Source organism: Terriglobia bacterium (genome assembly GCA_032252755.1).
Taxonomy (GTDB): Bacteria; Acidobacteriota; Terriglobia; order Terriglobales; family Acidobacteriaceae; genus JAVUPY01.
This window is the reverse complement of sequence record JAVUPY010000041.1, coordinates 1-57,671: the sequence shown is the minus strand read 5'-3', so window position 1 is coordinate 57,671 and position 57,671 is coordinate 1. Positions and strand designations below refer to the sequence as shown.

Sequence of the window (57,671 nt, the reverse complement as noted above, 5' to 3'; positions counted from 1 at the left end):
CCCTTCTAGTAGCGCGACCGCTGTCGCGGCTGTTGTAAGGATGAGCACGTCACCTGCCAAGGTTGCACCTCGTTGTGAATGCTGCAGTCCCTTTGTATTTCTCCATGGAACCGAGAATCCTTCCGTCTGGCCCAAACTCCTCGGATTCTTCGGATGTGTACTCTGATGCCATTCCTGCGGTGCAGGGTTCCCAAACAGCTAAAGATTTACATTCCAGACACAATTCCGGGGCTACATTGGACTGCGCGAAATTCGCTCCCTATAATGAAATTTTGAGCAGCCCTACCCTTCTGCGCATGATTCGGTGAGAGTGGGGCAGTTTAGGAGCCTAGCTGTCCCTTGGCCGACACCGACAGAGCAACACAACCCGCGCCTCTTGAGTTGAAGAAGACCCTGAACCTGCCGAAAACCGGCTTTCCTATGAAGGCGAACCTGCCGACGAACGAGCCTAAGTTGCTCGAACGCTGGAAGGAAATCGATCTCTACGGAAAGATTCGCAAGGCAAGCTCGGGACGGCCTTCGTACGTTCTGCACGATGGGCCGCCCTATGCGAACGGGCCCATTCACCTCGGCACGGCGATGAACAAGTCGCTGAAGGACTTTGTCGTCAAGACGCGCACTATGGCGGGCTACGACTCGCCCTACGTCCCCGGCTGGGATTGTCACGGCCTCCCCATCGAAATCAAGGTCGACGAGAAACTTGGGCGCAAGAAGCTCGAGATGGATCCTCTCCAGGTTCGCGACGAGTGCCGCAAGTACGCCGAAAAGTTCCTCGACCTGCAGCGGACGCAGTTCATGCGCATCGGCGTCTTCGGCGACTTCTTCCATCCTTACTCCACCATGAGCCCGCAGTATGAAGCCGCGGTCATGAAGAACTTCTTCGCCTTCCTCGAGAAGGGCATGGTCTACAAGGGCCTGAAGCCGGTCTACTGGTGCATCCACGACAAGACCGCGCTCGCCGAGGCCGAAGTCGAGTACGAGAACCACGTCAGCCCCAGCATCTGGGTTCGCTACGCCCTGACCAGTGAACCCGAAAAAATCGATCCAGCACTGAAGGGCAAGAAGGTCGCAACCATCATCTGGACGACGACTCCGTGGACGTTGCCTGCGTCCATGGCAGTGACGTTCAGCCCGACGGAAGATTACGTCGCGCTCGAGTCCAGCGACTGGGTCTATATCGTTGCCGACAAGCTTGCGGACGACACCTCGCGCCTGTGCAGCCTCGGGCCGGTGAAGAAGATCGCTACCTTCCCGGGCACAAAGCTCGAACACACGACCTACTCGCACCCGTTCCTGGATCGCAAGATTCTTGGCGTGCTCGGCGATTACGTCACCATGGACCAGGGCACCGGCGCGGTCCACACGGCCCCCTCTCACGGTGCGGATGACTTCTATACCGGCGTGAAGTACGGGCTCGACCAGACCTGCAACGTCGACGAAGCGGGACGCCTGCGCAATGGCCTACCCGAATACGATGGCCTCAAGGTCTTTGACGCCAACGAGAAGATCGTAGAGTTGCTTCGCACGCGCGGCGTGCTGATGGGGTATGACAAGCTCGAGCACTCGTATCCGCATTGCTGGCGCTGCCACAACCCGGTAATCTTCCGCGCCACCGAGCAATGGTTCATCTCCATGGAAGCGAAGCTCGGCGACGGCACCCTGCGTTCTAAGGCGCTCGACGAGATCGCGAAGGTGCGTTGGGATCCCGCCTGGGGTGAAGGCCGCATCTCGAACATGATCGCCACGCGCCCCGACTGGTGCATCTCGCGCCAGCGCGTCTGGGGTGTGCCCATCGCCGTCTTCTTCTGCGAAAGCTGCAACGAACTGCTGATCTCGAAGGAAGCCAACCGCGCGGTCGTCGCGATGTTCGGCAAAGAAGGCTCGGACGCGTGGTATAAGCGCAAGCCTTCGGACATCCTCCCCGCCGGCGTCAAATGCGCGAAGTGCGGCAGCACGAACTTCCGCAAGGAGATGGACATCATCGACGTGTGGTTCGAGAGCGGATCGTCGCAAGCGGCGGTTCTCGGCCGCGACGGACTGCCCTGGCCCGCCGACCTTTACCTCGAAGGCGGCGACCAGCATCGCGGATGGTTCCACTCTTCCCTGCTCTGCGCTCTCGGCTTGCATGAGGCTGCCCCCTTCCGTGGCGTGACCACCTGCGGCTGGACACTCGATGACCAGGGCCGCGCGCAATCGAAGTCGCTCGGCAACGTTGTAGATCCCGTCGATATCGCCAAGCGCCTCGGCGGCGAAATCGTGCGACTCTGGGTCGCATCCGTCGACTTCCGCGAAGACGTCGTTGGCACAGAAGCGCTCATGGAGCGCATCGGCGAGAACTACAAGAAGATTCGCAACACCTTCCGTTACGTGCTCAGTAACCTCGACGGCTTCGATCCCGCGCATGACGCGGTCGCATTCGACGACATGCAGCCGCTCGACCAGTACATGCTGCTGCGCACGGAAGAATTCGCGAAGCAGGTTCGCCAGTGGTACGAGGAGATGGTCTTCCATCGCGTCTATCACCGGCTGAACGATTTCTGCGTCGTCGACCTGAGCGCAATCTACTTCTCGATCCTGAAGGACCGTCTCTACACCGCCGCGCCGAAATCGCTCGCGCGCCGCTCCGCCCAGACCGCCATCTGGCGAATCGGCGAAGCTCTCGTGCGGCTGGTCGCGCCCATCATGACCTTCACCGCCGACGAGATCTGGCAGTATCTGCCACACGTTGCCGGTCGAAGCGAGAGCGTTCACCTGGAACTGTTCCCCAACCCCGGTGAAATTACCGGTCCGGTGCGCGACTCGGCTCACGTTGCGACCGTCGCTGCCGATTGGGACAAGCTCTTCGAGATCCGCGAAGAAGTTCTGAAGGCACTCGAGACCGTGCGCCAGGACAAGACGATCAACGACTCGCTTGAAGCCAAGGTCACCATCACGACTCCGAAGGAAACGTTCGAGTTGCTGAACAAACACCGCAAGCACCTGAACGCGTTCTTCGTCGTCTCGGCGACCGACGTTCTCCAAGGTGCCGCCCTCTCCGTCAAGGCCGAGCGCGCTCCCGGACAGAAGTGCGAGCGTTGCTGGAACTACTCGACGCACGTTGGCGAGGACAAGGTTTATCCCACAGTTTGCGAGCGCTGCAGCGCCACGCTTGCCGAAATAGAGCGAGGCTGAGTATTGCCTAAGACGCACGGTTTACGCTGGATACACCTCGCCATCGCCGTCGGCGCGATTCTGCTCGATCGCATCACGAAGATCATCATCGAGCGCACGCTGCCCACCAGTGACGCCATCACCGTGATCCCTGGATTTTTCCAGATCACGCACGTACACAATCGCGGCGCCGCCTTCGGCCTCTTCGCCGATTCCACCTCGGAGTGGCGGACCGCCCTGCTCGTCGGCTTCTCCGGTCTTGCGCTCGCCGTCGTCGGCTACCTTCTCTGGCGCAGCGATCACGCGCTGCCCACCACGGCCATCGGTTTGTCGCTGATTCTGGGTGGCGCCATCGGCAATCTCTGGGATCGCATCGCCAGGGGACAGGTCACCGATTTCCTCCACTTCTACATCGGCTCGCACGTCTGGCCAGACTTCAATGTCGCCGACAGTTGCATCGTCGTAGGTGCCGTCTTGCTCATGCTGGAGATTGTCTTCGCCAAGGACGCGGTCCGAGAGCACTCCGTCACCGGCGGTCAATGATCGCGGGAGGCTGCAGCCATGTTGCGCAACCGGTCCATCCCGAACACCACCGTTATTCCTGAACTTCCCTACGACGACGTGAACCAGGCCGCTGACTGGCTGTGCGTGGCGTTCGGCTTTACTGTTCGCCTGCGGATCGGCAACCACCGCTGTCAGATCAATATCGGCGAGGGCGCCATGGTCGCCATCGAGCGCCAGCCCGGTCGCACCGATGTAGGTCATGTGATGGTTCGCGTCGAGAATATCGACCGGCATTGCGAGCGCGCCCGTGCACACGGAGCGGTCATCTCACGTGAGCCTGCCGATTACCCCTACGGCGAGCGCCAATACAATGCCACAGACATTGGCGGGCACCGCTGGACCTTCACGCAATCCATCGCCGATAGCGATCCTCGCGATTGGGGCGGAACCCCGGTTCAGCTCACCTAAACCCATGGCAGGTTACCTAAGTCCCAGACCTTCTCAGGGCTAACCGTTATTGACACCGGACGCATGTTGCCTATACTGCAAATACCGCCAAGTAGCTGAAAAATGAGCGCATGACTGACCTCAGCCGAGTCCGTGAACAAGTCGAGCGAATCGTACGCGAGGTGGTTGGAGAGCACTCCGCCGCCATCAGCGAAGCAGTACGCGATCGTCTTGCGGAGCTGAAGCGCGAGCCCCAAGAGGCTCACGGTACCGCGCCCACTGATCTCTTAAACGCCGCTGTGGCATCGGTCCAGGACGCGACCACGCAGACCGACATCCTGAAGGCCCTGCTGGACGGAGCGATCAATTTCTCGCAGCGCGCGGGCCTGCTCGTCGTCCGAGGCACAACCGCTACCGGTTGGCAGTCGCGCGGATTCGACGACAACGAGGCTTTCCGGCACTTCAGCACCGACTGCACCCGGGGCCTCTGCGAACGCGTGCTGCACAACCGAACACCTTCGGCTGCCGCAGCCGACGAATTTGATTCATCGTTCGTAAGCCGCTTCGGACATCCGGCGGACGGCAATGTCGTTCTGCTGCCGCTGGTCATCAAGGAAAAGGTTGCGGCGATGGTTTACGCCGACGGCGGTGAAAAAGGTGCCGCTGGACTGAATGCCTCCGCGCTCGAACTACTGGTTCGCTGCACGGGATTGTGGTTGGAGGTGCTCTCATTCCGCAAAGTCGCACCCGCGGACCATCACGCCGCGCAGGAAATGCCGCCCGCTCCTACACCCGCGCCAGTCACGCCAAAACCTGTCGCGGCGACGGCCGCGGTTGCCGTCGCGGTTGCCGCACCCCCTGGGGCTATGCCAATGCCGCCGCCAGTACCTGCAGCAACTCCGGCATCCAATGGAGAAGACGAAGTCCGCAATAAGGCGCGACGCTTCGCGAAACTGCTGGTCGAAGAAATCAAGCTGTACAACCAGGCCAAGGTGAATGAAGGCCGCGCAACAAGGGATCTTTATGACAGGCTCAAGGACGACATCGACAAGAGCCGCGCTACCTACGAAAAGCGGTACGGACAGAGCGTCCCCGATGTCGACTACTTTACGCAAGAACTGGTGCGTATCCTCGGTGATAACGATCGTTCCATTTTCGGGGCGAATTTCCGCTGGTAAACTAGTCGCAGTGCAATGTCTCAATTGAAGGTTATCGCTGTTCTCCTCGCCGCAATTTTTCTGAGCGGCACTGTGTGTGCCAAGCAATCCTCTTCGGCCTCTTCAAAGTCAAAGAAAACTACTTCCGAGCACAAGAAGACAACTTCCGCGTCGAATAAAGCCGCCCAAAAGAAAGCTTCTGCGAAGACGCCACAGTCGACCGCAACAAAGAAGACGACGAAAAAGACCGTTTCGAAATCGCACGCCCGCAAATCAGTGAAATCGCGCCGCCGGTTTCATCACGTTCGGGTCAGCCCCGCGAAGCTGCGGCGGATGAAGCGTGCTTTCGTGAAGTCGGAAGACTTGAAGCCGATGGCGCTGCAACTCATCGACCTCCGTTCCAAGCCGGCCTACGCAGGTGTCGAAGCCTATGCGCGCAAGCATCCGGGAACCGATGAAGCCGCCATGGCGTGGCTGGCCGTCGGCTACGCCCACCTGCTGGACAAGGAGTATCCGCAGGCGCAGGATGCTTTGAAAAAAGCGCAACGGCACGCCGGCGAACTCGCCGACTACGTTCGCTTCATGCTGGCGCAAAGCTACGCCGGGCAGAACGACTGGCCGCAGGTCGTCGCCACGTTGCGCAATTTTCAGAAGGATTCTCCCGAGTCGATATTCCGCCACGATGTCGTTGATATCTATGGCAACGCCCTGGTCGCGACCGGGCACGCCGACGAGGCCGTGCCCTATCTCGAAGCGAATCGCCAGCCCACTCGCGCCGACGTCGAACTCGCGCTGGGTCGTGCTTACGTAAAAGCGGGCCAGGCGGCGAGGGGCGGAGAGATTCTTCGCCATCTCTATATAACAATGCCCGCAAGTCCCGAAGCCGATGCCGCGGCTACTGACCTGCAAACTTTACAGGCCTCCGGAGCGTTGCCGCCGCCTGCCTTCAACGAGCGTAAACAGCGTGCCACGCTGCTCATGCAGGCGAATCGCTTCTCGGATGCCGTTAACGAATATCGCGCGCTGCTGAACGATGCTCCTCCGGACGAGAAACCGGCGCTGCAAGTTGCGCTCGGCGTGGCGTTGCGTCGCGCAGGCAAAGATAGCGAAGCCGCCGGCCTCCTCCAGAACGCGCAGGTCACGGGCGAAGCCAACGCCATTCGCCTTTATAACCTCGGTGAACTCGCCCGCGACAAGGGCGACGACGCCGCTTTCCTCGACAACCTTAACCGCATGCGTCAGGAAGTCCCCACCAGCGCATGGTTCGCCACCGCGCTGCTTTCCGCCGGGAACAAGTATCTGCTGGCGAAGGACTACGATCACGCTATCGACGCCTATCGGGAACTGTACACTCGCTTCCCCAAGGATCCCCGCGCGTCCTACACGCACTGGAAGGCCGCGTGGCTCGACTACCGGCAAGGCCGCCTCGACCAGGCTAAGGAAGAATTCCAGGAACAAATCGCCAGGTGGCCCAATGACGATCAGGTGGCAGCGGCGCTCTACTGGCGCGGCCGTGTCGCCGAAGCGGAAAATGACAGGTCAACCGCAATCGCCTTTTACGCGAAAGTCTCCGACCGTTTCCGCAACTACTACTACGGCTTCCTCGGGCGCGAGAGACTGAAGCAACTCGGCCCGCTCCAGACCGTTTCGACAAACACGCTGCTCAATGCCATTCCCCGCCCCAAGCCTCTGCCGGAAGAAGCGCAGGAAACCGATCCGCCGCCGGGCGATCTGCACGTGGAGAAAAGCAAGCTCCTCGAAAACGCCGGCCTCACCGACTACGCCGTAAAGGAATTGCAGGAGGCCGACGGCGGACAGGGCGCGAACTGGGCGACGCTGCAGATCGGACGCATCTATCGTGACGCCGGCAAGTACTACCGCTCCCTTCAGGTCCTCAAGCGCGCAGTCCCGGCCTACTACTCCCTTGATTTCGGTGCGCTTCCGCGCGAGTACTGGAAGCACCTCTTCCCGCGTCCCTACTGGAGCGACCTGCAAAACTACGCGGGCCAGAACGACTTGAATCCCGATCTCGTCGCGTCGCTCATCCGCCAGGAATCCGAGTTCAATCCCAACGCGATTTCTTACGCGAACGCCTGGGGCCTTATGCAGTTGCTGCCCAAGGTCGGCCGTGGCGAAGCCAAAGAGCTGAAGATGCGCTTCTCGCAGGAACTTCTGCTCTCTCCCACCGTGAACCTGCGCCTCGGCACGCGCTATTTGAAAGAAATGATCGACCACTACAACGGACAGGTGGAGTATGCTCTCGCCGCATACAACGCAGGCACCAATCGCGTCGACGACTGGCTCGCCAGCGGCAACTTCAAAGACGTCCCAGAGTTCGTCGAATCGATCCCGTTCACGCAAACCCGCGAATACGTGCAGGCCATCATGCGCAACGCGCAGGTCTACCGCCAACTCTACGCAGGACAGAAGGCGGAACGCGGCGAGTAGTTACTGCGACGTCATTTCGTTGCTGTGACACGATTCGCGAACTTATCGTATTCGGTTTTCCGAATGATGTGCCGAGTGACCAGTTCGTCGGGATTTTTGTAAGGACGTCCAGCGATCACCCGATCGGCTTCAGCCGCGGTCACGCCCGGCAGGCTCGTCAGTTGCTCTTTCGTCGCGGTATTCAAATTGAGCGGCTTGTCGCGATTCCAGCCCTCGCGGATTCCTTGGGCGACGGCCTTGGCATCGCGCTTGGCCTCGGCCGTCGCATCCGCGGTCCTCTCCTTCAGGTCCTGCGTTCTCTGCTGTTGCGAGCAGCCGGGCGCGGTCATTGTTGTCGCTGCCAAAATCAGTGAAATCAGCCAGCATCTCAGCACTTTCATTGCGTTATCGCGCCCTCACCTAATATCGAGAGCCTTGTCGTCTGGCTTAGGTTGTTCCCCTTTGCCGTTTTTTCCTTCCCCATTTGGCCCTTGATTCCGGTGGAAAAACCCCTAGCCACAAAATGGCCCCCACCCTATACAATAGACTGCGGGGAAGGCCCCGGGGCTCCGAAGCCAGTAACTGGTCGGAAATTCCTGAATCTACCATCACATGGAAGCAATCGAATCAAGAGTAGGCGAGCCGACGAACGACGAAGCTGTCCTTGTTAATGCCGCCCGCAAGGGCGACATGGCGGCCTTCGAGGAACTGGTTCGCCGGTACGACCGCAACGTTTTTCGCATCGCGCAGCACATCACGCAGAATCGCGAGGATGCCGAAGACGTTGTTCAGGACGCGTTCCTGAAGGCGTACCAGAATCTCGGACAGTTCCAGGGCCAGTCGAAGTTTTATACCTGGCTGGTTCGTATCGCGGTCAACGAAGCGCTGATGCGCTTGCGGCGTCGCCGCCCGGAGAGAATGGTCTCTCTGGATGAGGACGTAAAAACGGAAGAGGATTCCATGCCGCGCGAGATCGCGGATTGGTCTCCGAATCCGGAGCAACAGTATACGCAGGGCGAGTTGAAGGACATTCTCGGCCGCACGATACACGGCCTGCCGGCCAGTTTCCGGACGGTCTTTGTACTGCGCGATGTGGAAGGTCTCTCAACCGAAGAAACGGCAGATGCACTCGGGCTCAGTATCCCCGCGGTGAAGTCCCGGTTATTGCGTGCGCGGTTGCAGTTGCGGGAACGGTTGAATAAGTACTTCAAGAAAAGACGCGATGGAGATGGGACACAGTGACCTGCTCTGAATTTCTGAAAGAGCTGACCGACTACCTGGATGGTGTGATCGACGATCGCACCAAGAAAGAATTGGACGAGCACCTGCTTTGGTGCCACAACTGCTACGTTGTCTGCAACACAACCAAGCGCACCATCGAAATTTACCGCGGCTCCGAGCTTTACGAACTCCCCGATGACCTTCGAACCCGCCTTCGTTCCGCCATCATGTCCAAGTGCAAGGAGCAGCAGAAACCGCAGTCCTGAAGCGCCCTTGAGTCAAGAGAACCGTCATCACCTGAGCAAAGTCGCGACCAGTCTTTCCGCGCTGCAGTTGGCACCGTCGAGTCGAAGGACCTGGATTCAAATCAGATAGTCTCCTACCTCAGATCTGCGCGCCGCTACCCTGTGAAAATCATCCCCCTTTTTTCATTCGTCCTCCCCACATTCCTCATTCTTCATTTCCTCTAACCTCCACCGTCCCTTCAACTTGCCCTTCCTTTGCATATTATTGGCAGATCCTTGCGTCTTTCCACTCTGCAACGCTTTCTACCGTCAGCTCACTACCCTTTAGTGGAAATGTGCCACCTTTTTCAGAGTTGATGAATCCAATGAAGTGAGGATTACGGTGTCTGGTCTCCCCCGGTCCCAGGAGAGTGGATATGTTGAACACGTTGTTCGAAATGATCTTTGGCTGTACGCACAGGAATTACAGTTTTCCCATCACCGCAAAAAGAGCGAACCGGAACGTTGCGGCCGCTGGCCCGACCGGTACCTACGTGGTTTGCCTCGATTGCGGCAAGGAATTCGCGTACGACTGGGAGGCCATGAAAGTGATCGGCACAATCTCCAAGCAGGCCTCGCACGCGCCTATTGAGGCCGTGGAGGGCTTGGTTAAGCGCGCCGCTTGAGAGAGATCCCCATTTCCCAGCACCGACATGTAAAAGGCCGGAATCCAACGATTCCGGCCTTTCATATTTTTCAGCTGACTTCTAACCGTCGTCATCCGGAGCGAGGCCGCGACTTGTTTTTCCCGCGCCGCAGCTAGCGCGGTCGCAACACCCATCACAGCTCGACGCGGAGTTCCCCACTTCCAGGCAAAACTGGCGGCCGAAGCCGCCAGTCCACAGAACCTTGCAACTCTTAATTCTGATTCGAATCGTCCCTCTTCTTTAGCGTCGGACGACCATCATCCGTCTGATCGCCACTCTTGGTCTTGTCCTTGTTGTCCTGGCCTGCGCGACGGAGCGTTGGACGGCTCTCCTGGTCCGGCGTCATTTTCCGCCGATTCTCCAGTTTCGCCAGCCTCGCCTTTACCTGGTCGAACTCCGACGTGTTCACGATGTACTCGGGGCGCGGCGGCAAGATTTGATTGATTTCCTTTTGCGTCTTCTCGATGCGATCCGGTGTCTGCGGATGGCTTGAGAACGCTTTCGCCAGCGTTCCCGGTTTCTTCTTCTCTTTCGCCTGGATCTTCTCGAAGAACTGTACGTACGCCTGTGGATCGTAACCCGCCTTGTACATGTACTGCACGCCCAGATAGTCGGCTTCGGCCTCGAATCCGCGCGAGAACTGCAGGAACGTCAGGGGCAATCCTAAACCGGCCGCCGCGCGCGCAGCGTATCCGATGCCACCACCGACGAAGATCAGAGGAATCGTCGCGAAGTTCGCAAACTGCGAACGCGTCAACTGGCGCATCGCGTGCCGCGCCGCTACGTGCGCGATCTCGTGCGCCATCACGCCCGCCAGTTCCGCCTCTTCATCCGCGGCGAGAATCAACCCCGTGTTCACGTAGAAAAATCCGCCGGGCAGGGCAAACGCGTTGATGCTGTCGTCTTCCACGACTTTGATCGTGAACGGTACGCGCGCATCCGAGTTCCGCACCAGGTTCTGCCCGATGCGGTTAATGTATTCATTGATGACCGGGTCCTGGTTCAGCTTCACGCTCGCTTCAATCTGCTGCGCGTACTGCTTGCCCATGCGGATCTCGCTGTCCAGCGAGTACCAGTCACCAAGGCTTTTGCCTTTGCCGATGTTGCGGTTGCCGATTGCGTTAACGTCGTTCTCGCTGCCCGGCTTAACGCCCTTCAATTTCTTGTTCGGGTCCGTATCGGCAGAGCCGTTTGCATCCTTCCTTGGCTCTGCCCCCGGAGGCTGAGGTGCATCCTGGTTATCCTGCGACTCTGCCGCCGGTTGTTGCGTCTGCGAACTCTGCGTCGCTGGTTCCTGGGTCTCCGAAGGCTGTGCAACGGGCTGCTCCGTGCTCGGCGATTGCGAAGGTTGCTGCGTATTCGGGGTCTGGGCCGCCGGTTGCTGCGAACTCTGCTGCTGGGAGTCCTGGGATGTTGCCGGTGCCTGCGTGGACTGCGCCACAGCCAACGTTGCGCATAACAGCGCAAGTGTCGCGATTACAACTCGGTATTTCATGACCTACTCCCTTGCCAACAGCGTCGGGCCGGCGGGGCACGCCGTTAGAGGCAATTTTCGAGGGTTGCTGCTCACCATTATACCCGCGTTTCCGGCACTCCTTAGACGTTGGATTCCGGTCGCTACCGTTTGGAAGCACGAGAATTCGTCAACATTTCGTCTGAAAAATCACCCGAAGCGTTCCCAAACTACTCCGTTAACCCTACTAACCCCACGAAGGTGCGTAAAGTTGCGGATTTCCCGTGACTCATCTCGGTCTACCCTTGCCGCAGTCAGCAGGTGTGGGTCTTTTCTGGCCCGCCAGGACGCTGAAAAAGGGGGATCAGTTCCGAAGTCCCGGCCCGGCCGCAACTTAATTGTTTAAGTGAATCCGCGACCGATCTACCGTCACCGGACGCTCCAGAACCATGTCAATTGCCGTACCATTTTCGACCTTCAGGTCCGGACCTCGGCTCAACAGAACCGCCGCCAAGCCCGCCGCGGCCCCAATGCCGCCGCCCATCGCCGCGCCTTTCATTGACTGCCCTGCCGCGGCCCCAATCATCGTTCCATAGCCGGCTGTAGTTCCAATCGTCTTCGCGTCCTTGCCCTTCGAACCCTGCCCTTCAACCGTTCCTTCTTTGTCCTTCACCTTCCCATCGACGTCCGGAGCACCTTCCACCGCTCCGGGCAGGAGAACCGTGTACCCGCTCGGATAGATCATCGACGTAAAGTGAACCAGCAACTCCGCCCGGCCTTTCACGTGGCCTGCGCGTTTCACCTGCGAAATGACGCCCTGAACGTAAGTGCCCGGTGGAATCACCATCTCCCCGTCGATCACCACCGGAAAATTAGTCGCTGCATATACGGCATCATTCTCTCGCGCGTTTTTTGTCCAAATCGTCTGCTTGAGTATGAGCGGAATCTTCGTCCCCGCGGGGATCGTCACAAGGTTTCTCGGCTCGGCGTTCTTCACGGCGCCATTCTGGTCAATGAGTTTCTGGTCAGAGTTCTGGGCGAAGGCCAGTCCGGAGAACAGAAGAACCGCAATCAGGGCGTTGCGCATGGGCTCTCCATCAAGTGAGACGTGACGGCTGGCAAAGGCCAATAGCCTCGTCCAACGTTTCCAGTGTTCTGAGCGCTTGTGAGCTTAGAAGCTGTGTACCAGTTCAAAGTTGCCCCTGAGGTACGAGCGGTTAGGTACGAGGTATGGACAGATAGCGCCGTTTTCCTCGCACCTCGTACCTCGCACCTAATACCTATTTCACCGGCTCTCCCACCTTCGTCGCCAGTCCTTCCGGCGACCACGTATCCACGATTACCTTCGCCATCTTACCCATCATGATTTCCGCCTTGTTCTCCGGCGTCCACGACTTGTCGGCGTTATCCCACGTAAAGATCGAGATGATGATTGGTCCCTTCTTGGAATAAACAATCGCGACATCGTTCCGCACATCGTCCAATTGCCCAATCTTGTCGCCGATATCCGACAGTTCCTCGCTCGTATCCATCGCCTCGATATATCGCGGAATCATGTTGCGATACTGCTGCTGGCGCATGATCGTGATCATCTGCGTGCAAAGCTGCTTGTCGCCCAGATCGCACCGGTAAATGCTCTCCAGCACCTCGGCCATTTCCTTCGCCGTCGTCTTCCCTAACCCGAACTTCTTCTGATCCGGCGGCATAGGCCCCTCTGCCGGCTTGTAGACCTTCTTATAAAAGTACGTGTTCTTCATGCCCATCTTTGCGAGCATGTCGTTCGTCGGCTTCAGGCCCACGGCATCGATCAGCATGTTCGTCGCGGTGTTGTCGCTGAGCGTGATCATCAGCGTGATCGTGTCCTTCAGTGTGAGCTTCAACCCCGGGTCCAGCATGCTCAGCACGCCCGAACCCGGCACCTGGTTGTCCTTCGTCAACTCGAGTTGATCGTTCAGGTGCAGCTTCCCTGCCTTCACCTGCTCATACGCCTGCAGCATCAGCGGCAGTTTGATCACCGACGCCGTTTGAACCGGAACGTCCGCATTGATCGCCACCGTGTCGCCGGTCGCCAGGTTCTTCGCATACACTGCGACCTTGCCCTGATGCTTTGCCGCCAGCGCCCCCAACTTCTTCCCCAACTCCGTGCAATTCGCAGAAACCGCGATGAGCAATATCACGCATATCAAATAACGCTGCTTCATGTATTCCCCTTCTTGAGGATTTAAGAAAATGCCGTCATTCTGAGCGAAGCCGCGACTTGCCTTTCCCGCGCCGCAGTTGGCGCGGTCGCGGCTGAGTCGAAGGACCTGCATTTCCTTCCTCCAACGGCGGCTGTTGCGGATGGCGGTTTGCTTCTTCGCGAACTGTAAATCGCGAACAGCGTCTTTTAGTACATCAAGTACTTCTTCCTCACTTCTTCAAACTTCTGCAACTCATCCTGCCACATCGCCTCGATCCGCCGCGGGTCCTCGCCGCGCTGAATCGCGGCGAAGGTTGCGTCGTCTACAAGCAACTGCGGCATGCGGTCGATCTTGTACTCCTGTGGATACATCTTCAGCAGCGCCTCAGCCAGTTCGATTCCCAACTCGGGTGCATCCAGCACGTTCCGCTCCGTGACGATAATGTTCACGCCCTGGCAGACCTTTCCTGCATACCAACTCGAAGTCGGCGTAAACGTCGTCGGCACGAAACGCAGCCCTGCGAGATTTCGCGCATTGAGATACTGCGCAAAGTCCCGCGCATTAATCCATGGCGCGCCGACCACTTCAAACGGCGTGTCCGTCCCGCGACCGACCGAGACGTTCGTCGGTTCTACCAGCGCCACGCCCGGATACAGCGTCGCCTCAGTCAGGCTGCGTAAATTCGGCGAGGGATTCGTCCACGTCAGTCCCGTCGAATCGAACCAGTCGCCACGCACCCAGCCGGTCATCGGGATGACCGTGAGCTTCGCGCCGATGTGCCGCTCCGCGTTGTACATCTTCGCCAGTTCGCCGACGGTCATCCCGTGGCGCACAGGCACCGAGCTGTAGTTCACGAAACTCTCGTGACCCGGCATCGACACCGGCCCCTGCACATACGAACCATTGATCGGATCCGGCCGGTCCAGCACGTACATCTCGATCCCCGCCTTCGCCGCACCCTCCAGGAAATATCCCAGCGTCGTCTCGTACGTGTAGAACCGCACGCCCGCATCCTGAATGTCGTACACAACCGCGTCCAGCGATTTCAGGACGTCGAGACTCGGCCGCCGCGCCGCATCCGTCGCGCCGTACACGCTGTACACCGGAATCCCGGTCGCCGCGTCCTTGCTGTTGTGAATATCCGTCGTATCCAGCGTGCCCGTCACGCCATGCTCCGGACTGAAGATCGCGACCAGTTGCAATCCCGGCGTGTGCGCCAGTATGTCGATCGTCCGCGTCCCATTGTTATCGAGTCCCGTCTGGTTCGTCACCAGCCCGATCCGCCGCGGCTTCTCTGCCGTTCCATTGCGGATCAGCTCGGAGAAGTGCGTCGCTTTCAGATTCTCCAAGCCTGTCTTCACATCGCCGTTCCGTGCAGCCAGTCGGCGCCATCCCGGCTCCGCCTCGTTATAACCAGTGATGGACAGCGCGCGCTTGTTATCGGGTTTCAATTCGAGCTCCGCCGCCACCGCCGTCGCCACCCGTGTTCTCAGCGAAACCACCGCCCCGCCCGGCTTCAAGTGCGGATGCACCCCATTCGTCAGCAGCACAATGTACGTATTCGTCGTCGGATCAATCCACAGTGAAGTCCCGGTGAATCCCGTGTGCCCATAGCTCCCCAGCGGCAGCAGGTCGCCACGATTCGTCGAGAACGGCGAATCCACATCCCACCCCAAGCCGCGCAGCATCGTCGCCGTCGGCGGCTGTTGCGGCGTCGTCATCTTTAATACCGTCATGGGCGACAGCGGAAATTTCCCGTCGAGCAGCGCTTCGCAAAACTTCGCAACGTCATCGCCGTCCGAAAACAATCCTGCGTGCCCTGCCACACCGCCCATTCGACGCGCCGTCGGATCGTGCACAACGCCGTGCAGCATCACACCGTTCTCGTCGTACTCGGTCGGCGCGATTCGCGGCAACCAACTCGCCGGCGGCAGGAACCGTGTACTCCTCATTCCCAGCGGCTGGAAAATGTGTGCATCGGCATACTTCTCGAGCGGCATCTTGCTCAACCGCTCCACCAGTTCACCGAGCACGATGAAATTGATATCCGAATACCGGAATACCGCGCCCGGCGGAGACATCAATTTCTCCTCATTCGCCATCTGGTACGCGGTTTCCTTGCCGGTCCAGGGCTCAGTCAAATCAAGGTCCGGCGGAAGCCCCGAGTAGTGCGTCATCAATTCGCGGATCGTGATCTGGTCTTTGCCGTACTTGCCGAACTCGGGGATGTACTTCGCTACGGGGTCGTTCAGACGGAACATCCCCTGTTCATACATGTGCATTACCGAACCGGTCGTCGCCAGCACTTTCGTCAGCGACGCCATATCGAAGATCGTGTCAATCTTCATCGGCGCGCGCGTCGGCTCCAGCGATCGCTCGCCATACGCCTTCCGGTAAACGATGTGACCGTTGTGGCCAATCACCAGCACCGCGCCAGGAATGTCGCCATTCTGGATGGCCTGCTGGATGGCCGCATCGACGGCGGGAAACAACTTCGCGTTTTTCTTCGCGGGTTTTGTCGCCGCACTGCTCGCGACGGACATAATTAAGATGAACAGGATGAGGAGAACGAGGACGGGGCGCCGGTTTCGAATTGTATGTGTTCGCATTGTGATTCTGGGTTCCTCGAAATCTACCACGCGACGCATCAGATTTGCGAACGTTTATCATAGAAGCTGGCGCCGGCCTCATCGCAAAGCGACCGGCTGAGGTACTAGGTCGAGGTACGAGGTTAAAACCACCTCCACTCGCACTTCGTGCCTCGCACCTCGTACCCGTACCTTGAGCTTTTCTGGCCACAATCCGCTCCCCGTCGCTGCATTCAGCGGCCAGGATCAGCGCTTCGCCCGCGCCTTCTCCATCCTTGAAGAAGCCGTCTCATCCCGTGCTTTCCCAGGAGCGGCCGTCAGCGTCACCCATCGCGGAGAGATTGTCGCCCTCAAAGCCGTCGGGCATTTCACATACGACACCAACTCGCCCAAAGTCGAGCCAAGCACCATTTACGACATCGCCTCTGTCACGAAAGTGGTTGCCACGACTACCGCTGCGGTGATCCTCTACGATCAAGGCTCGCTCGACCTCAACGCCAAGGTCGCCGACTTCTTCCCCGAGTTCGGCACCGAGCCCGGTAAAAAGCGCGTCACCGTCCGCATGTTGCTCGCGCACTCTTCCGGCCTGCCCGCATATGAAAAACTCTTCGAGCGCGCGAAATCACGCGCCGAAATCCTTCGCCTCGCCCTCGAAATGCCGCTCGCTCACCCGCCGCTCGACCGCGCCGAATACAGCGACATCGGCTTCATCATCCTCGGCGAGATCCTCTCCAAGCTCGCGCGCCAACCCCTTGACCGTTTCTGCGACGAGCAGATTTTCAAGCCCTTGCGCATGTCATTTACCGGCTATCACCCGCGCGAAGACTGGCGCACCCACATCGTCCCCACCGTCAACAACGACTTCCGCGGCCGCATCATTCAAGGCGAGGTTCACGACGAAAACGCTTGGGTGATGGGCGGCATTTCCGGACACGCCGGCGTATTTTCCAACGTCACCGACCTCGCGCAATTCGCACTCTGCATGTTGCGACTCGGCTCTCCCATCGTTAAGCCCTCGACCCTCAACCTGTTTACACGTCGAGAAGAGATGCCAGCAGGCTCTTCGCGCACTCTTGGTTGGGACACGCCATCATCTCCCTCTCAGTCGGGTCAATACTTTTCGCAACGCTCCTTCGGACATCTCGGTTACACCGGCACATCGCTCTGGTGCGATCCCGTCCGGCAACTTTCCGTTACACTCCTGACCAATCGTGTCTGGCCCGATCGCAGCAGCCAGGCCATAAAATATGTTCGTCCAAGATTTCACGACGCCGTTGTTGAGGCGCTTGAGGTATAGGTGACCCCTAAGAACACACGACTCCTGCATATGCCGCCGCTCACCGAACTTCGCGAGCTAGGCACCGAAATCCCAAACCCCCACTCCGTCGACCTCGACAAGAAGTCCGCCCTCGAAATCGCGCAGATCATCAACGCCGAAGACCAGAAGGTTGCGAAAGCCGTCGCCAAACAATTACCCGCAATCGCGAAGGCGATGGATATAGTCGCCCACGCATTCGAGAACGGCGGCCGACTCATTTACGTCGGCACCGGCACCAGCGGACGCCTCGGCGCGCTCGACTCGTCCGAGTGCGTGCCCACCTTCAACGTCCCGCCGCGGCTCGTTCAGTACCTCATCGCCGGCGGTGACTACGCTCTCGGGCACGCAACTGAAGTCAGCGAGGACTCCACAGAGATGGGCGAACACGACATGGCCAGCAAGAAGCCGACGAAAAAAGATGTCGTCATCGGCCTCGCCGTCAGCGGCCGAACCCCCTACACCCTCGGCGCGCTCGCATACGCCCGCCGCAAGCGTGCGACGACCATCGCCATCACCGCCAACCCCGGCACTCCGATCACTAAGCTCGCATCGCACAGCATCGTTGTCGGCGTCGGCCCTGAAGTCCTCGCCGGCTCCTCGCGCATGAAGGCCGGAACCATGCAGAAGATGGTGCTCAATATGATCACCACCGGCGCTTTCACGCGCATGGGCTACGTCTACAGCAACCTGATGGTCAACCTGCACTTGAAGAACCGCAAGCTGACCGAGCGCGGCATCGGCATCCTCCAGCAACTCACCGGGCTGGACCGCGAATCCGCCGTCGATGCCCTTCAAGCCGCCGGCGGCAGCGTCCCCGTTGCTTTAGTCATGCTCGAAGCGGGAGTGCCCCGAATAGACGCGGAAAAGAGATTGAAGAAGGCAAAGGGCAACGTCAGGAAGGCGATCGGAAAGTTGAAGCCTGTGTCGAAGTAGCAGAGACGATTCCGGAAGTGCTAAGACCTTTCACTCAACTACTACCGATCCATTTGCCCGTAGAATGAAACGAAACGAGACACGATTCAATGGATAAGTTCGTAGTTCGCGGCGGCAATCCCCTTCTCGGCACGGTAAAGATCAGCGGCGCAAAGAACGCCGCGCTGCCCGCCATGGCTGCCGCTTTGCTCACCGAAGAACCCGTCATCCTCGAAAATATTCCCCAAGTGCGCGACATCGAGACCGAGCGCCGCCTGCTCTCCGCCATGGGCGCCGAAGTCGAACTCGGGTACGGACGCGCCCAGCACCGCACCACCATCTGCACCCGCAATCTCAGCCACAATCCCGAAGCCAGTTATGAGCTCGTGAAGACGATGCGCGCCTCCACGCTCGTCCTCGGACCGCTCGTCGCGCGCATGGGTTTCGCCCGCGTCTCCATGCCCGGCGGCTGCGCTATCGGCGCCCGCCCCATCGATCTTCACATCAAGGGCCTTGAACGCCTCGGCGCAAAAATCACGCAAGAGCACGGCTATGTCGAAGCCCGTGCCGAGCGCCTCAAGGGAAACCGCATCGTCTTCGACAAGATCACCGTCACGGGCACCGAAGACCTGCTCATGGCCGCCACCCTCGCCGAAGGCGAGACCGTCATGGAGAACTGCGCTCGAGAGCCCGAAGTCACCGACCTCGCGAACCTTCTGATCAAAATGGGCGCCCGCATCGAAGGCCACGGCACCTCGACCATTCGCATCCATGGCGTCGAAAGACTTTCCGGCGCGCGTCACCGCATCATCCCCGACCGCATCGAAGCCGCAACCTTCATCATTGCCGCCGCACTCACCGGCGGAGACCTTATCGTCAGCGCCTGCGACCCCTCGCACCAGACCGCGCTTCTGCAAAAACTCGAAGAAACCGGCGTCCGGGTCCGCCCCAACGGCGACAGCATCCGCATCATCGGCGATGGCCCGCTCAAGCCCGCCGATATGGACACCGAAGAGTATCCCGGCTTCCCCACCGACGTTCAGGCGCAATACATGGCGCTCTGCACCCAGGCCGAAGGCACATCCATCATTACCGAAAACATTTTCGAAAACCGCTTCATGCACGTCCTCGAACTCGTGCGCATGGGCGCCAACATCAAGGTCGAAGGCCGCCGCGCCATCGTCCGCGGCAAAACACCTCTCAGCGGCGCCGCCGTCCTCGCCAGCGATCTCCGCGCCTCCGCCTCGCTCGTCCTCGCCGCTCTCGTCGCCGACGGCGAAACCATCATCGACCGCGTCTACCACATCGACCGCGGCTACGAGCGCATCGAAGAAAAGCTCCGAGGCGTCGGTGCCCAAATGAAGCGCATCGGCGAAATGCTCCCCAAACGCCAAGCCAGTAGCGTAATTGCCTGAATCTTGATAGTTCACTCCAGCTGTAATTCCGAATTTAATAGCCTATAAGTGCTAGGCAATCCGGAATTTAATAGCACTTTTGTGGATATTATTATGCACAATCTTCTTTTTCAGGCACTTAGGCGCTACCACCTCTTGGACTCTCAATTGCCACTTCCCTAGCAACACGGTTCCAGCCGTTCCAGGCCACGGGTTCAGGTAAGGGCTCCTAGGCTCCAAGTCCAAATGAGACATTCACAACCCCGATAGTTGGGGATGTGAGGCTATTTCGGTCGCGTTTTCACCGTTTTCCAAAAACGAATTCTCAGGAGGTTGTATCCATGAGACTTAGTAAGGGCTACGCAGTCGTACTCGCGCTGCTTGCGTTATGTCTGGTTGCGGTACCGCTGGCAGCTCAGCAGTTAACCGGCGATCTAGTGGTTAAAGCAGTCGACCCTTCGAAGGCTGTGATTCCAGATGCGAAAGTGACGGTCTCCTCGCCATCTCTAATCCGACCCATCGAGGGCACAACCGATTCCGCGGGCTTGTTCTTTGCCCGTAATCTGCCGTCTGGAACGTACAGAGTCATCGTGGAAAAGAGCGGCTTCAAGCATGCCCTGCAGGAGAATGTGAGGGTAGAAGTCGGCAAGTCTTACTCGATTGACATGCCCATGGAGGTAGGCGCGATTTCGGAGACGATTGAAGTCAGCGCGAACGCCGTGCAGATTGATACCGTGAAAAGCGAATCTGCACAGGTGTATCAGGGCGAGTCTCTTACCCTCCTCCCGGGGGCGCGCAGCGCCGACGATTTCGTTAGATTGGCTCCGAGCGTTAACCAGGAGACGTTCGCCGGCGGAATTTCCGTTGATGGCGCCTCGGGTTCAGAGAATCAGTTCTACGTCGACGGTGTCACGACGTCGAACATCTTCAATGGCCTGAATAACCAGACGGTGAGAACCGAAGTCGTCCAGGAAATGCAGGTCAAGACCGGCGGGTATGAAGCCGAGTTTGGCGGTGCGATGGGCGGCGTGGTTTCAGTTGTTACGAAGAGCGGTTCCAACGATTTCCACGGGATGGGCTACTACTATTACACGGGCAGCGGATTGAGTGGGTGTTTCCTAAACTTCTCAGGTGATTCGACGGGTGGTGGATATAATTGCCACCGCGTCTATGTAGACCCAGTGGACTCCACAAAGGTCGCCGACAGGACATTTGGGAGCGACCATTTCACTTCCAATGAAATTGGCTTCAATGTGGGTGGTCCGATTTGGAAGGATAAGGCGTGGTTTTTTGTAAATGCAAACCCTACGTTCAACAACATCTCGCGTAAGACTATGTTGGACGATGGCGTGCAGCAGGAATTCCAACAGAAAAGGACGCGTCGCGCTGGACTGGCAAAGATCGATCTTCAGCCGTTCCAAAAGCTGCGCCTGTTCCTTAACTATTCACAGGATACCTTCCGCTACGTAGGTGGTCTGCCGAGCTACATAACTTATGTAGACCCGACGAGTGGTAAGGAATTTGGTCTAAGTTCTTCCAGCTACAACTGGCGGAATGAAGGCTACAAATATCCGATATACAGCTTTGGCGGCGGAGCCACGTGGACAGTTACTCCGAAGATCCTGGTCGATAGCCGCTATGGCTTCAACGCCAACAATCTGATCCAGTTCCTCCAGCCGAGCGTACCGACACTGAACGCCCGCTACGATCCCAGTTCGGTGATTGGTTGGCAGCCCGGCCAGGAAGGATATGTTCCCAGCGGGTGGTTCAACCAGGATCCCAATGATGTCTACGCAACGACCGAGAATTTCCAGAAGAAGCTCAGCTGGACCACGGTCGGCAGCACGACTTTCAATCTTGGTGGAGTGCATAACTTCAAGGCTGGATATATCTGGGAACGTTGGGCACTGGATGTTGCCAGTGCACACGTCTACGACTATATGAGATTCGCGTGGGGCCGCCCCTACAACAGCCTCGCCGGACAGCGCACCAGCTCTTGTGTAGGTCCAGATGGAAACACTTATGACCCGTGCGGTTATGTTGAAGTCCGCTCGCCGTTTGGCGAACTCGCAAAACTGCATACCGATCACAATGCGTTCTTCTTCCAGGATTCGTGGACGATTTTGAATCGGCTCACGGTTAATCCCGGCATCCGTTTCGAATCGGAAGAGATTCCTTCGTTTAGCTCGATACCGCAGTACCAACATGCTGCCGTGAAGTGGGGATATGGTGACAAGATTGCTCCTCGTCTCGGAGCATCGTTCGACCTGTTAGGGAACGGCAAAGCGAAGATCTACGGTAGCTGGGGTATGTTCTACGACCAAATGAAGCTGACCATGGCGGAAGGCTCGTTTGGCGGCTTCAAGTGGCACAGCCAGTATTACCTGCTGAATACGGATGCGGCTAACAATTGGTTCAGAATGGGTCAAGCGCATGCCGCAGACGGCTTCTCTCCGAATTGCACCGGTTCGCTCACGGGTGGGAGCACCACCTGCGATCCCTACCCAGTGCCAACGGCGACAGGCCTCGGAACCCCGTTACAGTTTGTCGAAGACCGCGATTGGCGCTTACCCTCGTTCGACACCCTCGATCCTGCTATCAAGCCGATGCGAATGCAGAACGCGACGCTTGGAACGGAATGGCAATTGCCGCAGAACTGGATTTTCAGCTTCCAGTTCGTGCACAAACAGCTTGACCGTACAATTGAAGACGTCGGCGTCCTGACCTCGGTAGGTGAGCTGTACTACATCACTAACCCTGGGTTCGGATACTCGGTTTCGAAACTTCAGGCTATCGACCTTCCGCCGACTCCGAAGGCGAAGCGCAACTACAACGCGGGTGAGTTCCGTATCCGGAGACCGTTCGCCGAACGCTGGATGACCGACTTCAGCTACACCTATAGTCGGCTGTATGGCAATTACGGCGGATTGGCCAGTTCAGACGAAGATACCTCTACCTCCATCGGTGGAGGCCGTACCGATCCAAACGTCGAGCGGTATTTCGACGAGTGGTACCTGAGCTACCAGGCTAATAACGGGAAACTAGCGTACGGTCCGTTGAATACCGACCGTCCGCACCAGTTCAAGTTCAACGGCACGTACCAATTGCCGAAGAACCTGCCACAGATTAGCGCCTTCTTTACCTTGCAGAGTGGCGCCCCAATCACGACCATCGCGACCGTCGAGAACTCCGAGATGATCATGAATGGCCGTGGCGATTTGGGCCGTCTGCCTTGGTTCTCGCAAACGGACCTTTCGCTTCGACAGGTCTTCAAGCCGTTCAAGAGTGAATCGAAGAGTATTGAATTCAACGTGAACGTGCTGAATCTGTTCAATCAGAAGACTGTGTTGCATCGCTACCGCAACATTACCCAGGGCTCACTTCAGTACGGTTATCCCTTTCCGACGGAGAATGGATACGGAGCTAACTGGGCGGCAGGAATCGATCTAGACATCCTCGACGCGACCGGAGAAATCGTTCCGGTTCCAACCGTGAATGAGTTCCTCGGACACGGCTGGAATGGATCTGGAGACTGGATGACATCGCTGACAGCGTATAACGCCGCTAATGGTGGCACTATCATCGATCCACGCTTCAACAAGAATGACCTCTGGCAGCTGCCAACCTCAGTGCGCCTCGGTCTTCGCTTTGTCTTCTGAGGCATAATGTGCCTGGGCCGGCGGAAACGCCGGCCCGGTTTTTTGTTGATATCCGGAGTTCTCGTGACCTTGATATCGGGGGTCTAAGATGAAATTCTGGTACCTTGTCGTACTCACTCTCGCAGTTGGCGCGGGTTCACTCCTTGCGCAGTCGACAACAGCGTTCGGCAATCCCACTAACAGCCTGCAACTTCAGATCAGACTTACCAATGCTGGGGACCTGGTAAACCTGGCCAAGGTTGAACTGTTCAAGGGAGATATGCCGATGCCGACTGCCTATGCCAATTCACGGGGCGAGGTAGACTGGATCAACCTGCCAAATGGTAGCTACAGTGTTCGCGTAATGCTTCCCGGGTATCTTCCAGGCGAGGCGTCGATCGAACTAATGGGTGGTGGAGCACGACAGATATTTGTAATGCTCGAACCTGATCCCAATGCTGTACGTGATACCACCGTTATTCCCGATGATCCACTCGTTTCCGTGCGATATCTTGCTGCCCCCGAGAAGGCACGGAAGGAGCTCGAACGCGCGCGACAAGCTCGCCGGCGGGGGGATTGCAAGTCCGCTATCAAGTACGGGAAGAAAGCCATCGAGATTGCCCCTACCTTTGCTGTGGCCCATGTTGAGACAGGAATGTGCGAATTGACACAGGGCAAACTCAAGGATGCAGAAGAATCCTTCAATGCCGCCATCAAGGCCGACCCTGAATTTCTGTACGGATACATCGGCTTGTCAAACGTTGAAGTGAAGAAACAGCAATGGAACGAAGCTGCCAAGATATTGGGCTTGGCTAATAAAGCACAGCCCAATCGAGCAGAACCATTTTATGAATTAGCGCGAATACAACTGCAGACCGGCCATCTTGACAAAGCCGAACTCGCGGCAAAAACGGCACTCACGAAGGATTACACCCGCATTCCGGATCTTCCATTTCTTCTTGCACGAGTCTATGTGATGGAGGGGAAGAACGAGGAAGCCGTGAAGTGCCTTCGACAGATCGTAGATCTAAATCCAGGCTCTGCCATAGGGGACCGTGCTCAAAAGTCAATTGAGATGCTTCGCAATTCCGAGGTGAAAACAAATAAGCCCTAGTTATGGCAGAGAGGATTTGCGCGCTGGCTGTGCGCTTCCAGTTCTAAGCTCCTGAGGACTCCTAACCGAGTCCCTGATTACTTAGCCCCAGCCGAAAGGCTGGGGCGTTTTTCTTCTGCAGGTAACTGACCGGCTCATTCGTCGGCTGATCGCTAATTGCCTTCCGTGACATGTGAGGTGTGATCTGTAACCTGTCCTTTCGCTCCGTACCGCCAGCTTGCACCCCACCGCCTCTCCCAATTACCCTCGACTCATGTCAGCTACCTACACCGACCTCTGGAAACAACTCTCCGCCGACGAACGCTTTCAGGCCGCCGAATCCTTCTGGAGCAGCGACAGTATCCGCGCCCAGCAACTGAGCACCATGCAACTCATGGCCAAGCGCTACAACTTCCGCCTGAAATCTCTAAAAGCGCTCCCCGCCCCGCGCAAAGCCAAAATGCTGATCGAGTACCCGTCGATCCCGCCGGAAGTCCTGATGGCCGTCGTTGCCGCCTTCCATCTGTCGCACCGCAAGGAACTCCTCGTCACCTTCCTCGACGCCGCCGCTATCCCGCACAAGGACGGCCTGCTCTCCGAAGAAGCCGAGAAGAACGCCCCTTCGGCCGATGCCATCAAAACCGCCGTGGACGACATCAAGGGAAAATTTCCCGAGCACGATGTCAATGTCTACCTCAATACGCTCTACCTGCAGGACCCCGCGTACTGGAAGGAACTGAAGCCTTACGTCTCTGATCCGGCTTCTTAAATAGAATTGTCCTGACGAGCGCAGCGAGGCATCCGCTTTTCGTTTTTATAACCGTTGATCCACGTAAATCCGCGGTTCGCCTTCACGCAAAAAGGCCCGGCTGATTGCCGGGCCTGATCACTTCAGTGAAACCTACCGTCTCGGTCCCCGCGGTCCCCCTCTTCCACGACCGCCGCCGCGTCCACCGCGTCCGCCGCCTGGTCCGCCGCGTCGAGGCCCACGATCGCCTCGCGGTCCACGATCTCCGCGATCGCCGCCCGGAGCGCCGCGATGTGCCGGCTCCGCGTCGATTCGGTTGAAGTTCGGCTCTTCGACATCGGCGTCTTCGTGACCGCCCTCGAACGTCACCGGGCCACCCGCGCCTTCCGCTGCGCCGTCGGAATCCACGTTCACAGTCGTCTCGCCGGCCGCTGGATGGTGCTGCTGCTCGCCGGCACCCTGTGCCGCCGCCATCTTCGCACGCTGCTCTTTCAAAATCGCTTTGCGCGATAACCGGATGCGATTGCCTTCCACCGCCAGAACCTTCACCAGGACTTGATCGCCCTCGCGAAGCTCATCTTTGATGTCCTTCACGCGATGTTCAGCGACTTCCGAGATATGCAGCAACCCATCCGTGCCCGGAATGATCTCGACAAATGCGCCGAACTCCGCCAGCCGCGTGACTTTTCCGAGGTACGTCTTCCCTACCTCGGCCGTCGCCGTGATCTCCGTGATCATCTGGATCGCCTTGTCGGCCGCCGCGGAATCCGACGACGCCACCTGCACCTTGCCGCTGTCCTCGACGTCGATCTTCACGCCCGTCGCATCCACGATGCCGCGGATGACCTTGCCTCCCGGCCCGATCAGGTCGCGAATCTTGTCCGGCGGAATCTGCAGCGTGTAGAACCGTGGTGCGTACTCGCTCACCTTCGTGCGCCCGCTGGTGATCACCTCGTTCATTTTGTCGAGAATGAACATCCGTCCGCGCTTCGCCTGGGCCAGCGCCTCGCGCATGATCTGCGGCGTGATGCCCATGATCTTGATGTCCATTTGCAACGCGGTAATACCGTCTGACGTCCCGGCCACCTTGAAGTCCATGTCGCCGTAATGGTCTTCCGCGCCCGCGATGTCAGTCAGGATGGCGTAATCATCGCCTTCCTTAACCAATCCCATCGCCACGCCGGCAACTGCTGAGCGCAACGGAACGCCCGCATCCATCAGGCTCAGCGAACCGCCGCAAACCGACGCCATCGATGACGATCCGTTCGACTCCAGGATGTCGGAGACAACGCGGATTGCGTACGGGAAATCTTCTTCCGACGGCAGCACTGCCGCCAGCGAACGCTCCGCCAGTGCGCCGTGTCCGATCTCGCGCCGTCCCGCGCCGCGCAGGAACGAAACTTCGCCGACCGAGAACGGCGGGAAGTTGTAGTGCAGCATGAACCGCTTCTTCGATTCGCCCTCGAAGCGCTCCATCCTCTGCATGTCGTCGCTGGTGCCGAGTGTGGTCGTGACCAACGCCTGCGTTTCGCCGCGGGTGAAAATCGCCGAACCGTGCGTACGAGGCAGAACTCCAGCCTCGATCCAGATCGACCGGATCTCGTCGAACGCCCGTCCATCCGGACGCCGCTTGTCCTTCGTTACCTGCTCGCGGAAAATCCGCTCGCGAAGGATTTCGTAATACTTCGACACCTTCGCGCGACCCTCTTCGTCTTCTTCGGGCAGCGCAGCCTTCAACTCATCCTTGATCGCCTTGACCTTGGCGTAGCTCTCCAGCTTCGGGTATTTCTGGGTGTCGAGCGCGTCTGTAAGTTGCGCGCCAATCTTTGAGCGCAGATCGCTGACATACGCTTCATCGATCACTACCGGTTCCAGCGCGCGCTTCGGCTTCCCTGCCCGCTGCGCCAGTTCACTAATCACGGCGCAGATCTTCTTGATCTCCTCGTGCGCGAACTCGATCGCGTCGACGACCTTCTCCTCGTCAACTTCGTTCGCGCCGGCCTCAATCATCACGATGCCTTCCGCCGTGCCCACAACCATCAGGCTCAACTTGCCGTTGCGCTGCTCGTCGTAGGTTGGGTTCGAAATGAACTTGCCGTCTACAAGACCCACGCGTACGGCGCCAATCGGTCCCGCAAACGGAATATCCGACAGCGCTAGCGCGGCTGAGGCGCCATTGATCGCAACCACGTCGGGATCGTTCTGCGTATCCGCCGAGAGAACGAAGGCGATGACCTGTGTCTCGCACCGGAAGCCTTCCGGGAACAGCGGGCGGATCGGACGGTCGATCTGTCGGCTGGTGAGAATTTCGCGCTCGGACGGACGCCCTTCGCGCTTGATAAAACCGCCGGGGATTCTGCCGCCGGCGTAGGTGTACTCGCGATAATCCACGGTCAGCGGGAAAAAGTCGATGCCCGCCCGTGGCTCTGCGTTCGCGCACGCGGTCGCGAGAATCACGTTGTCGCCCATGCGAACCACGGCGCTTCCATGCGCCTGCTTCGCCAATTTTCCAGTTTCAAAGGAGATTATTTTTCCGTCAGCGAGGGTAACGGATGCTTCCTGCTTCATTTTTTCCTTCCATCCAGGGCGCGCGACAATGCAGCACTACACAAGTGGATACGAGCCGCCAATGACAAAGGTAGGAACGGCACTCCACCGTGCCACAGGACGATTCACGAGCCAAGGCCAATTCGTTGGGTAAAAGCGATTGCCCTCACCGGAAACGCTCCGGTTGAGGGCCCCACTCAGTCAACCCGCGAGGTTCATCTCGCGGTAGACCCAAACGATGCTGCCAGTCGGAACCGGCAGGTCGCGATCACGTACGTTGACGAACTAATCCGATATTGCGAACCTGGACGTTCTTACTTGCGAATGCCCAGCTTCGAAATGACCGTCTTATAACGTTCGGTGTCGTACTTCTTCAGATAGTTCAGCAAACGACGCCGCTTGCTGACCATCATCAGAAGACCGCGGCGGGACGCATGGTCCTTCTGGTGCGTGCGGAAATGATCCGTAAGCTGCCCAATCCTCTCGCTCAAAATCGCGATCTGTACTTCCGGGCTTCCCGTATCATTTGCGTGGGTGGCGTACTTCGTAATGATGTTGGCCTTCTGCTCTCGTGCTAACACTGAAACTAACGCGCTCCTGCTCTCAATTTATCGTTATCCTGTAACGACTTCGAGGATACACGAATCGCCACGGAAGTGCAAAGCAGTGCTGCACTTGTGAGAAATCCGCAGCGAACACGCGGCGAAACTCGAATCCTCCCTTTTGCGACATTACTGCGCCTGGCCTCCCGGGCATCCCTAACAGAGCTGAATCATACAGATGCCGCTGGCAGATTTTGCGGAATCGTAGCCGCTCCAAGTAGCATCAATCAGCAATCTAGGGCACCGATCCAACTACTTTCCAACTCACCAGGAGTTCCGTTACATGGTTTGCAATGAAAGCTCCCAATTGCTGGCCTTGACCAATCTCTGTCGAGTCGCTATGAGCTCGTCATCCATCGACGAAGTAGTCGAAGTAGCGATGCCGTCTCTATTGCGCAGCCTCAATGTGGATTACGTTAAGGTGTTGCAATTGCTCGACGAGGAATCCGGCATGAAGCTGCAATGGGGCCTGGGATGGGATGCTGGATATGTTGGCGAGGCAGTCGTTGCCCCTTGTGCCAGATTTCAAGCCGGTTTTACCCTCACCCAATCGTCTCCCATCGTTGTGCGAGACTTCCGCCGGGAAACGCGATTTGCTGCTCCACCGCTTCTCGCCAGGCATGATATCAACAGTGGCATGAGCGTCACGATATCTGGCCGCTGCAGGCAATTTGGTGTTCTCGGTGTGCACTGCCGGAAAGAGCGTCGCTTCACGCCCTCGGAGATGCTCTTCCTGGACTGTATGGCGAATGTCCTTTCCGCTGCGATCAATGAACGCGCGACGATCGCGTCGCCCCTCGATTGTGAACCATCTACTCGCGTAATTGCAGAGCCCGCGAATGGCAATCGCGGCAACCGAGTCTTGAAGGGGTGGAAAGAAATCGCGGCGCATCTAGGCTCCGGCGTTCGCACCGCCCAACGCTGGGAGCAGTTGTTCTCATTGCCGGTGCATCGTCCCGCAGCCAGAATGAAGGCTGCTGTGATCGCTTCAAGTTCAGAATTAGACGCCTGGGTTGAAAGTTCTCAAACCCGCCGCGCAGGATCTCTGTCGTAGCTCCGCTCGTGAACCGCCGTTTCGGCTCACCCGAGTTTCGGTCCTTCCGTTGATATATACTTCCCCCGCGCCACGATTCGCCCGGAGGTCTGTATGAAACGCTTGCCGATCCTCTTCGTGGTCCTCGTCTTCTCCTTTACAGCTTTCGCGCAGCATCCCAAGCAGCCGACGCTCACTCCGCAGAATAGCGGAACAAACCAGGGTCTCATCGCCGTCAGTCCCGTGAATCCGGAAATTGTCTGGGCCAGCGGACGCGGAGGCACGTTCGTCGTCACCACCGATGGCGGCGCGCACTGGCGCTCTGGTGTTGTCCCCGGAGCCGAGTCGCTCCAGTTCCGCGATGTCCAGGGCGTAAGCGCCAAGGTCGCCTACCTCATGTCCATTGGCGATAACCCGACCGACTTCCGCATCTACAAGACGACCGACGGCGGCGCACACTGGACCATGCAGTTCCAGAACCAGCTCACCGGGGCCTTTTACGACTGCATGTCCTTCTGGACTCCCAATCGCGGGATCGCGCACAGCGACTCCGTCAACGGCGTCTTCCCCGACATCCGCACCACGAACCGGACGACCTGGCAGTCCATCAGTGCCAACATGCCTCCCGCTCTGCCCGGAGAAGCTTCGTTCTCCTCCAGCGGAACCTGTATTGCGACCCAGGGCGGCCAGAATGCCTGGATCACCACCGGAGGCGCCACAACTGCTCGCGTCCTCGCCACACGCAACGGCGGAAACACATGGAACGCCTATGACACTCCGCTTGTCAGTTCCCCCAGCGCCGGCGGCTTCAGCATCGCGTTCCGAAACGCCTTCCACGGAATAGTCGGCGGCGGAGACCTGGACCCTGCAGATCCCAACAATGCTGCAACCGCAGTCTCCTCTGACGGCGGCAAAACCTGGACTCTGACTAACAAACCTCCCGTTACCGGTGCGATCTTCGGTCTCGCTTACGTAGGCAACGCCACTGGCGCCGGCGGCGGAGACGCACAAGGTGGACGCTCCGTCGTCATCACCGCTAACGCCGGCGGAGCCGCATGGACTCCCGATGAAGGCAATACCTGGTATTCACTCGAAGGCGTAACTGGTTACTGGGGCGTAGCTTTCGCCAGCCCGAAAGCCGGGTGGCTCGTCGGCACCAACGGACGCATCTTGAAGGTCAGCTTTTAGGGTCACGAGTTCGCAACGATTTGCGTGAACTCAATCGGAAGAACTCAAGGATCGGGCAGTGTCTCGGGGTTTCCCGAGACGCTGCGAGCCCCTGGAGGAACCAACTAGCGGCTCATTCCGCTACTGCTCTTGCTCAACTACGTCGAAGAACGAACCACGAAGAACTCCTTTTCTGCGCGATAATATTTCCGCGCAATCCCAGGAGGCCCCATGCCTTACCCCATTCGTACCTGCGTCGTTTGCGGAGAGGAATTCGAACTCAAGCCCGACAAACCGGGCTTCGCCAACCGCTGCCCAGACTGCAGCCAGCCCGACGAAGACACCTCGGAAAATGCTCCCGAGAAAGGCAATAGCGAACTCAACGCGGAACGTCGCCGTGCGATGAAGGATCTGCTGTATCGGAAGGACAGCTAGGTCAGCGCCTCTCCGTTGGGCCACACAGACAGAAGCCACACAGAATCTGGAAACTCATTTCGATTATTGGACGTGTGATGTCGGCCGAAACACAAACACTCCTCGAATCCCTGCTCGACTCCTGGGACCGAAACAACACCATCCTCGTCAACCTGCTCCGAGCCGTTCCCGAGGGCGGCCTCGACATCCGCACCACGGAAACCGGCCCGACCATCGCTGAACTCTTTACTCACATCCACTACGTTCGCCTCGTCTTCCTCTCCGAGGACGCACCGGAGTTCGCCCGCGACGTGCCGGAGCAAGAGTGGGTCGCCGAACACGACCGCGACCGAGTCGCCCACATGCTGAACGCGAGCGCCGGCGCCGTGCGCAATGCCGTAAGAGACCGCATCGACTCGGCTCGCGACATGAACCTCCACTACGACCACCCCATCCTGCTCCTCCAGCACATGATCTGGCATGAGGGCTACCATCACGGCCAAATAAAACTCGCCCTCAAACTCGCAGGCCGCCCAATCACCGACGACGAAGCCGGTCCCATCACCTGGGACATCTGGATGAATAAGAAATTGGAGTAACCGCCCGACAACTTACAGGCATTCGATCCCTGATGCGCCAGCACCGTACGCGCAAACGCTTCCACTCTGGATAGATTACGGGATGACGATGTCTCAAGAACTATCGGTGATAACCAGAAAACTATCCGTGATAACCAGTTCCGGGAAAGTAGCCCCGGACGTGAGTCCGGGGTAAGCGATGCAACTCACATCTCAAGTCGCCGAGTTGCGCGTCGATAGGTTACGGGATGCGTCTTCTCGTGACCTATCGGGAGTTGCTGGCCTGATCCCGACCAACTATCCGTCGGAGCCGAAGAACTTGTTTGCATGTAGCTGATTTGCGCGTAGAGTGCCCTTCATGAACACTTGGCTGACAATCCGAACGTTCATCGCTGTTTTTCTCGGAGCACTTGGCACCGGTTTGATGTTCGGCCGTTCAGAGGATAATCGAGTGATGCTCGGAGCGTTGTTATTTGCAATCGGCCTGACCTTCCTGCTCCGCATGGCAATTGAGTTTCGCCAACGATAGGCTGCTCTGACGCATTGTCCCAGGAGAGATCAACGAATAGTGGGCGGGATATCCCCTTCTCGTAATCTGACGAAACCATCCTCTAACGTGGGCAGCGGCACTGGAGGCCGCTTCCCATGAGCAGGCTGGAGCTTTAGAGCTTTACTTCACCGCGCGATTTATTTCCGTATTCTGAGCGGCTGTAATGAGCCATCGGCCCTTCTCACGAGTGAGGACGAAGAGAATTAGTCGATTCCGCAAGGGCACCGGTCGCAGGCAAAAACAGAACCGCGACGGCAAGTAGTCTCAACGCCTTACCAATGGCTATCCCCCAGAGTGTAGTTGCCCATATCGGCTGAGGAATGATATTTGATAACAACCCGAATGCCATGGCCGATTCTGGCTACTCTGGATAGGTTATGAGAAGACGATTTCACGACACCTATCTGTGTGGTACCGATCTTATCGCTTCGGTTTTCGAGTGATCTGAAGCGCTTGTAACAACAGTCTTTGGAGGCGTTCTTCCTCTCCGCACTGCACTTCAATGGTCACAAAGTACCCGTTGAGAACGGTTGAATATAGGCCGCGATAGTAGCCAAAGTCGGACCTCTGATAGAAGCGGAAGATGGTGCCTACAAATGGAACCTCTTGGACGGTGAGAGGAGTTCTCTCCCGGTAAATCTTCACGTTTTCATCTGCCACATGTTGTCCGATTCTTTGTGCGTATTCGTCTAGTGTTGTCCCTTTAGGGTAATTCTCCTGAGACTCAACAAGTAGGCCGAGGGTGTAGTTCTCATGAGGTCCGCGCTCAGGCACGCCCGAGTCGTAAACAGCATCGATCAAACGTCCCTGTCGCCTCGCCGCACTGATAGGTCCTCGTACCTCCCAGTGTGCCTTCGGAGCCGAAAGCGTTATTCCCAATACTGAGTTCTGATAGGTATCTAGATTCACTTTGCCTGCGGCTACCATGGAAGAAAAATCGTTTCTCACAGCTTGCCCGTGCATCATCGCGAAGGACAAGAGGAACGCAACAACAAAATGTCTCATAGAAGGCTTCATAGGTAATCAATGATAACCGCGATTTTCAGGATAACTGTCGGTAACAGGGCTTCTCACGCATTAATTCATTTTATGGCTTCAGCGCACATCATTAGCCCATGCCTTTCTCGCTTTGAGACAATTCTTGTCAAGAGACAAATATTGTCATTTTCACCGCAACCTCATCATTCCATTCGAAATATAAATTCCGCCCCGATGTCACAGTAGCCATACCCAATTTGCTATTCTGAAAATAGAGAGAAAAAAGCAAGGCAAAGGCAGAGGGAAAAGGGCAAAACCGAAGAGCTTCGGCTTTTCCGTTCTGCCCTTTTCCCTTTGCCTTCTAACTTTTTTGACCGGCACCCGGTACCTGGTACCCGTTCGCTTGCGGTCTTTTGCGACCTGGGACCTGCGACCTGTGACGTCTTACCCGGCACCCGGTACCCAACAAGGAGCTTCCCATGGCTGCTCTTCGCCTCTGCACCCACATCAAAACCAACGGCATCAAATGCGGCTCCCCCGCCTTGCGCCACCACACTCTTTGCTACTTCCACTACCAGTGGCAAAAGCGAGACCAGCGCCGCGTCCGACTCGGCGGCCCCGTCGGCATGAACAAAAACACCGGGATCGAACTCCCGCTCCTCGACGGCCCCGAAGCCATCCTCGTCTCCATCATGGAAATCCAGCGCGGCCTCCTCGACCACCGCATCGAGGTCAAAATGGGCACCGCCCTGCTCTACTCGCTCCAACTCGCGCTCCAGGCCCGCATACCTTACTCCGGCCTCTGCGCCCGCGAACCCGTCCGCGAATGCCCCGAACTCGACATGGAACTCGAAATGGAACGCGCCCGCGCCATGCGCCCCGCCAAAGAAAAATGCGCCACCTGCCCCAAAAAAGAAACGTGTTTATCCCCCCGCAACTGTCGCAAACTCCCCAAACTCCCCGCCGGCTACCGCCGCGAAGGCGACCGCCTCGTCCGCGATGCTGATACTGATGCTGCCGACGCATCCACTCAACCGTGTCATCCTGAGCGGAGCGCGGCTGTATCGCGCGTAGTCGAAGGACCTTTTGTCTCCTCTTCCGAAGCCACTGCCCCCGAAACCACCCCAATCCCCGAGACCGCCTCGAACTCGCTCCGAGAAAGTAGCCCCGGGCGTGAGCCCGGGGAAAACGAACCCAACTTTCCCTCGAGTCGCGCGAACGCGCGACGCCAGATCGCGTCCGCCGACGAGAAACAAAACGTCCTTCGGCTCCGCGACTCTCGTCGCTCCGCTCATGACACCTCAAAAACCGACGCTAACTCCTACGCCGACTGTATTTTGGGATTTAACCCCAACCCTCTCATAGATCTTCCGCCAAAATTTCCGCAACTCATTGAAACAACACAAGCGGGAAACTAGGGGGTGGCTCTCGATGGCCCGTTCGCCTGATGGCACGATTCTGTCGGCTTACCTGCTTACCGCATACGAGTTCGCCACCAGGTCTTCTTCCGGCACGACGCTGAGGATGACGCTGCCTTCGAGCGGCAGCGCGTCGATCGGGAGGCGGTCGCGCCAGACGCTTACGCGGAGGCGGAGTTCGTCGCCGGGGGTGACGCCGAGGAGAGTGAACGGGATTCGCGCCTCGAAGATTTTCTGCAGTGCGACTTCGAGGCCGGCGGTGAGGCCATCGTCCTGGGCGCGCAGGCGCTCGGCGCCGTTCTCTTCCAGCAGCGACCAGGACTGGAGTTTGCCGTCGAGGATGTGGGCGTCGAGGCGGAAGATGTGCTTCCCTGCCGCATGCGAGTTGGTCGGCGAATGCGCGTTAGCGTCGCCGCAACAGACTTCGACGTGCGCGCGGAGTTCGCAGTCACCGGGTTCGAGCGGTTGGGTGAAGTCGGCGCGCACGTTGAGCACGGAGTCGTTGACGCCGGCGAAGATGGTGTCGAGGACGAACTGCTTGCCGTGCATGGAACTGGTGCGGCGATCGGCGGCGTACATGGCGGAGCCCATCCAGTCGAAGTAGCTGTCGACGCGGCCGTTGATGCGCGGCGAGATGTAGGCGGTTTGCGGCGTGGTTGTGGGACGGACGGCTGGCGCGGCGATGGGCTGTGCAAGGTAGTCGGGAGCTTCGGCGCCGAGAAGCTGGTACACGTTGGAGAGGTGCGAGCGGTACAGCTCGTCGAAGTCGCGGTCGTTGGCGGAGTGATGTTCGGGACCGTACCACCAGTTCCAGTCGCTGCCTTCGGCGATCAAAAGTTCTTCGTAGGCGAGCTTGCGCTTGGCTTCGGGGACCTCGGGGGCGTGCTCCTCGTAAAAAGTGCGCGCCGCGTCCAGGTAATCCCACGAGCGATTGTCTTCCTTCGTACCGATCCAGACATTGAAGTTTGCGTTGATCCACGATCCGGGAACCAGCGACTTGAGAGGCCCGATCTGTTTCGGGTTGGCGAGCGCAATCGCTTCCGAGATGGTACAAGCCTGGACGCCGGGATCCTTCGTCAGTCCCTCGTAGAAGAAGCGGAGGAAGTCGCGGCCGTTGTTGGGGAAGTTCTCCCATGCGTTCTCGCCGTCGAGGATGATTGGCACAACGGCATCGCTTCCCTTCTTCACGACCGGTTCGGCGGATTGCCTGATGGTCTGGAGCAGGTGCGAGGCTGCGTCGCGCGCGGACATGTTGGCGTAGACGAAGCCGATGAGGTCGGAGATGCGGTGATCCCGGAAGAGGAGGTGGATGCGCGTGTCGGACTTCTCGTAGCGATAGATGCGGTAGAGGCGATCGGCGCTGTCGGCGGAGAGGCGGCCATCGCCGTCGCGAGTAAACAGGTAATCGAGCGAGCGGCCTAGAACACCTTCGTCGGTAGCGAGCCAGTTGAGGCCGTTCTTCGCCGCTAAGCCGAGGACCTCTTCGGAGACGCTGCCCTCGGACGGCCACATGCCCTTCGGGCGAAGGCCAAAGGTCTTTTCGTGGAAGTCGACGGCGCGGCGGATCTGCTCGTTGGCGTCTTCGGGACGCTGGAAGCGGTTCTGCGGGAGCGCAAGCGCCGAAGACGAAACGGCGCCGATATTGGTGTCGCAGACCAGCGGCAGGATCGGGTGATAGTACGGAGTGGGCGAGAGTTCGACGGAGCCCTTCGCAGCGGCGTCGCGGTAGGCGGGAATGACGGCGCGGAGGATTTCCTGCTGCTTGCGCAGTACAAACTGCTGGTCCTGTGTCGAGTAGCCCTCGCGCTTGGCAATCAGTTCCTGGACGTCGGGTTGGGCAAGCCAATATTCGTCGATCCAGGCAAGTTGCGACAGCACCTGCAGGTCGGTGTAGTCGCGGGTGGTGAAGAGGGATTCGGCGCGCGCGGGGTCTTCTCCAACGCCCTTGAAGCGCTCGTAAAGATCCCGGTAGCGCGGGTAGCGGCCGATAAGGTGGGTCGGGTTCGCCTGGAAGAAGTAGCCGAGGATAAAGCGCTTTTCGTCGGGTGAGAGCTGAGCTGCGGGCTTGGAGGCAGCGTCATAGAACGGTGCGCGGAAGTTGCCGGAGATGTAGTCCTGGAGTTGCGTGACGAGTGAAGGGACCAGGTTGAAGTTCTGGTGAACCTGCGGGAATTCGTCGAGCAGCTTCACCATCCCGTAGTAGTCCTTGCTGGCATGAAGCCGAACCCAAGGCAGACGGATCTCCCCGGTGACCAGGTTCTTGTAGTAGGGCTGGTGCATGTGCCAGAGAAGGACGACGCGGACGATTCCAGTAGACATTATTAGTTTGGGCCCCTGACAGTATCGAACTAAAAAGGTAACAGCTTGGGGGAATTGAGGGAAGTAGGTGGAGTGGTAGCATTGCAATTGACGATTGACGAATTTGTCATTGACGATTGAAAGACAATGACGAATGTCGAAACGACGTATTGAGGGCGAGCGTTGCTCGTCCGGGCAGGCGAGGTCGCCCGCCCCCACCACAACAGTGCTGGATTGATAGCTTGCGGATTTTCACGCGGTACATTCTCGGCGAAGTGATCTCCCACGGATTGATTGGGGCTTCCCTGTTCACGTTTGTGATTTTCATGCGTGATTTGGGGAAGCTGCTCGAACTCGTGGTGCGCAACAGCGCACCACTGCCGAGTGTCGCCGAGATTTTCTTCTTCACATTACCGATGGCGTTGACGATCACGCTGCCGATGGGAGTGCTGGTCGGCATCCTGATTGGGCTGAGCCGGCTGGCGGCGGACAGCGAAGTCACGGCGATCAGGGCGAGCGGGCAGGGATCGTGGATGTTCCTGCGCGTGATTGCGATCTTCGCGATAGTGACTTGGGCGCTGGCGATGGCGAACAGCGTCTGGATCGCGCCGATGTCGGCGGCCGGGCTGGGACGGTTGCAGGATAAGTTGAAGACGTCGCAGGCCTCGTTTGAGATTCAGCCGCGAGTTTTCTACGAAGATTTCAAGAACTACGTTCTGTACGTGGAGGACGCGAAGACTGCTCCGAAGGCGGCGCTGTGGAAAGGTGTGTTCCTGGCGGATATCAGCGCACAGGGGTCACCGAAGGTAACGGTGGCACAGCAGGGCGTGGTGGTGCCCGAGGGTCAGGACAGGATTCGTCTGCACCTGACGAATGGGTCGCAGCAGGAGAATCCGAGGGGGCAGCCGGACCAGTTCTCGATTTCGACGTTCAAGGAAACGGATATATCGATTCCGCTGCCGAAGTCGGATAACGGCAATAAGAAAGAGCTGGTTCCCGTCGCACAGATGAGCACGCGCGAGTTGTTGTGGCGCGCGAATCATCCCGACGTGAATGCAGAGCCAAACAGGCCGGGAGTGAAGGCTAACGATCCGAAGGCGCTGGCGCGCTGGTACGAGGTGGAGTTCCACCGGCGGTTGGCGCTGCCGACGTCGTGCCTGGTGCTGGCGCTGGTCGGGATTCCGCTGGGGCTGTCATCACGCAAAGGCGGCAAGGCGACGGGGTTCGTGCTGACCATCCTGCTGGTCTTTGCTTATTACCTGATTTCGCTGTTCGGGATTTCGTTGGGACGGTCGGGGAAGATGGACCCGGCGATAGCGGTCTGGATGGCAAATATCGTCTTCTTCGTGGCCGGAGTGTTTCTGATGTGGCGTGCGGACAAACATCCGATCGAGATTGGGTCGATTGGTTTGGCCTTTCAGAGATTGAAAGGGCGGTTCGCGAAAGGCGAGGCGCTGCCGGAGGCGGTTTCGACGGACGAGGTCAGCGCCTTTGACCGGGCGATCAGCCGAAAGAGATTTTTCAGTGCGAAGTTCCCGCTCATTTTCGATGATTTGATTCTGCGGGATTTCTTCCTTTACGTGGGAATGATCGTGATGACGTTCCTGCTCCTGGTGCTGCTGTTCACGTATTTCGAGCTGCTGAGCGATATCGTGCGGAATAAGGTCCCTGTTCTGATGCAGATCGAGTACCTGATCAACGTGACGCCGTCGCTGCTGTACCAGATACTGCCGCTTTGCGTGCTGCTGGCGGTGCTGGTTACGTTCGGCCTGATGCAGAAATCGAACGAGATCACAGCGATGAAGGCGACGGGGGTAAGCGTCTACCGGATCATCTTCCCGATCCTTGTGATTGCGGCGGTGCTGTCGGCGGGATTGTTCTTCTTCGATCAACTTTATATTCCGACGGCAAACACACGGCAGGAGACGTTGCGTAACGAGATCAAGGGCAAGCCAGCACAGACGTATTTAAGGCCGGACAGGAAGTGGATTTTCGGGCAGCAGAACACGATTTACTACTACGAGTTCTACGACCCGGATCAGAACCGGTTCGCGAATATCTCGATCTTCCAGTTCGATCCGAAGACGTTCCAGATGACCAGGCGGATCTACGCCGCACGCGCACACTGGGAGCCGACATTGCAGAAGTGGGTGTTCGAAGATGGATGGGCCCGGACTTTCAATGGTTCGGCCATCGAGGACTACCGGACCTTCGACGTGGCGACTTTCCCGAAAGAGGCGACTGAGCGGCCCGAGTACTTCAAGAAAGAAGTGAAGCAGTCGCAGGAGATGAACTACCAGGAGTTGGCGAAGTACATCAAGGACCTGCAACAAAGCGGATTCGATGTTGTCCGGCTAAAAGTGCAACTCAATATGAAGCTCGCGTACCCGGTGATCACCTTCGTGATGGCGCTGCTGGCGGTTCCGTTCGCGCTATCGACGGGAAGACGGGGGGCGCTGACGAGTGTGGCGGTGGCAATTGGGATCGCGATCACCTATTTCGTCGCGTCGGGGCTTTTTGAAGCCATGGGAAATGCGAACCAGTTGCCGGCGGCGATGGCGGCCTGGGCGCCGGATGTTATTTTTGGGTTGGGGGGAGGGTATCTTGTGTTGAAGGTGAGAACTTAGCCGGATTGACGATTGACGATTTTCTCATTGACGATTGCAAAACCCTATTTACGATTGACGATTTCATCATTGACGATTGAACGGCGCCTGCCTTTGGCGGTGAGCTGGAATGCTGAGAAGAGCGCCAATAGTTCAGCAGCCTCGCATTGAAGGTCGGTTAGTCTCTCCTTCTTGACCAATCCTAATTGCTTGCGACCGTTCTTTCCCGAATTGGTCAAAAACTCTCCGAAGCCGTCCCTGTTACAATTTCATCCAAGAAAGCGCATGTTTTTCCATAATCTTCGGCCGCTATTCCCTTACCTGCGAAAGTATTGGCGCGGATATCTTGTCGGCGCAGTTTCGGTGTTGCTGACGAATATTATCTGGGTTCAGTTTCCGCGGGTGATCCAGGCGGTGACCAACGACCTGAACGATCGCCATCTGCACAGGACGCTGGTTTTCTATGCCTTGCTGCTGATAGGGATTGCGGTGGCGAAAGGCATTTTCCAGTTCCTTACGCGGAAGGTCCTGATCGGGATCTCGCGCGACATCGAGTTCGATTTGCGGAACGACATGTTCCGACATCTCGAATCGCTCTCCTACGACTTTTACCAGCAGACGCGAACCGGTGACATCATGGCGCGGGCGACGAACGACCTGAACGCCGTGCGCATGCTGCTAGGCCCGGCAATCATGTACTCGGCGAACACGATCGTGTTTACCATTCTGGCGCTGTACTACATGATCGGAATCAGCCCGAAGCTGACGCTGTGGGCGTTTTTGCCGCTGCCAATCGCAAGTGTCGTGGTGCAGTATTTCGGAAAGCAAATTCACGAACGGTTCGAGCGGATCCAGGCGATGTTCTCGGAAATCACTGCCCGGGTTCAGGAGAACCTTTCGGGGGCGCGCATTATTCGGGCGTTTGCGCAGGAAGAAGCGGAGATTAGGGGCTTCGAGCGCGACAATACCGAGTACATCAATCGCAGCCTCAAGCTGGTGCGATTGATGGGTATGCTGTGGCCGACACTGGAAACGATGCTCGGCATTGCAATCGCAATTGCGCTGTGGGTCGGTGGACAGGAAGTGCTGCATGGGAGGATCAAGGTAGGCGCTTTCACGGCGTACCTGATGTATATGTTCCAGTTGACGTGGCCGGTGATCGCGCTGGGCTGGGTGATCAATATCTTCCAGCGTGGGACAGCGTCGATGGGGCGCATTGCGCAGATTATGCAGGTGCAGCCGGGGATCAAGGATGACCCGGCGCTCATGCGGTTTGCGGCTGGGCAACCGATTCGCGGTGATATCGAGTTTCGAAACCTGACGTTCGCGCATCCGCGCGAGGCGAAGCCGAATGGCGGGGACGGGCTGGCTCTAAGTCATGAGCCGGGCAAGCCAATACTGAAAGGGATCAACCTGCGAATTATGGCTGGGACGAGCCTCGCGATCGTGGGACCGACGGGATCTGGGAAGTCGACGCTGGTGCAGTTAATTCCGCGAATCTATGACGCGCAGCCGGGAATGGTGCTGATCGACGGGCGCCCGATCCGGGAGTATCCGCTGGCGTGGCTACGGAAGAATGTTGGATTCGTACCGCAGGAGACGTTTCTATTCAGCGATACCATCCGGGAGAACATTGCGTTCGGAAGTGAGAATGCGAGTGATGAAGACGTCAGAAATGCGGCCACAATCGCGCGGATTGCGGACGAGATCGAAGCTTTTCCGGACCGCTATTTGACAATGGTGGGCGAGCGAGGGTTGACCCTGAGCGGAGGCCAGAAACAGCGCACCGCGATTGCGCGGGCGGTGATTCGCGACCCAAAGATCCTTGTGCTCGACGACGCCCTGGCTAGCGTCGATACCCAGACCGAAGACTACATCCTCAATCATCTGCGCGAAGTGATGAAGGGGCGAACGACCATATTCATTTCGCACCGCGTTTCAACGGTACGCAACGCCGATAAGATCGCCGTGCTGCACGATGGGCAGATTGTGGAATACGGAACGCACGACGAACTAATCGCAATGAATGGGTACTATACCGATCTGCATAACAAGCAGCTCCTGGAAGAAGAGTTGGAGACGGTGTGACTGCGGTTGCATTGACAACAGAATTTCGAAATGACGAAACGTCGGAACGACGAGAGCCTGCTCGTCTAAGGCGCTTTTCGAACCGCAGCCATCCATTCTTTGACCTGAAGGCATAATTCCACCACTTTCGTGGCATCCTACCTACCAGAGCTTTTGGCGAGGGATGCATGTTGTCTTTTCCACGACGTTTTCCATTGATCGCAACTCTGATCCTTGTGGTTGCAGCGGGCTGCGCCACAAAGCGGATCGCGCAGAACCCAACCACCGGACGAGTACAAGTGCTGGACGCCTACAACCAGTACAGTCCTGAACAGGAGGTGCAGGTTGGAAAGCAGGCGGCCGCGGAGGCGGTCAAGCAGTTGCCGCTGCTGCAAGTGGGCGACCCCGTTTCGCAGTATGTGAATCACCTGGGGCAGAAACTGGCGGCCAAGGCGCCGGGATACAAGTACCCATTTGAATTTCACGTGGTGAACCAGAAGGAGATCAACGCGTTTGCGCTGCCGGGCGGGCCGATATTTGTGAATCTCGGGACAGTGCAGTCCGCTCATACGGAAGGTGAATTGGCGGGCGTAATGGCACACGAGCTTTCGCACGTTGTGCTGCGTCACGCCACGAGCAATGCGAGCAAAGAGCAGGTGGCGCAGATTCCGCTGGCGATCCTGGGCGCAGTGCTGGGAAACGGCACCGGCGGACAGTTGGCGAGGCTCGGAGTATCGCTGGGTGCGAATGGGCTGTTCCTGAAGTATTCCCGGGACGCGGAGCGCGAGGCGGATGAAATGGGCGCGCAGATGATGTACGACGCCGGGTACGACCCGTACGACCTGGTCGAGTTCTTCAGTACGCTGGAAAAGGAGGGCGGCAATGGCGGCCCGCAATTCCTGAGCGATCACCCGAACCCGGGAAATCGCGAAAAGGACGTCGAAAGGGTCATCTCGAAGTTCCCGAAGAAGAACTATGCGCGCGAAGAGTCGCGGCAGTTCGAGCGGATCAAGGCGCTGGCGGCGCAGATGAAACCGATGTCGGCGCAGCAGGTGGCGGAGTATCAGCGAGCGCAGCAGGCGAAAATGCAGCGGGCGGCCGAAGCGGAGATCCGGCCGAGCGGAAGCTTCAGGGTCGCGAATGGCGGCTTCTTCCAGATGGAATATCCGACGAACTGGGAGGTGCTGGGGCAATCGAATTCGGCGATGACGATTGCGCCTCGCGCGGGTGTATCAGACGGGGCAATCGCCTATGGCGTGGTGGTTGGCGGGTTCCAGCCGCAGGGCGGTTCGCTGGATACGGCTACCCGCAGCCTGGTGCAGGCCTTGCAGCAGCAGAACCAAAATCTGCAGGTACAGGGGGCACGGCAGATTTCGGTGAATGGGCGGCCCGCCATGAGTGTCGCGATGCTGAGTCCGTCGCCCCTTACTGCCGGCAGCGGGCAACCGGTTGTGGAGCAGGACACGCTGGTGACAATCCAGCGCTCGGACGGAGCCGTGGTGTACGCGGTATTCGTGGCGCCACAACAAGATATGCCTGCCCTGAACGATACCTATACACGAATGCTACAGAGCCTAAGGGTGCAGTGATAACAGTTGGCGATTGACGCTTTTCGGTTGGCGCACCTCAACGCTTCTTGCGTGATCGTACCTTCGCGATTGGGGCGAAGCGGAGACTCGTGAGTAAGGTTGATTCGGTTTCGCCGAGGTAGGGGCCGGCGCTGATCAGGGCGCTGCGGTGGCCGTTGCTGTATACGTAGCGATCGGATTCACACAAACCGCGATACTTGCCGGAGAGATCATGGCAGGCTTCGACGATGACAGCGGTAAGGACCTGCCAGCCGCGCCTTGGCTTCGTCAAGCGGGCGTCGTAGCGGGTGCCGTTGGGTCCATTCACGTACCAGCCTTTTTCATCCTTCTCCATGAATTGAGCGGCGGCGGTTTCGAGATCGCCATCTACGATCTCGATTTCCATGCGGCCAACAGGACCGTCGGCGTCGGTGTTGCGCACTATTTCCGACGGATATTTCGAGAAGATGACGAAGCTGCAGGGGTTGTCGGGCTTGGGTTGAGTGGGCGTTTGGCCGGACCCGGATTGTTGCGGGGCCGGGGTTACGGTCTCGGTTTCCGGCGCGCCTTGAGAGAGCGGTTCAGTCGGCCGCGCGGAGGGCGCGGATGGTTGCGGCGCGGGGTTGGTGTCGTCAGTTGCGGTTTGTGATTGGTCGTCCCCTGCGAGTTCCGGGTGCGCTTTTTCGTATTCGGACGCGCGTATCAGTTGCCAACCGGGAGGGATACGAAGGGAGGCGCCGCACCCTTGGAGCGTCGGTGGGGGCGGGGTAGCGGGAGCGACAGGTTTCCTCTTTTTCGTTGTGCGGTGTTGGGCGGCGAACGAGGTGCAGGCGAGTGCGAGGATCGCGACGATCAGGGTGAGCAGTGTACGGGGACGGATCATGTTGAGAGTGAATTTACATCAGAATCAAGGCCGGTGCAGAGTGCATAGAGGAATGCAGGTCCCTCGACTCGGGCTGAAGCCCCCACTCGGGATGACGGCGCGGTGGGTGGAAACACTCATTCGATGCCGAATTCTTTCCAGCGGCGGGTAACGCGGTCCTTGATTTCGGGGGACATTTCGAGGACGTCGGGCCAGGGGCGCTGGAAGCCTTCGCTGGGCCACTTGCGGGTGGCGTCAATGCCCATCTTGGAGCCGAAGTCTGGCAGGCGCGAGGAGTGGTCAAGCGAGTCTACGGGGCCGAGAGTGAATTGAATGTCGCGCTCCGGGTCGATGTTGTTGAGCGCTCGCCAGACGACTTCGCGCACGTCCTGTACGTCGCAATCGTCGTCGACGACGACGATGCACTTGGTGAACATGGCTTGGCCGAGCGACCAGATGGCGTTCATCACTTTTCGCGCCTGGCCCGGGTAGCTCTTCTTAATGGAGACGATCATCAGGTTGTGGAAGACGCCTTCGGGCGGCAGGTTGACGTCGACCAGTTCCGGGATGGTGAGCTTCATCATCGGCTTGAAGATGCGGCCGACGGCTTTGCCCATCCACGCGTCTTCCTGCGGCGGACGGCCGACGATGGTGGCAGAGTAAATGGGATTTTTACGGTGCGTTACGCACTCGACGTGGAAGACCGGGTAGAGGTCTTCGAGCGAGTAGAAGCCGGTGTGATCGCCGAAGGGGCCTTCGGTGCGGAGTTCGTCGAGTTGAACGTAGCCTTCGAGGACGATTTCCGCGGTGGCGGGGACTTCGAGGTCGATGGTTTCGCACTTCACGAGTTCGACGGGCTTGCTGCGCAGGAAGCCGGCGATCATGAACTCCTCGACCTCAGGCGGTGCGGGGACGATGCTGGCGAACATCAGTGCCGGGTCGGTGCCGATAGCGACGGCGACTTCCATTTTTCCGGCGACGGTTTTGCCGGTCGAGATGCGGGCTCCGCCGGAGGAGCGCGCCATCATGTCGATGGCGGCGGCGCGAGCATTGGCCTGGCCCTTGGCGGCTTCGGCGCGGAGGCGTTCGCGATAGTGCTCGGCGCCGACTTTGTGGCGCTGCCAATGCATGCCGGTTGAGTTGCGGTCGTAGACCTGCATGCGGTAGGTGCCAACGTTGCGCTTGCCAGTGTTGGGGTCGCGAGTAATGACTTCGGGAAGCGTGATGAAGGGGCCGCCGTCCTTCGGCCAGCAGGTGAGGACGGGGAATTCGGCGAGGTTGACGTCACTTCCCTTCTTGATGACTTCTTTGCAGGGGCCGCTGGAGACGACCTTGGGGAAGAAGCTGCCCATTTCGGCGAGCATGGGGAGCATCTTCACTTTGTCGAGGAAGCCCTGCGGGGACTTCACGTCCATGAAGCCCTTGATGCGCTCGGCAATGGCGTCGAGCGCGGGCGTTTCGAGGGCCATTTCCATGCGGCTCTCGGAGCCGAATTGGTTGATGAGAAGCTGGGTACCGGGATGTCCTTTAACGTTTTCGAAGAGGAGCGCGGGGCCGCCGGGGCCTCGGCCGTCGCGGCTGGGCCACTTGGAGACGCGATCCGTGATCTCGGTGATTTCGAGGTTGGGATCGGCTTCTGCCTTGATACGCTTGAGTTCGCCGGCACGGTCGAGGGCGGCGATCCATTCGCGAAGATCGTTGTAGGCCAAGGGGGCTCCAGTTCGGAGAAATTAGATGAAAGCAGATTATAGAAGAAGAAGCCATCAGCAATTAGCAATTAGGAAGGGCGTCGCAATCCGCAAGGGTTCTTGGGTCACCAAGCTCCGAAGAGGTGCGCCAGAGTGTAAATCTGCGCCTTTGCTAGTTACTAATGGCCGGTTGCTTTCGCATTGCGGATTGTGGATGGCGTCCTTCGCTGCCAACTCCCCTTCGAAAAGGCTCATCCAAAGCTGTTGATCAGGAAGATCACTATTTTCAGGAAGGCACTCCTACATGGTTTCTCAAGAACGCGAATACATTCACGCTTTGTCGTTGCTCACGTTGGATCCTGCGCAGGCTGATGAGGCGGTGAGGTACGTAGCTGGGTTGACGGCCGCAGAGCGGGAGACGTTTGTCTCGATGGCGGATTCGAATCATGTGGTGCTGCGGGCGCTGGAACCGTTGCAGAGGGTGACCAAAACACCCATATCTGCGAAAGACGCGCAGATGTGGAGCACCGAGGCCAGCACGAATTCGGAACTGGCGCAGTGGGCGGCAGAAGTAATGGAGCGGGAGCACGCGCGCATCGATAACGCGGTGCGGAAGCTGCACGAGATTGTGAGCGCACTGGAAGAGGGCGGCTGTCCGACGACGGTAATGAAGTCACTGGACCATTGGCCAGATTTGGGGAATGACCTGGATTTGTACACCACGGCGGATGAGACCCGGGTCTGCGATGTGATGACGAAGAGGTTCGGGGCGCATATTGAAGACAGGAGTTGGGGTGACCGCCTGGCGAATAAGTGGAATTTTGCGGTCCCGGGGCTGCCGGAAGCCGTGGAGGTTCATGCCAAGCGGCTGGGACAGACGGGCGAGCACACGGCAATGGCACAGCGGTTTGTGAGCCGGCGGGTCGAGAAGAGTGTTGGTGGGCTGAATTTCCCGGTGCCGGCTCCGGAAGAGCGGATCATTGTCGCGACGCTACAGAGAATGTATCGGCATTTCTATTTCCGGGTGTGCGACATCGTGAATACGGCGGCACTGGTGGAGTCGGGCACGATTAACTACGGCGAGTTGCAGCGCGCGGCGGAGATGGGCGGCATCTGGAAGGGCGTGTGCTCGTACCTGAAGATCGTGAACGATTATGTAAAGCAGTACCGCGGGACGGATTTGCCGCTGCCGATGCGGGTAAGAGATGAGGCGCCGTTTGGCGGCGAGAAGACTTACGTTCGGGGAAAGTTCATCCGCGTGCCAATCATGCCGCAAGGCGCGACGCTCTATACCGCCCAGGTAACGCACACGGCGTTGCGCGGCGACGTTCCCGCGACTTTCCGGCTGTCGCTGCTTCCCTACCTGGCGACGGCGGCGGCGATCAGTTTCAAGATGACGGGAAGCGATAAGGGGATCTGGTAGGCAGGTACCGAATACCGGGTACCGAGTTCTCCGTTCTCCGTTCTCCGCGAAATGCGACCACATATTGTTCTTGAGCGGCTGACTTAGCCAACTACTTGCGGGAGGTGTATGCTTTCGCCGGCTCAACTGGAAGGAGCTTATGTATGCGCCTCCTGGTAGCGGTACTCATGCTGGCAAGCTGCACGTATGGGCAAACTGGAATCAAGATCGTGCAGCGAATACAGACGACCGGCGTCACGGGGATGCCTGGGCCTGCAGAACGCACAATCATCACCTACGCACAAGGCACGAACCGGCGCACAGAGTTTCCAGCATTCGAGCCGCTACGAAATGTCGTGCCGATGAAGATGATCGTTATTCATCGGTGCGATACTCGCGTTCTTTACGCACTGAATCCCGATAAGCACGAATACACTGAAACACAATTACCTTCGCCAGAAAATGAAGCAAAGGTCAGACAAGAAACTCAACGCAAATGGAGTAAAGGTCCGCCCAATCTTGTAATTGGCACGGCAACGCTTGACACAGGTGAAACCAAGCCTGCCTTTGGCCATACGGCGCGTCATTACATAACAACAATCAAGCAAATCCCTGCGCCCGAGCTCGGCCAACAGCCGAGCGAAGCAATCCAAGATGCCTGGTACCTCGACATTCCAGACGTCACGACTTGCGAGCCAGTTTCGCACCGGCCCGGTGGCTTAATAATCCTACGGGTTGGCGGCGAGCAGGCGGCTGAGGAAGTTCGACCGGAATTCAGATATTCCGGACCAGAGTTGCACGGGCTAGTTCTTTCGGAGAAGACGACTACGCGCTCAGTGCAAGTTTTTCAGACGGGAGAGAAGCATAACACTGAGATGACCACCTCGCGCGAGATCGTGGAAATATCCGACGAGGCGATCGATCCCGCGATCTTCGAGGTGCCCGCAGGGTTCACTAAAGTCAAGCAACTCACCCCGTACTAACTTCCCACTACTCCTCCAGCAGGATGATTTCCGGAAGTAGTTCGCCGTTTTTCACCTGAATCTTCCCTACGCTAATTGGTAATGAGAAGCGCCTTGGGCCGGCGCTGCCGGGGTTGAAGTAGAGGACTCCGTTTTTGAAGCAGTATTCGGGCTTGTGGCTATGACCGTAGATTACGGCGGCGAAGCCGGCGGCGCGGGGGTCGAGGTCGAGGACCTTCAGGTTGTGAATCATGCGATCTCGACGACTTCGGTCGGCGGATACTTCTTCGTAAGAGGTTCGCGATCAATGTTTCCGTAGATGGCGTGGACTGGTGCAATTTTCTTCAGGGCGGAAATAACGTCCGGTGAACCGATGTCTCCCGCGTGAAGGATCAGGTCAGAGTCTCGCAGGGCTTCGAGGGCGGACGGGCGGATGCGGGAGTGGGTGTCGGAGATGAGGCCTAAAACCCGGTTCTCAGTTCTCAGTTCCTGGTTCTCAGTTAGTTTCCTGGACATAGAAGTGCCGAGGCTACCCTGAAGCTCTTCAACAAGATTGTACGGGGTAACTCAGAACCGAGAACGCTGAACTGGGAACTGCCTTTGGAGCGGGGTACGGGAATTGAACCCGTGTCACCGGCTTGGGAAGCCGGGGCACGACCACTATACCAACCCCGCTCGCCAGGGTCAGGATAACACTGGGACCAATATCGGGCAAAACGCGTCCGGTTGCAAAGGACGCTGAGCAAAAGACCACCATCTTGCCAAGTGCTGGAGATGCGGGGCATGGAATGAATGCCTTGGGTCATTTTCTTGAAAACGAATCTCAGGGCATGGCAGGTTTTGCTTGTAGGATTGAGGATTTTTCGTAAGACTCTCCCTTTTGAGACTGCGTGCGGTTGGGCAGTAAGGGAGGTTACTGGTGACGGCCGGCGAGAAGCTTCGCGCGCTGCGGGAACGGCTGGGATTGAGCATCCGCATGGTGGAAAGTGCCAGCGAAAAGCTCGCGATCAAATACAACAATCCGGATTATTTCATTTCCCTCAGCCGCCTTTCCGATATCGAAACTAAGGGCATCATCCCGAGCATTTACCGGGTTTACTCGCTGTCCGTGATTTATCGCGCCGATTACCACGAGGTCCTGAAGATGTACGACCTGGACCTGGGGCGCATACCCACGGACCTGACGATGTTCGATACGCCAAATTCGGGGCTGGCGCCGGCACTGGAACATCAGGCGCAGGCCGAAATGCCATTGATCATGGATCCGGGGTTCCGGGGGGAGTCGACGACGCTGATTGTACGGATGATTCAGCAGTGGGGGACGGTACCGATGACGCTGCTGAAAAACTTCCTCGACCGGAAGTACACGTATGGGTACATCGGGGCAAAAGACTGGACGATGTATCCTCTGCTCTCGCCTGGGGCATTTGTGCAAATCGACGAAAATCGGACGAAGGTGGCGGATGGCGGATGGCGCTCCGAATATGAGAGGCCGATCTACTTCGTCGAGATGCGGGATGGGTTCACTTGCTGCTGGTGCGATCAGGAGGGATCGATACTGACCCTGCGCTCGCATCCCATGTCTCCGGTGAAGAACAGGACGGTTCGGTTAGGGTCCGAGGCGGAGATACTGGGACAGGTGGTTGGGATAGCGATGAGATTGGACCAGTTCTCGGGGAACTAAAAGAAATAGACACTGGCCGGCGAATGCCCCGGAACGCAAGCTTTGCGCGGTCGAATCATTCCGGGCAGGCGTCAAGAGGTATTTTGTTCCACTTTCGGAACATGAAACGCTACTTTGATTTTTCAGCATAACCTACACTGCCGATTCACCTTAGCACGGTAAACAAACCCAACTTGAAGGAGTTCACCGTGCAAGATGTTCTCGCAATCACCCTGCTTCTAATTGCCCTGGCAACCGGAACGGCAACCTCAACGACCACGGTTTCACCGAATGGGCAGGGCGGCGGCTCACCCACTTGCGACCCCGCTGTCCAAAAGTGCAGCTAACGGTTGTGCGGCGCCGGGTTTCAGGAATATCCTGAGCCCGGCGCTCATGACCATCGCATTGACCGAATACATCATTGTACCGTTGTGTTTTGCGCTTCAGCTGGCAACGGCATTGTTCATCCTGCGCCGAAAACAGCTCCAAACTTTCCCTGTCTTTTTTGCCTACACGATTTTTCATCTGATTCAGGGGGTTCTCTCTTTCGTTACCTACCAAGTCTCCTATGCTGCCTATTTTTACAATTGGTGGTTTGGCGAGATGCTGGATGTCTTCTTCACGTTTGCGGTGATACAAGAAATATTCGCTGTCACATTCCAGCCATATCACGCGTTGCGCCGTTGGGGGAACCGATTGTACGTTAGTGGCGTGCTGCTCCTTTCCGCGATTGCGCTGTTCATGGGAATTCAACATCCGGAGGGCTATACTCCCCGAGTTTCTGCACTGCTCACCCTGGATCGATCGGCAAGTTTCGTAGAAGTTGGTCTATTGTTCTTCCTGTTTCTCTTCTGTCGGCTGTTTGGAATGACGTGGCGTCATTACGTGTTTGGGATAACTGCCGGATTTGTCGTGATGGCCGCGATGATGACAAGCGGTGAAGCGGTGCGCACTCGCTTTGGAATCTCGGTCGATGCCTGGGTTACCATGCTCAACGCCATAGCATTCACACTTGCCGTCGGGATCTGGACCTATTACTTTGCGTCCGAAAAGAGCCGTGTACGACTCGACGAGGTCCCGGGAACGGAGCGGCTGGTTGCGTGGAATAAGGCGCTGGGCGAAATCGGGCGCTAGCCGCGGACCTGGGTCGAATCGCAAAATCAATTACGGGAATTCGTGATTCTGGAACGAGCTCCTTGTGCGTGAGCGGTTGCGGTTTTGTGCAAAGAAGGCGCCGGTGTTCCACTATCAGAACAGATAAACACTTACCGACGGCCTGCATCGAAAAGTGACCGGATTCCCCCGCCAATCAGTGAGGCCGTATAAGCGAGCACCAGACCGATAATCGCGATCGTCATCAGATCCGGGGCGGTATTGCCGAGTTCGGTGCGGAAGGCCTTGAGATGCACAGAGGACCATTCCGCGGCAACTGGGGAGAGGGCGAGAAGCACCACAAGAGGAAATCGCCATCTCCGAACGGTAAAGCCTACCAGCGCGGCGAAAAGGAAAAGGAGTGCGGCAAGCCAGACGACCGGACAATTCTGCCAGTCTGCTGCAAACAACACGACAATCCCAATAAACGAAAGAAAGATTCCGCCGGTTTCCATGAAGCCCACTGAGAATACCCAATCATACAAAACTTGCGAACGATGTGGGGCCAAGTGACGCTTTCGCGCTATGCGCTGGCATCATTCAGCAAGTGGACCTCGCTTGCACTGAGATGGAGATGAACGGAAGCCTGCAACTCACTCCACTGCTCGACGCTGGTGGCGCTGGCAAGAGGAGCGACAACCGTCGGCCTGGCGATTAGCCAAGCGAGCGCGACCTGCGCTGCGGTGGCGTGCTTCTGGCGCGCAACCTGATCGAGCGCACTGAGGATACGGTATCCGCGCTCGTTCAGGAACTTCTTCACGCGGGAGCCGCGAGGGCTCTGTGCGAGATCCCTTTCGGAACGATATTTTCCGGTGAGGAATCCTGAGGCGAGAGAGAAATACGGCAAGACGCCGAGGCCGGATTCTTCACAGATGGGAAGAAGATCGTTCTCAAACGGTTCGCGAGCATAGAGGTTGTACTCGGGCTGGAGAGTTTCGTAGCGTGAATAACCTTTTTGCGAACTGACCTCGAGCGACTGCTGGAGACGGGCAGCACCATAGTTGGAAGCGCCAATCGCGCGAACTTTGCCCTGCTTAATTAGGTCGGAGAATGCACCGAGGGTTTCTTCGAGCGACGTACCGGGATCATCTTCGTGCGATTGGTAAAGATCAATGTAGTCGGTCTGGAGACGACGAAGAGAGTTCTCGGCGGATTGCATGATGTAGTCGCGCGAGAGACCCTTGCGGCCATCTCCCATCTGCTTACCAACCTTGGTTGCGATGACGATCTTGTCGCGCTTCCCCGTTCTCTTGAACCAATTGCCGATGACGGTTTCGGATTCTCCGCCGATGTGTCCGGGGACCCATGTGGAGTAGACATCGGCGGTGTCGATAAGGTTCAACTGCGAATCGACGAAAGCATCCAGCAGGCGGAAGGATGTTGCCTCGTCGGCCGTCCAGCCGAAGACGTTTCCACCAAAGGCGAGCGGGCCGACTTTGATTCCAGAGTTTCCCAGATTACGTTGCACGAACTCCTCCCAGGATCGATTCGAGAATCTTGCCATCTGGCGATCGAGTCATCGTGCCATTGAAGTACCTCACGCTCTTAATGGCGGGATGCAGACCAGTAATGGCAAGAAGACATTTTACAGATTCGGAAGACGAAAACCGCAGCCGAGGCGCGTCGACAAGGCCTCCGCCTGCCGATAAGGGCAGAGATGGATCGTGGGCACAAAATTGGGCAGGCTTTCAGGTACGGAGTGTAATGGAGAAAAACTGGCCGGGGTAGTTTGAAGAGACCCTGCATTTGTGGTCCAATGTTGCCACTGTCCCACCGCAACACGGGGTGCATCACAACTTAGAAATGTGAGAGGTACACGATGGCTACCAGCATGCAGCCGCAAGCTTCTTCGCGCCAGTCCCATGCGACAGAAGCGCGACCCACACCGAATCGAATCTTCAATTCCCTTTTCGCTTACAAATTGAGCGCCGCCTTAAAGGCCGCAATCGAGTTAGACCTGTTCTCGGCAATTGCCGAAGGTGAACGCACGGCAGAGGCGCTTGCGCTGCGCACGCAGGCTAGCGCGCGGGGAGTACGGATTTTGTGCGATTTCCTGTCGATTGAACACTTCCTGGAAAAACACGGTTCCGAGTATCACCTGGCTCCGGATAGCGCCGCGTTTCTTGACCGACGCTCACCAATGTACCTGGGTGGTGCCGCGGGGTTCCTGGCGAGCCACGAGATGATCGCCCACTTCAATGATGTCGCTGGAGCGGTTCGTCGCGGTGGTGCGGCAGAAGGCGAGGAGACGCTGCAGCCTGAAAACGATTTCTGGATCAGTTTTGCGCGAAACATGGCGGGGATTGCTGGGTTCGGAGCAGAGATGCTGGCGCAGTTGCTGGCGCGGCTAGATGTGCCGGTCAACAAGGTGCTCGATATCGCGGCGGGCCATGGGATGTATGGCGTGACGCTGGGACGGCATCATCCCAAGGCAAAGATCGTGGCGCTGGATTGGCGGAACGTCCTGGAGGTCGCGGCGGAAAATGCCGATCATGCCGGGCTCGGCGATCGGTTCGACAAAATTCCGGGAAGCGCTTTCGATGAAGAGATGGGTACCGACTACGACCTCGTGCTGCTGACGAATTTCCTGCATCATTTCGATCCGCCCACGAACGAAGTCCTGCTACGAAAAGTTCACAAGGCGCTGGGTCCGAAAGGGCGAGTGGTGATTCTGGATTTCGTGCCGAACCCAGACCGCATAACGCCCCAGGAAGCTGCCGAATTCTCCTTGACGATGCTGGTAACAACGCCGAAGGGGGACGCCTACACGTTTGCGGAATTCGAATCGATGCTGAAGAATGCCGGGTTTGCGACGGCAGAGTTGCATCCGTTGCCGCCAACAGTGCAGCAGGTTGTTATCGCGAGGAAGGATTAAGACAGGCGAGGGTGAAAGACCGAAGGCAAAGGTGGCCTGCGGGACAAAATCTCGATTGACAAGACCCACATCTGCTGAAAACGGCAGATGTGGGCACGAGCTTTCCATTCAGGCTTAATTGCAAAAAAGAGGTCGCTGCGACGTGCGTCGCAGCGACTGAGCGGTGCATGCGAATGAGTGGCTTCTGGGCCCAACAACGGATGAGTACCAGAAACGTGGATTGGGGTTCCGGGGGAGGGACAAACCCTTTATCCGCAAGCAGAATAAGGGCGAAACCGAGTAACAACAATCGTCAGAAGGGTGTATGGGTAGCTCTACGGAAGGTGCAGAAGCACGTACATCCAACGATGTAGACGGTGAGGTGTACCTTACTTCGCGTGACCCAAGCCGTGGTTCATTGCAAATACAGCGAGTTCCAAACGGGTGGAAACGCCTGTTTTGTCAAAGACATTGGCAAGGTGGCGCTTCACGGTGGCTTCGGTGATTCCGAGGCTCTCGGCGATTTCCTTATTCGAGCCCCCGGCGGAGATGAGTGCAACGAGTTGTAACTCGCGGTCGGTGAGGCCAAAGCGAGCATCACCAGGGGCTGGAGTACGAACGATCTCCGCCAGAGTGCTTCGATCAAGCCAGTACTGACCGTCCATAACACAGCGAATGCTCTTGATGAGGACGTCGATGGCGCTGGTTTTCATGACGACGCCATGCGCGCCAAGGCGAACGGCTTCATTGATCTGGCCGCGATCGATGGCGGCGGTCAACATCACTACGTTGACGGAATTCGGCATCAAGCGGAGTTCGCGGAGGACCTGCAGGCCATCGGTGCGCGGCATGGCGAGATCGAGGAGCAGAACATCGGGAGAAAGCTTGCGGACACAATCGAGGGCTTCGTCGCCATCGGAGGCTTCTCCGACAACTTTGAAATCAACCTCGGTCTCCAGGATACGGCGGAGGCCATTGCGCACGAGCGAGTGATCGTCGGCAATGACGATTCGGACGGGACCCTTATCGTGTTGAGACTCGAGCGGCATGAACCTCCTTGGGAACGACAACCTCTATGTTGGTGCCTTTCCAGGAATGCGACTCGATGTATAGTTCCGCACCCAGAGCGCGAACGCAATCCTTAATTACAGCAGGGCCAGCCTGGGCGGCATCGAGTTCCGAGAGGCTCAGACGTCCCTGAAAGTTCAACCCGCGACCGTCGTCTTCCATGGTCAGGCGGACGCAGTCAGGTTCGTCCATCAATCGTATCAGCATTGCCTTGGCGCGGCTGTGCTTCCGCACGTTGACCATGGCTTCGTGTGCGATTCGGGCCAGTTCGCGACAATCACCTTCGGATAAATCGATCGCGGTTCCGGACGGCACGTTGGATTCGAAGTGCGCTGAGATGTAGGTGTCATTGGCAAACTTGCTCGTCGCAGACGAGAGGAACTCCAGGAGGCGGTCGCTGGTAACCTCGATGGTCCGGGAGCGCTGCACCATCTCACGGAGCTGTTGAAGCTGCTCGTGGATGGTCTGCTGCATCTGCTGGAGTTCTTCGCCGATGCTGGGGTAGTCGCGTGCGGCGTTGCGCAGCAAGTAAGTCTGCATCTCGAGACCGAAGAGCGACTGGACGACGCCGTCGTGAAGCTCGCGGCCGAGACGGGCACGCTCCGCGGCGCCGGCTTCACTGCGGAGGCGCTCGTTCACGTCGATGCTGTAGATGGCTGGGATCAGGTGCTTAATGCTGCGCTGGAGAAAATGCAGCGGCGCCTTTCCCCATTTTCCATCGTGATTGTTGATGATGGCGGCGAGAACCGACCAGTCGGGTGTGGCGAAGCGGACGGCCAGGGCGTTGCGATCGCAGATTTCGTTGAGAAGGCCGGAAGAGATTTCGTGGTTGATCGTATAGAGGTTGTCGGGAAGCAGGACGGCGATTCGGATCTGGCGCTCAGTACGCGACAGGCGCGCGGCGGCACCAGATGGGATCTTGGTGAAATCACGAATTTCGCCGAAAGGAATCTCGTGAGGTTCGGGGTTGTGGCGCTTCTGGTTGCGAGTGATCCGCCAAACACGGCCGCGTCGCTGGGAATGGTCGTCGAGGTAGAGGACGGCTTCGTCGCCCTCAAACAGGGCGAGGACTTCCTTGAGGAGATTGCCAATGATTTCGTTGATGCGCGTGCCCATTTGGGCGACGGTCATGAGCCTGGCAAGCGAGGCTTCTTCGGCGCGGGCACGGTTCTGCTGTTCGCCAAGGAAACCGGCGAAAAGGCCGGTGACGATCATGTAGGAGGCGCGGGTGGAAAAACGCGCCATCAGGACGGGGTCACCGCGAAGGACGTGCGAACCGGGCAGAACGGACTCCAAGCGCAACAACAGAACCATAAACAACGTTGTGACGGTGGTGAGTTGGAACCCCCAACGGTATGCCGCCGCGAACAAAACGAAGATATAGAGCACGAACACCGGGCTATTGGGGCCCTCGGCGGCGACGGAGATCGCGGATGGCCATAACATGTCCGCGACATGAACTGCGACGAGAAAGGCCGTGGTGTGCCGGGGGGAGACAGTAACGGTTGCGAGAATGGCTCCGCTGTAAACGAAATAAAGAGCGGAGACGGCGATGGAGTTGGAGAATCCGTTGCCGTGCGAGGCGGAACTGAGGAAAACGATTACGAGAAAAGTACCGGCCAGCACGAGGCGCGCGGACGCGAGAACGGTCTCGATCCGGTGTTTCTCATGAGGAGCCCAAGATTCGTCGAAGGCAAACACCCAGCCCTCTCCCGTTTGGCGATGTAAATAATATCTGAATTATGGCCCAGAATTGGCCATTTTTCCTATAGTTCTTCGATCTCTCGATGAAAACGTACCCGCCCCGCCCTCTCCCGTCGAATGGCACGACTGCGACCACGCCCGCCCGATAGTTAATGACAGCGACCCCCATGCCGTGGGAGTTCTTGAGTGAGATGCGGGAGACGTGGAGTGCAGTCCAGATTTAAGGAGCGGTTGTCAGGCGGTGTGACGGAAGGAGATGAGATCCCATGAGCCGTCCGGAATGGTCGTCTGGCGGCGGAGGATGTAGAGATTGCCATCGTTCGCCTGGACTTTAAAGAAGAGGTGCTCGGGACCGTACCACTGGTCGACCACTTCTTCGACGAGGTACTCGTGCTCGCCCATGCGGAAGCGGACGGGGCGTTCACCCTCCTTGCGCGCGGAGTAGCACTCGACATGCAGCCTCATATTTTCTATTGTCCGACTAATTCAGGAACCAGAGCTGGAAAATTAAGAAAAGAACCACGTCTGCCAAAAGCGGCAGACGTGGGGCACCTCAGTTAATTGTTTCGAGTGCGCGGATGTACTCAACGACCGACTCGCTCCAGCCGTCGATGTGCGTCCACTTGCCGTAGCCGACACCGTTCTTGTAGCTGGCCACGTTGATCACGTACCCGCGACCATTCGGTACGGGCACAGAATCGTGAGTCTGCTCGTCGGTGATGACGATGAGACGATCGTATTTGTCATCGACATCGCGAACGGCCTGCCCCAGGTACGTGCCCTGGTGCGCCTGGCTCGTGTTGATGGCGTCGCGCAGTGCGAAGCCACGACGCGACGGCACCCGCTTCGTCACGTTCGAGAAGCTGTAGACCGCTACGTCCTCGCAGATTTCGCGCAGCAGGATCGCCAGCCCGAAGGCGGCGTCCGTGCGCTGCATCTCCGAACGAGCCGAGAGCGAAGCGTCCATGCTGCCGGATACGTCTACGAGCAGCACGGTCTTGCCCGCCAGCTTTCCGACGTTCTCAACCGAGGAGAACATCTTCTTCTCGAGCGTGTCCTCCCACTGCGGCGCATAACGCGCAGCGGCGATGAAGCGGAACGGCAGCACGCGGTCGGTCTTCATCGTGCGGATCGCGTCGAGCACGAGCTCCTCGTTCACGCCCGCAGCGTGCATGTTGCGCAGGTTGCGGAGCAGTGCGAGCGCGCCGAGCTTGCGCTCGGCAAGCAGGCGCTCCCACGTCTCGCGCTTGTCGCCGCCGCCCGAGAGTGCGACCTCCCATGTGTCCGGCGTGACCAGATCGCCATCGACGAGACGCTTCCAGAGTGCAA

General features: G+C 58.0%; 46 protein-coding genes, 1 tRNA gene and 1 pseudogene. 28 read left to right on the top strand and 20 right to left on the bottom strand.

Annotation, left to right across the window (positions count from 1 at the left end):
- The first annotated feature begins 339 nt into the window (after window positions 1-339).
- The 5 genes from ileS to ROO76_09355 all read left to right on the top strand — a co-directional run bounded on the left by ileS (window position 340) and on the right by ROO76_09355 (window position 7,706).
- Window positions 340-3,171, top strand: a complete 2,832-nt coding sequence (gene ileS / locus ROO76_09375) for an isoleucine--tRNA ligase (protein MDT8068360.1) — start codon at window positions 340-342, stop codon at window positions 3,169-3,171.
- A gap of 3 nt (window positions 3,172-3,174) precedes the next feature.
- A complete protein-coding gene (gene lspA, locus ROO76_09370; GenBank protein MDT8068359.1) occupies window positions 3,175-3,693 on the top strand; it encodes a signal peptidase II in 519 nt (172 codons plus the stop codon).
- An 18-nt stretch (window positions 3,694-3,711) separates the two neighbouring features.
- Window positions 3,712-4,122: a VOC family protein gene (locus tag ROO76_09365; GenBank protein MDT8068358.1), complete on the top strand. Its 411-nt coding sequence runs from the start codon at window positions 3,712-3,714 to the stop codon at window positions 4,120-4,122.
- Between the two features lie 110 nt (window positions 4,123-4,232).
- A complete protein-coding gene (locus ROO76_09360; GenBank protein MDT8068357.1) occupies window positions 4,233-5,279 on the top strand; it encodes a hypothetical protein in 1,047 nt (348 codons plus the stop codon).
- Window positions 5,280-5,294: 15 nt separating this feature from the next.
- A complete protein-coding gene (locus ROO76_09355) occupies window positions 5,295-7,706 on the top strand; it encodes a transglycosylase SLT domain-containing protein (protein ID MDT8068356.1) in 2,412 nt (803 codons plus the stop codon).
- Window positions 7,707-7,717: 11 nt separating this feature from the next.
- Here the strand turns inward: ROO76_09355 and ROO76_09350 are convergent, their stop codons facing one another.
- A complete protein-coding gene (locus tag ROO76_09350; protein ID MDT8068355.1) occupies window positions 7,718-8,086 on the bottom strand; it encodes a helix-hairpin-helix domain-containing protein in 369 nt (122 codons plus the stop codon).
- A 211-nt stretch (window positions 8,087-8,297) separates the two neighbouring features.
- Between ROO76_09350 and ROO76_09345 the strand changes: the two genes are divergently transcribed.
- The 3 genes from ROO76_09345 (at window position 8,298) to ROO76_09335 (ending at window position 9,816) form a co-directional block, all read left to right on the top strand.
- Entirely contained in the window at window positions 8,298-8,927 is a 630-nt protein-coding gene (locus tag ROO76_09345; GenBank protein ID MDT8068354.1) for an RNA polymerase sigma factor, read from the top strand.
- Window positions 8,924-9,172: a zf-HC2 domain-containing protein gene (locus ROO76_09340; protein ID MDT8068353.1), complete on the top strand. Its 249-nt coding sequence runs from the start codon at window positions 8,924-8,926 to the stop codon at window positions 9,170-9,172. Before ROO76_09345 ends, ROO76_09340 begins: the two co-directional genes overlap by 4 nt.
- A gap of 395 nt (window positions 9,173-9,567) precedes the next feature.
- The gene (locus tag ROO76_09335; GenBank protein MDT8068352.1) at window positions 9,568-9,816 is read left to right on the top strand and encodes a hypothetical protein; all 249 of its coding nucleotides are present in this window, start codon (window positions 9,568-9,570) and stop codon (window positions 9,814-9,816) included.
- A 232-nt stretch (window positions 9,817-10,048) separates the two neighbouring features.
- Here the strand turns inward: ROO76_09335 and ROO76_09330 are convergent, their stop codons facing one another.
- From ROO76_09330 to ROO76_09315, 4 genes are all read right to left on the bottom strand, one after another.
- Window positions 10,049-11,332 (bottom strand): M48 family metalloprotease, encoded by a 1,284-nt coding sequence (locus ROO76_09330; GenBank protein MDT8068351.1) that lies wholly within the window; start codon window positions 11,330-11,332, stop codon window positions 10,049-10,051.
- Between the two features lie 352 nt (window positions 11,333-11,684).
- Window positions 11,685-12,377, bottom strand: a complete 693-nt coding sequence (locus ROO76_09325; GenBank protein MDT8068350.1) for a hypothetical protein — start codon at window positions 12,375-12,377, stop codon at window positions 11,685-11,687.
- 193 nt (window positions 12,378-12,570) lie between these two features.
- Window positions 12,571-13,602 (bottom strand): serine hydrolase, encoded by a 1,032-nt coding sequence (locus tag ROO76_09320; protein MDT8068349.1) that lies wholly within the window; start codon window positions 13,600-13,602, stop codon window positions 12,571-12,573.
- 74 nt (window positions 13,603-13,676) lie between these two features.
- The gene (locus ROO76_09315) at window positions 13,677-16,079 is read right to left on the bottom strand and encodes a DUF1343 domain-containing protein (GenBank protein MDT8068348.1); all 2,403 of its coding nucleotides are present in this window, start codon (window positions 16,077-16,079) and stop codon (window positions 13,677-13,679) included.
- A 172-nt stretch (window positions 16,080-16,251) separates the two neighbouring features.
- On the opposite strand from ROO76_09315, the gene ROO76_09310 reads away from it, so the two are divergent.
- The 6 genes from ROO76_09310 (at window position 16,252) to ROO76_09285 (ending at window position 25,182) form a co-directional block, all read left to right on the top strand.
- Entirely contained in the window at window positions 16,252-17,355 is a 1,104-nt protein-coding gene (locus ROO76_09310) for a serine hydrolase (protein ID MDT8068347.1), read from the top strand.
- Window positions 17,356-18,309: an N-acetylmuramic acid 6-phosphate etherase gene (murQ, locus tag ROO76_09305; GenBank protein ID MDT8068346.1), complete on the top strand. Its 954-nt coding sequence runs from the start codon at window positions 17,356-17,358 to the stop codon at window positions 18,307-18,309.
- 89 nt (window positions 18,310-18,398) lie between these two features.
- Window positions 18,399-19,703, top strand: coding sequence for a UDP-N-acetylglucosamine 1-carboxyvinyltransferase (murA, locus tag ROO76_09300; protein MDT8068345.1), 1,305 nt, complete (start codon window positions 18,399-18,401; stop codon window positions 19,701-19,703).
- Window positions 19,704-20,023: 320 nt separating this feature from the next.
- The gene (locus ROO76_09295; protein ID MDT8068344.1) at window positions 20,024-23,341 is read left to right on the top strand and encodes a carboxypeptidase regulatory-like domain-containing protein; all 3,318 of its coding nucleotides are present in this window, start codon (window positions 20,024-20,026) and stop codon (window positions 23,339-23,341) included.
- 88 nt (window positions 23,342-23,429) lie between these two features.
- Window positions 23,430-24,434, top strand: coding sequence for a tetratricopeptide repeat protein (locus tag ROO76_09290; protein ID MDT8068343.1), 1,005 nt, complete (start codon window positions 23,430-23,432; stop codon window positions 24,432-24,434).
- Window positions 24,435-24,687: 253 nt separating this feature from the next.
- The gene (locus ROO76_09285) at window positions 24,688-25,182 is read left to right on the top strand and encodes a hypothetical protein (GenBank protein MDT8068342.1); all 495 of its coding nucleotides are present in this window, start codon (window positions 24,688-24,690) and stop codon (window positions 25,180-25,182) included.
- Between the two features lie 132 nt (window positions 25,183-25,314).
- Here the strand turns inward: ROO76_09285 and pnp are convergent, their stop codons facing one another.
- Both pnp and rpsO read right to left on the bottom strand, forming a co-directional pair.
- A complete protein-coding gene (pnp, locus tag ROO76_09280; GenBank protein MDT8068341.1) occupies window positions 25,315-27,729 on the bottom strand; it encodes a polyribonucleotide nucleotidyltransferase in 2,415 nt (804 codons plus the stop codon).
- Between the two features lie 293 nt (window positions 27,730-28,022).
- Window positions 28,023-28,289 carry a 30S ribosomal protein S15 gene (rpsO, locus tag ROO76_09275; GenBank protein MDT8068340.1) on the bottom strand — a complete coding sequence of 89 codons (267 nt, stop codon included), beginning with the start codon at window positions 28,287-28,289 and terminating at the stop codon, window positions 28,023-28,025.
- A 361-nt stretch (window positions 28,290-28,650) separates the two neighbouring features.
- Here rpsO and ROO76_09270 point away from each other — a divergent pair, with 361 nt between their 5' ends.
- The 5 genes from ROO76_09270 (at window position 28,651) to ROO76_09250 (ending at window position 32,031) form a co-directional block, all read left to right on the top strand.
- Complete coding sequence (locus ROO76_09270) at window positions 28,651-29,364, top strand: GAF domain-containing protein (protein MDT8068339.1); 714 nt, start codon at window positions 28,651-28,653, stop codon at window positions 29,362-29,364.
- A gap of 93 nt (window positions 29,365-29,457) precedes the next feature.
- A complete protein-coding gene (locus tag ROO76_09265; protein MDT8068338.1) occupies window positions 29,458-30,531 on the top strand; it encodes an oxidoreductase in 1,074 nt (357 codons plus the stop codon).
- Window positions 30,532-30,741: 210 nt separating this feature from the next.
- Window positions 30,742-30,945, top strand: a complete 204-nt coding sequence (locus tag ROO76_09260) for a hypothetical protein (GenBank protein ID MDT8068337.1) — start codon at window positions 30,742-30,744, stop codon at window positions 30,943-30,945.
- A gap of 77 nt (window positions 30,946-31,022) precedes the next feature.
- A complete protein-coding gene (locus ROO76_09255) occupies window positions 31,023-31,523 on the top strand; it encodes a DinB family protein (GenBank protein ID MDT8068336.1) in 501 nt (166 codons plus the stop codon).
- Between the two features lie 337 nt (window positions 31,524-31,860).
- A complete protein-coding gene (locus ROO76_09250) occupies window positions 31,861-32,031 on the top strand; it encodes a hypothetical protein (GenBank protein MDT8068335.1) in 171 nt (56 codons plus the stop codon).
- A gap of 441 nt (window positions 32,032-32,472) precedes the next feature.
- Here the strand turns inward: ROO76_09250 and ROO76_09245 are convergent, their stop codons facing one another.
- A complete protein-coding gene (locus ROO76_09245) occupies window positions 32,473-33,057 on the bottom strand; it encodes a hypothetical protein (protein ID MDT8068334.1) in 585 nt (194 codons plus the stop codon).
- A gap of 452 nt (window positions 33,058-33,509) precedes the next feature.
- Between ROO76_09245 and ROO76_09240 the strand changes: the two genes are divergently transcribed.
- Complete coding sequence (locus ROO76_09240; GenBank protein MDT8068333.1) at window positions 33,510-34,448, top strand: hypothetical protein; 939 nt, start codon at window positions 33,510-33,512, stop codon at window positions 34,446-34,448.
- A gap of 48 nt (window positions 34,449-34,496) precedes the next feature.
- On the opposite strand, the gene ROO76_09235 is transcribed toward ROO76_09240, so the two are convergent.
- Window positions 34,497-36,767, bottom strand: a complete 2,271-nt coding sequence (locus ROO76_09235; GenBank protein MDT8068332.1) for a glycoside hydrolase family 57 protein — start codon at window positions 36,765-36,767, stop codon at window positions 34,497-34,499.
- A gap of 221 nt (window positions 36,768-36,988) precedes the next feature.
- Between ROO76_09235 and ROO76_09230 the strand changes: the two genes are divergently transcribed.
- Window positions 36,989-39,373, top strand: coding sequence for an LptF/LptG family permease (locus tag ROO76_09230; GenBank protein MDT8068331.1), 2,385 nt, complete (start codon window positions 36,989-36,991; stop codon window positions 39,371-39,373).
- A gap of 44 nt (window positions 39,374-39,417) precedes the next feature.
- Here the strand turns inward: ROO76_09230 and ROO76_09225 are convergent, their stop codons facing one another.
- Window positions 39,418-39,591: a hypothetical protein gene (locus ROO76_09225; GenBank protein MDT8068330.1), complete on the bottom strand. Its 174-nt coding sequence runs from the start codon at window positions 39,589-39,591 to the stop codon at window positions 39,418-39,420.
- 46 nt (window positions 39,592-39,637) lie between these two features.
- On the opposite strand from ROO76_09225, the gene ROO76_09220 reads away from it, so the two are divergent.
- The gene (locus ROO76_09220; GenBank protein ID MDT8068329.1) at window positions 39,638-41,440 is read left to right on the top strand and encodes an ABC transporter ATP-binding protein; all 1,803 of its coding nucleotides are present in this window, start codon (window positions 39,638-39,640) and stop codon (window positions 41,438-41,440) included.
- 167 nt (window positions 41,441-41,607) lie between these two features.
- Window positions 41,608-43,008, top strand: a complete 1,401-nt coding sequence (locus ROO76_09215) for a M48 family metallopeptidase (protein ID MDT8068328.1) — start codon at window positions 41,608-41,610, stop codon at window positions 43,006-43,008.
- A gap of 37 nt (window positions 43,009-43,045) precedes the next feature.
- On the opposite strand, the gene ROO76_09210 is transcribed toward ROO76_09215, so the two are convergent.
- Window positions 43,046-43,870 (bottom strand): hypothetical protein, encoded by an 825-nt coding sequence (locus tag ROO76_09210; protein MDT8068327.1) that lies wholly within the window; start codon window positions 43,868-43,870, stop codon window positions 43,046-43,048.
- Window positions 43,871-43,986: 116 nt separating this feature from the next.
- Window positions 43,987-45,558, bottom strand: coding sequence for a UbiD family decarboxylase (locus ROO76_09205; GenBank protein MDT8068326.1), 1,572 nt, complete (start codon window positions 45,556-45,558; stop codon window positions 43,987-43,989).
- A gap of 283 nt (window positions 45,559-45,841) precedes the next feature.
- Here ROO76_09205 and ROO76_09200 point away from each other — a divergent pair, with 283 nt between their 5' ends.
- Both ROO76_09200 and ROO76_09195 read left to right on the top strand, forming a co-directional pair.
- A complete protein-coding gene (locus ROO76_09200) occupies window positions 45,842-46,960 on the top strand; it encodes a nucleotidyltransferase family protein (GenBank protein MDT8068325.1) in 1,119 nt (372 codons plus the stop codon).
- Between the two features lie 143 nt (window positions 46,961-47,103).
- Window positions 47,104-47,922 carry a hypothetical protein gene (locus tag ROO76_09195; protein MDT8068324.1) on the top strand — a complete coding sequence of 273 codons (819 nt, stop codon included), beginning with the start codon at window positions 47,104-47,106 and terminating at the stop codon, window positions 47,920-47,922.
- Between the two features lie 7 nt (window positions 47,923-47,929).
- On the opposite strand, the pseudogene ROO76_09190 reads toward ROO76_09195, so the two are convergent.
- Window positions 47,930-48,417 (bottom strand): annotated as a pseudogene (locus ROO76_09190) (metallophosphoesterase family protein).
- A gap of 85 nt (window positions 48,418-48,502) precedes the next feature.
- A tRNA-Gly gene (locus ROO76_09185) sits at window positions 48,503-48,576 on the bottom strand.
- A 244-nt stretch (window positions 48,577-48,820) separates the two neighbouring features.
- Here ROO76_09185 and ROO76_09180 point away from each other — a divergent pair.
- Window positions 48,821-49,585, top strand: coding sequence for a helix-turn-helix transcriptional regulator (locus ROO76_09180; protein ID MDT8068323.1), 765 nt, complete (start codon window positions 48,821-48,823; stop codon window positions 49,583-49,585).
- Between the two features lie 270 nt (window positions 49,586-49,855).
- Window positions 49,856-50,698, top strand: coding sequence for a hypothetical protein (locus ROO76_09175; GenBank protein ID MDT8068322.1), 843 nt, complete (start codon window positions 49,856-49,858; stop codon window positions 50,696-50,698).
- A 131-nt stretch (window positions 50,699-50,829) separates the two neighbouring features.
- Here the strand turns inward: ROO76_09175 and ROO76_09170 are convergent, their stop codons facing one another.
- Window positions 50,830-51,171, bottom strand: a complete 342-nt coding sequence (locus ROO76_09170; GenBank protein MDT8068321.1) for a hypothetical protein — start codon at window positions 51,169-51,171, stop codon at window positions 50,830-50,832.
- A 68-nt stretch (window positions 51,172-51,239) separates the two neighbouring features.
- Window positions 51,240-52,184, bottom strand: a complete 945-nt coding sequence (locus tag ROO76_09165; protein ID MDT8068320.1) for an aldo/keto reductase — start codon at window positions 52,182-52,184, stop codon at window positions 51,240-51,242.
- Between the two features lie 351 nt (window positions 52,185-52,535).
- Here ROO76_09165 and ROO76_09160 point away from each other — a divergent pair, with 351 nt between their 5' ends.
- Window positions 52,536-53,591 (top strand): class I SAM-dependent methyltransferase, encoded by a 1,056-nt coding sequence (locus ROO76_09160; protein MDT8068319.1) that lies wholly within the window; start codon window positions 52,536-52,538, stop codon window positions 53,589-53,591.
- Window positions 53,592-53,959: 368 nt separating this feature from the next.
- Here ROO76_09160 and ROO76_09155 read toward each other — a convergent pair whose 3' ends face one another.
- The 4 genes from ROO76_09155 to ROO76_09140 all read right to left on the bottom strand — a co-directional run.
- Window positions 53,960-54,619: a response regulator transcription factor gene (locus ROO76_09155; protein ID MDT8068318.1), complete on the bottom strand. Its 660-nt coding sequence runs from the start codon at window positions 54,617-54,619 to the stop codon at window positions 53,960-53,962.
- Complete coding sequence (locus tag ROO76_09150) at window positions 54,594-56,339, bottom strand: histidine kinase (GenBank protein MDT8068317.1); 1,746 nt, start codon at window positions 56,337-56,339, stop codon at window positions 54,594-54,596. The genes ROO76_09155 and ROO76_09150 overlap by 26 nt, the downstream gene beginning before the upstream one ends.
- A 237-nt stretch (window positions 56,340-56,576) precedes the next feature.
- Window positions 56,577-56,807: a hypothetical protein gene (locus tag ROO76_09145; protein MDT8068316.1), complete on the bottom strand. Its 231-nt coding sequence runs from the start codon at window positions 56,805-56,807 to the stop codon at window positions 56,577-56,579.
- Window positions 56,808-56,895: 88 nt separating this feature from the next.
- On the bottom strand, window positions 56,896-57,671 hold a 776-nt coding region (locus tag ROO76_09140; protein MDT8068315.1), incomplete at its 5' end, for a TROVE domain-containing protein.

Coding starts and splice junctions, on each gene's coding strand:
- ROO76_09235 (MDT8068332.1), bottom strand. CDS start 36,767: ATGTCTACTGGAATCGTCCGCGTCGTCCTTCTCTGGCACATGCACCAG.
- ROO76_09155 (MDT8068318.1), bottom strand. CDS start 54,619: ATGCCGCTCGAGTCTCAACACGATAAGGGTCCCGTCCGAATCGTCATT.
- ROO76_09220 (MDT8068329.1), top strand. CDS start 39,638: ATGTTTTTCCATAATCTTCGGCCGCTATTCCCTTACCTGCGAAAGTAT.
- ROO76_09270 (MDT8068339.1), top strand. CDS start 28,651: ATGAGCTCGTCATCCATCGACGAAGTAGTCGAAGTAGCGATGCCGTCT.
- ROO76_09335 (MDT8068352.1), top strand. CDS start 9,568: ATGTTGAACACGTTGTTCGAAATGATCTTTGGCTGTACGCACAGGAAT.
- ROO76_09330 (MDT8068351.1), bottom strand. CDS start 11,332: ATGAAATACCGAGTTGTAATCGCGACACTTGCGCTGTTATGCGCAACG.
- ROO76_09290 (MDT8068343.1), top strand. CDS start 23,430: ATGAAATTCTGGTACCTTGTCGTACTCACTCTCGCAGTTGGCGCGGGT.
- ROO76_09255 (MDT8068336.1), top strand. CDS start 31,023: ATGTCGGCCGAAACACAAACACTCCTCGAATCCCTGCTCGACTCCTGG.
- ROO76_09355 (MDT8068356.1), top strand. CDS start 5,295: ATGTCTCAATTGAAGGTTATCGCTGTTCTCCTCGCCGCAATTTTTCTG.
- ROO76_09250 (MDT8068335.1), top strand. CDS start 31,861: ATGAACACTTGGCTGACAATCCGAACGTTCATCGCTGTTTTTCTCGGA.
- ROO76_09295 (MDT8068344.1), top strand. CDS start 20,024: ATGAGACTTAGTAAGGGCTACGCAGTCGTACTCGCGCTGCTTGCGTTA.
- ROO76_09175 (MDT8068322.1), top strand. CDS start 49,856: ATGGGCAGGGCGGCGGCTCACCCACTTGCGACCCCGCTGTCCAAAAGT.
- ROO76_09320 (MDT8068349.1), bottom strand. CDS start 13,602: ATGCAGGTCCTTCGACTCAGCCGCGACCGCGCCAACTGCGGCGCGGGA.
- ROO76_09210 (MDT8068327.1), bottom strand. CDS start 43,870: ATGATCCGTCCCCGTACACTGCTCACCCTGATCGTCGCGATCCTCGCA.
- ROO76_09215 (MDT8068328.1), top strand. CDS start 41,608: ATGTTGTCTTTTCCACGACGTTTTCCATTGATCGCAACTCTGATCCTT.
- ROO76_09325 (MDT8068350.1), bottom strand. CDS start 12,377: ATGCGCAACGCCCTGATTGCGGTTCTTCTGTTCTCCGGACTGGCCTTC.
- ROO76_09350 (MDT8068355.1), bottom strand. CDS start 8,086: ATGAAAGTGCTGAGATGCTGGCTGATTTCACTGATTTTGGCAGCGACA.
- ROO76_09315 (MDT8068348.1), bottom strand. CDS start 16,079: ATGCGAACACATACAATTCGAAACCGGCGCCCCGTCCTCGTTCTCCTC.
- ROO76_09160 (MDT8068319.1), top strand. CDS start 52,536: ATGGCTACCAGCATGCAGCCGCAAGCTTCTTCGCGCCAGTCCCATGCG.
- ROO76_09345 (MDT8068354.1), top strand. CDS start 8,298: ATGGAAGCAATCGAATCAAGAGTAGGCGAGCCGACGAACGACGAAGCT.
- ROO76_09260 (MDT8068337.1), top strand. CDS start 30,742: ATGCCTTACCCCATTCGTACCTGCGTCGTTTGCGGAGAGGAATTCGAA.
- ROO76_09170 (MDT8068321.1), bottom strand. CDS start 51,171: ATGGAAACCGGCGGAATCTTTCTTTCGTTTATTGGGATTGTCGTGTTG.
- murA (MDT8068345.1), top strand. CDS start 18,399: ATGGATAAGTTCGTAGTTCGCGGCGGCAATCCCCTTCTCGGCACGGTA.
- ROO76_09365 (MDT8068358.1), top strand. CDS start 3,712: ATGTTGCGCAACCGGTCCATCCCGAACACCACCGTTATTCCTGAACTT.
- ROO76_09360 (MDT8068357.1), top strand. CDS start 4,233: ATGACTGACCTCAGCCGAGTCCGTGAACAAGTCGAGCGAATCGTACGC.
- ROO76_09245 (MDT8068334.1), bottom strand. CDS start 33,057: ATGAGACATTTTGTTGTTGCGTTCCTCTTGTCCTTCGCGATGATGCAC.
- ROO76_09265 (MDT8068338.1), top strand. CDS start 29,458: ATGAAACGCTTGCCGATCCTCTTCGTGGTCCTCGTCTTCTCCTTTACA.
- ROO76_09195 (MDT8068324.1), top strand. CDS start 47,104: ATGCGCCTCCTGGTAGCGGTACTCATGCTGGCAAGCTGCACGTATGGG.
- ROO76_09285 (MDT8068342.1), top strand. CDS start 24,688: ATGTCAGCTACCTACACCGACCTCTGGAAACAACTCTCCGCCGACGAA.
- ROO76_09145 (MDT8068316.1), bottom strand. CDS start 56,807: ATGAGGCTGCATGTCGAGTGCTACTCCGCGCGCAAGGAGGGTGAACGC.
- ROO76_09240 (MDT8068333.1), top strand. CDS start 33,510: ATGGCTGCTCTTCGCCTCTGCACCCACATCAAAACCAACGGCATCAAA.
- pnp (MDT8068341.1), bottom strand. CDS start 27,729: ATGAAGCAGGAAGCATCCGTTACCCTCGCTGACGGAAAAATAATCTCC.
- ROO76_09200 (MDT8068325.1), top strand. CDS start 45,842: ATGGTTTCTCAAGAACGCGAATACATTCACGCTTTGTCGTTGCTCACG.